Origin of the sequence: Microbacterium halimionae, assembly GCF_011761265.1 — a bacterium.
In the GTDB taxonomy this organism is placed as follows: Bacteria; Actinomycetota; Actinomycetes; order Actinomycetales; family Microbacteriaceae; genus Microbacterium; species Microbacterium halimionae.
In genome coordinates, this window is sequence record NZ_JAAOZB010000001.1 from 1497843 (window position 1) to 1554175 (window position 56333).

The 56333-nt window shown below is 61.7% G+C and carries 59 protein-coding genes and 1 tRNA gene (2 of these 60 cut by a window edge); 33 read left to right on the forward strand and 27 right to left on the reverse strand.

Annotated features, from left to right (window positions below; translation table 11 throughout):
* Positions 1-437 carry the 3' portion of a uracil-DNA glycosylase gene (locus tag FHS06_RS06825; RefSeq protein WP_167047142.1) on the forward strand. It extends 256 nt beyond the left edge of the window, so the window shows 437 of its 693 coding nt (coding positions 257-693); the start codon falls outside the window, past its left edge; the stop codon is at positions 435-437.
* A gap of 31 nt (positions 438-468) precedes the next feature.
* On the forward strand, positions 469-1086 hold the full coding sequence (locus FHS06_RS06830) for a GNAT family N-acetyltransferase (RefSeq protein ID WP_167047145.1): 618 nt from the start codon (positions 469-471) through the stop codon (positions 1084-1086).
* A gap of 3 nt (positions 1087-1089) precedes the next feature.
* Here FHS06_RS06830 and FHS06_RS06835 read toward each other — a convergent pair whose 3' ends face one another.
* The 6 genes from FHS06_RS06835 to FHS06_RS06860 form a co-directional block, all read right to left on the reverse strand.
* Positions 1090-1899: an ABC transporter ATP-binding protein gene (locus FHS06_RS06835; protein ID WP_167047148.1), complete on the reverse strand. Its 810-nt coding sequence runs from the start codon at positions 1897-1899 to the stop codon at positions 1090-1092.
* A complete protein-coding gene (locus FHS06_RS06840; protein WP_167047151.1) occupies positions 1892-2695 on the reverse strand; it encodes an ABC transporter ATP-binding protein in 804 nt (267 codons plus the stop codon). The genes FHS06_RS06835 and FHS06_RS06840 overlap by 8 nt, the downstream gene beginning before the upstream one ends.
* A complete protein-coding gene (locus tag FHS06_RS06845; protein ID WP_167047153.1) occupies positions 2692-3597 on the reverse strand; it encodes an ABC transporter permease in 906 nt (301 codons plus the stop codon). Before FHS06_RS06845 ends, FHS06_RS06840 begins: the two co-directional genes overlap by 4 nt.
* Positions 3594-4547, reverse strand: coding sequence for an ABC transporter permease (locus FHS06_RS06850; protein WP_167047156.1), 954 nt, complete (start codon positions 4545-4547; stop codon positions 3594-3596). The genes FHS06_RS06845 and FHS06_RS06850 overlap by 4 nt, the downstream gene beginning before the upstream one ends.
* On the reverse strand, positions 4544-6055 hold the full coding sequence (locus tag FHS06_RS06855) for an ABC transporter substrate-binding protein (protein WP_167047159.1): 1512 nt from the start codon (positions 6053-6055) through the stop codon (positions 4544-4546). The genes FHS06_RS06850 and FHS06_RS06855 overlap by 4 nt, the downstream gene beginning before the upstream one ends.
* 130 nt (positions 6056-6185) lie before the next feature.
* Entirely contained in the window at positions 6186-7109 is a 924-nt protein-coding gene (locus FHS06_RS06860) for an alpha/beta fold hydrolase (protein ID WP_310734841.1), read from the reverse strand.
* Between the two features lie 55 nt (positions 7110-7164).
* On the opposite strand from FHS06_RS06860, the gene FHS06_RS06865 reads away from it, so the two are divergent.
* From FHS06_RS06865 to FHS06_RS06875, 3 genes are read left to right on the forward strand one after another with little or no spacing between them, the layout of a single operon-like run.
* Positions 7165-7638, forward strand: coding sequence for a carboxymuconolactone decarboxylase family protein (locus tag FHS06_RS06865; protein ID WP_167047164.1), 474 nt, complete (start codon positions 7165-7167; stop codon positions 7636-7638).
* The gene (locus tag FHS06_RS06870) at positions 7635-8357 is read left to right on the forward strand and encodes a tyrosine-protein phosphatase (RefSeq protein ID WP_167047167.1); all 723 of its coding nucleotides are present in this window, start codon (positions 7635-7637) and stop codon (positions 8355-8357) included. The genes FHS06_RS06865 and FHS06_RS06870 overlap by 4 nt, the downstream gene beginning before the upstream one ends.
* A 35-nt stretch (positions 8358-8392) precedes the next feature.
* The gene (locus FHS06_RS06875) at positions 8393-8857 is read left to right on the forward strand and encodes an SIP domain-containing protein (protein WP_167047170.1); all 465 of its coding nucleotides are present in this window, start codon (positions 8393-8395) and stop codon (positions 8855-8857) included.
* A gap of 3 nt (positions 8858-8860) precedes the next feature.
* Here the strand turns inward: FHS06_RS06875 and FHS06_RS13940 are convergent, their stop codons facing one another.
* From FHS06_RS13940 to FHS06_RS06895, 4 genes are all read right to left on the reverse strand, one after another.
* On the reverse strand, positions 8861-9319 hold the full coding sequence (locus FHS06_RS13940; RefSeq protein WP_167047173.1) for a Fe-S oxidoreductase: 459 nt from the start codon (positions 9317-9319) through the stop codon (positions 8861-8863).
* A complete protein-coding gene (locus FHS06_RS06885; RefSeq protein WP_167047175.1) occupies positions 9316-10119 on the reverse strand; it encodes an arginase family protein in 804 nt (267 codons plus the stop codon). The genes FHS06_RS13940 and FHS06_RS06885 overlap by 4 nt, the downstream gene beginning before the upstream one ends.
* A 33-nt stretch (positions 10120-10152) precedes the next feature.
* On the reverse strand, positions 10153-10890 hold the full coding sequence (locus tag FHS06_RS06890; protein ID WP_167047178.1) for a PspA/IM30 family protein: 738 nt from the start codon (positions 10888-10890) through the stop codon (positions 10153-10155).
* A gap of 69 nt (positions 10891-10959) precedes the next feature.
* Positions 10960-12939: a TPM domain-containing protein gene (locus FHS06_RS06895; RefSeq protein WP_167047181.1), complete on the reverse strand. Its 1980-nt coding sequence runs from the start codon at positions 12937-12939 to the stop codon at positions 10960-10962.
* Between the two features lie 125 nt (positions 12940-13064).
* Here FHS06_RS06895 and FHS06_RS06900 point away from each other — a divergent pair, with 125 nt between their 5' ends.
* From FHS06_RS06900 to FHS06_RS06915, 4 genes are all read left to right on the forward strand, one after another.
* Positions 13065-13904: a DUF3097 family protein gene (locus FHS06_RS06900; protein WP_167047184.1), complete on the forward strand. Its 840-nt coding sequence runs from the start codon at positions 13065-13067 to the stop codon at positions 13902-13904.
* Between the two features lie 103 nt (positions 13905-14007).
* Complete coding sequence (gene trmB, locus FHS06_RS06905; RefSeq protein ID WP_167048073.1) at positions 14008-14670, forward strand: tRNA (guanosine(46)-N7)-methyltransferase TrmB; 663 nt, start codon at positions 14008-14010, stop codon at positions 14668-14670.
* Positions 14670-15506, forward strand: coding sequence for a CPBP family glutamic-type intramembrane protease (locus FHS06_RS06910; RefSeq protein WP_167047186.1), 837 nt, complete (start codon positions 14670-14672; stop codon positions 15504-15506). The genes trmB and FHS06_RS06910 overlap by 1 nt, the downstream gene beginning before the upstream one ends.
* A gap of 40 nt (positions 15507-15546) precedes the next feature.
* On the forward strand, positions 15547-16230 hold the full coding sequence (locus FHS06_RS06915; RefSeq protein WP_167047189.1) for a galactosyltransferase-related protein: 684 nt from the start codon (positions 15547-15549) through the stop codon (positions 16228-16230).
* On the opposite strand, the gene FHS06_RS06920 is transcribed toward FHS06_RS06915, so the two are convergent.
* Together FHS06_RS06920 and FHS06_RS06925 are read right to left on the reverse strand one after the other, a co-directional pair.
* On the reverse strand, positions 16191-17501 hold the full coding sequence (locus FHS06_RS06920; protein ID WP_167047192.1) for a glycosyltransferase: 1311 nt from the start codon (positions 17499-17501) through the stop codon (positions 16191-16193). The genes FHS06_RS06915 and FHS06_RS06920 overlap by 40 nt on opposite strands.
* Positions 17498-19654, reverse strand: coding sequence for a glycosyltransferase (locus tag FHS06_RS06925; protein ID WP_167047195.1), 2157 nt, complete (start codon positions 19652-19654; stop codon positions 17498-17500). The genes FHS06_RS06920 and FHS06_RS06925 overlap by 4 nt, the downstream gene beginning before the upstream one ends.
* 173 nt (positions 19655-19827) lie before the next feature.
* On the opposite strand from FHS06_RS06925, the gene FHS06_RS06930 reads away from it, so the two are divergent.
* Together FHS06_RS06930 and FHS06_RS06935 are read left to right on the forward strand one after the other, a co-directional pair.
* The gene (locus tag FHS06_RS06930) at positions 19828-21018 is read left to right on the forward strand and encodes a polysaccharide pyruvyl transferase family protein (RefSeq protein ID WP_167047199.1); all 1191 of its coding nucleotides are present in this window, start codon (positions 19828-19830) and stop codon (positions 21016-21018) included.
* 16 nt (positions 21019-21034) lie between these two features.
* Positions 21035-22270, forward strand: coding sequence for a sensor histidine kinase (locus FHS06_RS06935; RefSeq protein WP_243845266.1), 1236 nt, complete (start codon positions 21035-21037; stop codon positions 22268-22270).
* Between the two features lie 64 nt (positions 22271-22334).
* Here FHS06_RS06935 and FHS06_RS06940 read toward each other — a convergent pair whose 3' ends face one another.
* Positions 22335-23183, reverse strand: a complete 849-nt coding sequence (locus tag FHS06_RS06940; protein WP_167047202.1) for a sulfurtransferase — start codon at positions 23181-23183, stop codon at positions 22335-22337.
* A gap of 161 nt (positions 23184-23344) precedes the next feature.
* Between FHS06_RS06940 and FHS06_RS06945 the strand changes: the two genes are divergently transcribed.
* Positions 23345-24328, forward strand: coding sequence for an NAD-dependent epimerase/dehydratase family protein (locus tag FHS06_RS06945; protein WP_243845267.1), 984 nt, complete (start codon positions 23345-23347; stop codon positions 24326-24328).
* 154 nt (positions 24329-24482) lie between these two features.
* Here the strand turns inward: FHS06_RS06945 and FHS06_RS06950 are convergent, their stop codons facing one another.
* Both FHS06_RS06950 and FHS06_RS06955 read right to left on the reverse strand, forming a co-directional pair.
* Complete coding sequence (locus FHS06_RS06950; protein ID WP_167047205.1) at positions 24483-24788, reverse strand: hypothetical protein; 306 nt, start codon at positions 24786-24788, stop codon at positions 24483-24485.
* 81 nt (positions 24789-24869) lie between these two features.
* Positions 24870-25223 carry a PASTA domain-containing protein gene (locus FHS06_RS06955; RefSeq protein WP_167047208.1) on the reverse strand — a complete coding sequence of 118 codons (354 nt, stop codon included), beginning with the start codon at positions 25221-25223 and terminating at the stop codon, positions 24870-24872.
* A 253-nt stretch (positions 25224-25476) separates the two neighbouring features.
* On the opposite strand from FHS06_RS06955, the gene FHS06_RS06960 reads away from it, so the two are divergent.
* Positions 25477-25953 carry a hypothetical protein gene (locus FHS06_RS06960; RefSeq protein WP_167047211.1) on the forward strand — a complete coding sequence of 159 codons (477 nt, stop codon included), beginning with the start codon at positions 25477-25479 and terminating at the stop codon, positions 25951-25953.
* Between the two features lie 120 nt (positions 25954-26073).
* On the opposite strand, the gene FHS06_RS06965 is transcribed toward FHS06_RS06960, so the two are convergent.
* A complete protein-coding gene (locus FHS06_RS06965; RefSeq protein ID WP_310734840.1) occupies positions 26074-26709 on the reverse strand; it encodes a hypothetical protein in 636 nt (211 codons plus the stop codon).
* A 551-nt stretch (positions 26710-27260) separates the two neighbouring features.
* Complete coding sequence (locus FHS06_RS06970) at positions 27261-27698, reverse strand: VOC family protein (protein ID WP_167047214.1); 438 nt, start codon at positions 27696-27698, stop codon at positions 27261-27263.
* A gap of 58 nt (positions 27699-27756) precedes the next feature.
* Here FHS06_RS06970 and FHS06_RS14330 point away from each other — a divergent pair, with 58 nt between their 5' ends.
* From FHS06_RS14330 to FHS06_RS06980, 3 genes are all read left to right on the forward strand, one after another.
* Positions 27757-27930 carry a putative immunity protein gene (locus FHS06_RS14330; protein ID WP_341779768.1) on the forward strand — a complete coding sequence of 58 codons (174 nt, stop codon included), beginning with the start codon at positions 27757-27759 and terminating at the stop codon, positions 27928-27930.
* A 264-nt stretch (positions 27931-28194) separates the two neighbouring features.
* Positions 28195-28902: a helix-turn-helix transcriptional regulator gene (locus FHS06_RS06975; protein ID WP_167047217.1), complete on the forward strand. Its 708-nt coding sequence runs from the start codon at positions 28195-28197 to the stop codon at positions 28900-28902.
* A gap of 75 nt (positions 28903-28977) precedes the next feature.
* On the forward strand, positions 28978-29352 hold the full coding sequence (locus tag FHS06_RS06980; protein WP_167047220.1) for a VOC family protein: 375 nt from the start codon (positions 28978-28980) through the stop codon (positions 29350-29352).
* Between the two features lie 192 nt (positions 29353-29544).
* On the opposite strand, the gene FHS06_RS06985 is transcribed toward FHS06_RS06980, so the two are convergent.
* Positions 29545-29745: a hypothetical protein gene (locus FHS06_RS06985; protein ID WP_167047223.1), complete on the reverse strand. Its 201-nt coding sequence runs from the start codon at positions 29743-29745 to the stop codon at positions 29545-29547.
* Positions 29746-29862: 117 nt separating this feature from the next.
* On the opposite strand from FHS06_RS06985, the gene FHS06_RS06990 reads away from it, so the two are divergent.
* Positions 29863-30909, forward strand: a complete 1047-nt coding sequence (locus tag FHS06_RS06990; protein WP_167047230.1) for a hypothetical protein — start codon at positions 29863-29865, stop codon at positions 30907-30909.
* Positions 30906-31334 (forward strand): GntR family transcriptional regulator, encoded by a 429-nt coding sequence (locus tag FHS06_RS06995; protein WP_167047233.1) that lies wholly within the window; start codon positions 30906-30908, stop codon positions 31332-31334. The genes FHS06_RS06990 and FHS06_RS06995 overlap by 4 nt, the downstream gene beginning before the upstream one ends.
* A gap of 47 nt (positions 31335-31381) precedes the next feature.
* On the opposite strand, the gene FHS06_RS07000 is transcribed toward FHS06_RS06995, so the two are convergent.
* The 3 genes from FHS06_RS07000 to FHS06_RS07010 form a co-directional block, all read right to left on the reverse strand.
* Positions 31382-31831: a hypothetical protein gene (locus FHS06_RS07000; protein WP_167047236.1), complete on the reverse strand. Its 450-nt coding sequence runs from the start codon at positions 31829-31831 to the stop codon at positions 31382-31384.
* Positions 31832-31923: 92 nt separating this feature from the next.
* The gene (locus FHS06_RS07005; RefSeq protein WP_341779773.1) at positions 31924-32544 is read right to left on the reverse strand and encodes a TetR/AcrR family transcriptional regulator; all 621 of its coding nucleotides are present in this window, start codon (positions 32542-32544) and stop codon (positions 31924-31926) included.
* Positions 32510-33304 carry an alpha/beta fold hydrolase gene (locus FHS06_RS07010; RefSeq protein ID WP_310734839.1) on the reverse strand — a complete coding sequence of 265 codons (795 nt, stop codon included), beginning with the start codon at positions 33302-33304 and terminating at the stop codon, positions 32510-32512. Before FHS06_RS07010 ends, FHS06_RS07005 begins: the two co-directional genes overlap by 35 nt.
* A 272-nt stretch (positions 33305-33576) precedes the next feature.
* Here FHS06_RS07010 and FHS06_RS07015 point away from each other — a divergent pair, with 272 nt between their 5' ends.
* From FHS06_RS07015 to FHS06_RS07030, 4 genes are all read left to right on the forward strand, one after another.
* Positions 33577-34242, forward strand: a complete 666-nt coding sequence (locus FHS06_RS07015; protein ID WP_167047245.1) for an SDR family oxidoreductase — start codon at positions 33577-33579, stop codon at positions 34240-34242.
* Between the two features lie 264 nt (positions 34243-34506).
* The gene (locus FHS06_RS07020) at positions 34507-34929 is read left to right on the forward strand and encodes a nucleotidyltransferase domain-containing protein (RefSeq protein WP_208387895.1); all 423 of its coding nucleotides are present in this window, start codon (positions 34507-34509) and stop codon (positions 34927-34929) included.
* Between the two features lie 253 nt (positions 34930-35182).
* A complete protein-coding gene (locus FHS06_RS07025) occupies positions 35183-35620 on the forward strand; it encodes a hypothetical protein (RefSeq protein ID WP_167047248.1) in 438 nt (145 codons plus the stop codon).
* Positions 35621-35731: 111 nt separating this feature from the next.
* Positions 35732-36367, forward strand: a complete 636-nt coding sequence (locus FHS06_RS07030; protein WP_167047251.1) for an isochorismatase family protein — start codon at positions 35732-35734, stop codon at positions 36365-36367.
* A gap of 170 nt (positions 36368-36537) precedes the next feature.
* On the opposite strand, the gene FHS06_RS07035 is transcribed toward FHS06_RS07030, so the two are convergent.
* The 5 genes from FHS06_RS07035 to FHS06_RS07055 all read right to left on the reverse strand — a co-directional run bounded on the left by FHS06_RS07035 (position 36538) and on the right by FHS06_RS07055 (position 41958).
* A tRNA-Arg gene (locus FHS06_RS07035) sits at positions 36538-36613 on the reverse strand.
* A gap of 58 nt (positions 36614-36671) precedes the next feature.
* Positions 36672-40334 (reverse strand): SCO7613 C-terminal domain-containing membrane protein, encoded by a 3663-nt coding sequence (locus FHS06_RS07040; protein ID WP_167047254.1) that lies wholly within the window; start codon positions 40332-40334, stop codon positions 36672-36674.
* Positions 40335-40375: 41 nt separating this feature from the next.
* On the reverse strand, positions 40376-40594 hold the full coding sequence (locus FHS06_RS07045) for a helix-turn-helix domain-containing protein (RefSeq protein ID WP_167047257.1): 219 nt from the start codon (positions 40592-40594) through the stop codon (positions 40376-40378).
* A gap of 2 nt (positions 40595-40596) precedes the next feature.
* Positions 40597-41073, reverse strand: a complete 477-nt coding sequence (locus FHS06_RS07050) for a DUF2975 domain-containing protein (protein ID WP_167047260.1) — start codon at positions 41071-41073, stop codon at positions 40597-40599.
* Positions 41074-41181: 108 nt separating this feature from the next.
* Positions 41182-41958, reverse strand: coding sequence for an SGNH/GDSL hydrolase family protein (locus tag FHS06_RS07055; protein WP_167047263.1), 777 nt, complete (start codon positions 41956-41958; stop codon positions 41182-41184).
* Positions 41959-42050: 92 nt separating this feature from the next.
* Between FHS06_RS07055 and FHS06_RS07060 the strand changes: the two genes are divergently transcribed.
* Genes FHS06_RS07060 through FHS06_RS07070 form a run of 3 tightly spaced genes read left to right on the forward strand, consistent with a single transcriptional unit; the run spans position 42051 to position 45401 of the window.
* Positions 42051-42866, forward strand: a complete 816-nt coding sequence (locus tag FHS06_RS07060; RefSeq protein WP_167047266.1) for a transglutaminase-like domain-containing protein — start codon at positions 42051-42053, stop codon at positions 42864-42866.
* A gap of 40 nt (positions 42867-42906) precedes the next feature.
* Positions 42907-44574 (forward strand): arginine--tRNA ligase, encoded by a 1668-nt coding sequence (gene argS / locus FHS06_RS07065; RefSeq protein WP_167047269.1) that lies wholly within the window; start codon positions 42907-42909, stop codon positions 44572-44574.
* A gap of 14 nt (positions 44575-44588) precedes the next feature.
* Positions 44589-45401 carry an LmeA family phospholipid-binding protein gene (locus FHS06_RS07070; RefSeq protein WP_167047272.1) on the forward strand — a complete coding sequence of 271 codons (813 nt, stop codon included), beginning with the start codon at positions 44589-44591 and terminating at the stop codon, positions 45399-45401.
* A gap of 32 nt (positions 45402-45433) precedes the next feature.
* Here the strand turns inward: FHS06_RS07070 and FHS06_RS07075 are convergent, their stop codons facing one another.
* Complete coding sequence (locus FHS06_RS07075) at positions 45434-46945, reverse strand: MFS transporter (protein ID WP_167047275.1); 1512 nt, start codon at positions 46943-46945, stop codon at positions 45434-45436.
* 107 nt (positions 46946-47052) lie between these two features.
* Between FHS06_RS07075 and FHS06_RS07080 the strand changes: the two genes are divergently transcribed.
* The 8 genes from FHS06_RS07080 to FHS06_RS07115 form a co-directional block, all read left to right on the forward strand.
* Complete coding sequence (locus tag FHS06_RS07080; RefSeq protein WP_167047277.1) at positions 47053-47700, forward strand: TetR/AcrR family transcriptional regulator; 648 nt, start codon at positions 47053-47055, stop codon at positions 47698-47700.
* 112 nt (positions 47701-47812) lie between these two features.
* Complete coding sequence (gene lysA / locus FHS06_RS07085) at positions 47813-49228, forward strand: diaminopimelate decarboxylase (protein ID WP_167047280.1); 1416 nt, start codon at positions 47813-47815, stop codon at positions 49226-49228.
* Positions 49225-50553, forward strand: coding sequence for a homoserine dehydrogenase (locus tag FHS06_RS07090; RefSeq protein WP_167047283.1), 1329 nt, complete (start codon positions 49225-49227; stop codon positions 50551-50553). The genes lysA and FHS06_RS07090 overlap by 4 nt, the downstream gene beginning before the upstream one ends.
* Position 50554: 1 nt before the next feature.
* The gene (gene thrC / locus FHS06_RS07095; protein ID WP_167047286.1) at positions 50555-51652 is read left to right on the forward strand and encodes a threonine synthase; all 1098 of its coding nucleotides are present in this window, start codon (positions 50555-50557) and stop codon (positions 51650-51652) included.
* A complete protein-coding gene (thrB, locus tag FHS06_RS07100) occupies positions 51649-52584 on the forward strand; it encodes a homoserine kinase (RefSeq protein WP_167047289.1) in 936 nt (311 codons plus the stop codon). Before thrC ends, thrB begins: the two co-directional genes overlap by 4 nt.
* Positions 52585-52751: 167 nt before the next feature.
* Positions 52752-55019 carry a transcription termination factor Rho gene (rho, locus tag FHS06_RS07105; protein ID WP_310734838.1) on the forward strand — a complete coding sequence of 756 codons (2268 nt, stop codon included), beginning with the start codon at positions 52752-52754 and terminating at the stop codon, positions 55017-55019.
* Between the two features lie 12 nt (positions 55020-55031).
* Positions 55032-56117, forward strand: coding sequence for a peptide chain release factor 1 (gene prfA / locus FHS06_RS07110; RefSeq protein ID WP_167047295.1), 1086 nt, complete (start codon positions 55032-55034; stop codon positions 56115-56117).
* 44 nt (positions 56118-56161) lie between these two features.
* Positions 56162-56333 carry the start of a hypothetical protein gene (locus FHS06_RS07115; RefSeq protein ID WP_167047298.1) on the forward strand. 260 nt of this gene lie beyond the right edge of the window, so the window shows 172 of its 432 coding nt (coding positions 1-172); its start codon is at positions 56162-56164; its stop codon lies off the right edge, out of view.

Here is a 56333-nt window from a genome sequence, read left to right on the forward strand (position 1 = left end):
CAGTAGACAAACACATACGTCCGCTTCCGCGGAGCCTTGGCAATGTCTACAAGGAGCGCGAGAGCGACCTCGGGATCGCACCTGCGACGCACGGTGATCTATCTTCCTGGAGTGACCAAGGGGTCATGCTGTTGAATAGGGTGCTCACGGTTGCGCCGGGGGCTCCGGCATCCCACCGCGGCTGGGGGTGGGAGAAGATAACCGCTCACGCAATCAGCGCCTTAGTTGCGCGCCAGCGGCCACTCGTTGCGATTCTCTGGGGAAAGGATGCGGCGAGCGCGAAAGATTTGTTGGGGGATACCTCGATCATCGAGTCTGCGCACCCGTCGCCGCTGTCTGCGCGACGGGGGTTCTTCGGCTCGCGTCCGTTCTCACGCGCTAATGCGATGCTCATCGCGCAGGGTGCGAGTCCCATCGACTGGAACATTCCCGAGTGACCTAGCCGTCCCTCGCGCGTAGGGTAGAGAAATGCTTGAGGAGGAATACGACAAGAGTCGTCGACGTATGCCGCGTCACCTCCGGCCGCGTCCTGCAAGCGAGGGTCCGTTTACGTATGAGATTCGCGCCGCCGAGGTTTCTGACATTCCGGACATTCGCGAAATCTACAACTACTACGTCACCAACTCCGTCGTCACATTCGATGAGAAGCGATGGAGCGTTGCGCAATGGCGTGCGAAATTTGATCACATTCAAAAGCTCAATCTGCCGTTCCTTGTGGCGCAATCGCCCCGCGGGCAGGTTCTTGGGTATGCGCTTGTAAGCCCATGGGCCGGAAAATCAGCGTTTCGATACACCGTCGAAAACTCGATCTATCTCGGACCCAGTGCGACAGGCAAGGGCCTCGGGCGCGCTCTTCTGGAAGCGCTGATTGTCGCGTGTGAAGACCTGGGCATTCGCGAACTGGTTGCCGTCATCAGCGACAAAGGCGCCGACGGATCAATAGCTCTGCACGAACGGCTAGGTTTCGTTGAAGTAGGGCGCATGGGGCGCGTTGGCTTCAAATTCGGTCGGTGGCTAGGAACCATTTACCTGCAGAAGTCGTTGCACCCCAAAAAGAAGACGAAACGGCGCCTTTTCAGCCGCTGACTCTCACTGTCCCTCGCCGCGTCGCGGACCGATGGCCGGGATAGATGCCAGCAATTGACGCGTGTAGCTGGCCTGTGGCTGGAGCAGAACCTTCTCGGTCGGACCCTCCTCGACGACGCGCCCGTCTTTCATTACGAGAACTTCATCACACAGGTTTTGCACGACGCCGATATCGTGCGAAACAAGCAGGATCGTCAGCCCATCACGGCGTAGCTCTGCGAGCACATCCAGAATCTGCGCCCGGACTGTGACATCGAGGGCTGATAGCGGCTCATCGCCAACAAGAAGGCGGGGACGATGAACGATCGCGCGAGCGAGCGCAATGCGTTGGCGTTGGCCCCCTGAAAACTCGTGCGGATAGCGGTCGGCGGCCGCGGCATCCAGACCAACACTGCTCAGCACCTCTCGCACCCGGGCGCGACGGTCCCCATCGATATCGAGAGCCCAGAGTGGTTCACCCACGATGCGTCCGACGCTCATTCTCGGATCGAGGGACGCATAAGGGTCCTGGAAGACGATTCCGGTCTGCCGGCGAAGCCAATGGAGTCGTCGCGCCGACGCCCGTGCATTGACAACGGTGCCGTCAAATTCGATCACTCCCGAACTTGGCACGTCGAGAGCGAGGAGCAGGCGCACCAGTGTGGATTTTCCTGCACCGGACTCGCCAATAACGCCGGTTGCTGTCCCCTCGCGCACCGTGACATCGACATCGTCGAGGGCTGTCGTCAGCGAACGGCGAGAGAACAGCGACGGACGCGCATTTCCGTGGGTCCGAGTGAGGCCCCGCGCGCGAAGGAGAGGCGCTTCAGTCATCTGTCGCTCCTGTCGAGCGTGCTGGTCGCCACAAGGTCGCTGTGGCGTCGCGCAGAAGCCCCTGCGCGACAGCGGACTGCGGGTTCGTCAAGAGAGCTGACACGGCAGCCTGTTCGACGATCTTTCCGTTTGCAAGGACGACTCCGGTGCTTGCAACCTGGGACAAGACCGCAAGGTCATGCGTAATGAAGATCAACGACATCCCGTTGTGAGAGACGAGGTCATCGAGCAAAGTAAGAACTTCAGCTTGGATAGTGACGTCAAGTGCGGTTGTCGGTTCGTCGGCGATGAGAAGCCGGGGACCGGCGGCCAAGGCGATTGCGATAGCGACGCGTTGACGCTGGCCGCCAGAGAGCTGATGCGGAAAGCGTTTCACGATGCTCTCCGGGTTTGGTAGCCGCACGCGTGCTGCTTCTGCGATTGCGCGTCGTCCGAGTTCTGCTCTCGAGAGTCGTTCGTGGATTCTGATTGATTCCGCGATTTGCCGGCCCACAGTCCGAATCGGGTTGAGAGCCGTCTGCGGTTCTTGAAAGACGATTCCGATCTCATCGCCGCGCACGTGCGCCATGTCGCGGTCGGGAAGACTCAGCAGTTCGCGACCGTTCCAGCGCACGCTGCCTGTGACCACCGCACCTTCCGGGAGGAGGCCCATCAGTGCAAGCGCCGTCAGGGACTTGCCGGAACCTGACTCTCCGATGATGCCGACGCGAGCCCCATCGGCGACGGAGAACGTGATCCCATCTACGGCGCGGACGCCATCGATGTCGATTGTTAGGTTGTGCACCTCGAGGCTCACGCGACTACCTCCGGCTCGTGAAGTTCGGCAGCGGGCCGTCGTCGTGCCGACCGTCGCAAGGTTGGATCAGTTGCTTCACGAATGCCGTCGCCGAGCAGATTGAGGCCTAGCACTGTGATCGTGATGGCGAGTCCGGGCCAGATGACGACGAGTGGTTGCACAGTGATGTACTGCTGCAGTTCCGACAGCAGCGAACCCCAGCTCGGCTCCGTCACCGGAGCGCCGAACCCGAGGTACGAAAGTCCGGCTTCGGCAAGAACTGCGACCGCCATCGCCCATGAGAGCTGGACGATAAACACGGGCGCCACGTTCGGTAAAAGGTGTCGCACGAGATTCTGAGCGGGAGTGAGCCCGGAGGCGCGACCGGCGACAACGAAGTCACTGTGCAGCACCCTCCTTAGCTCCGGTCGTGTCACGCGGGCGATGTTGACGCCGAATCCGATCCCGACTGCCCAGATGACAACCCAGAGCGAGCCACCCCACACTGCCGAAATCATCATCGCGATGAGAAGCACCGGAAATGCGATGAGAATGTCGACGAACACGGCGACCGTCTCGCGTATCGCTCGCGGGGTCAGCGCACCCAACGCAGCGAGCGCGAGACCGAGGACAGTCGCAATCACTCCCGCACCGACGGCGACAAAGACTGTCGTTCGCGATCCCGCCATGATGAGACTGAGAATGTCGCGCCCGGTGCCGTCAGTCCCGAACACATGCAGCCACGAAGGCGTGCTCCACCGTACGGCGATGTCTACGTTTTGTGGGTCGAACGGCATCCAAAAGCTGGAAACGATAGCCGTTGCGGTCACCAACCCCGCGACTACGAGGCCGAACCTGCCAGTAGACAGAGCCCAGAGGTGCGCAAGCCAGTTGCGGGAGGATCTGGTTTTGCTTGTGCTCATGCCGAATCTCCCCGCTGCCTGGGGTCGAGTGCGCGGTGGGCAAGATCAACAACGAATCCGATGATCAAGACAAAACCTGTCAGGGCGAGAAGCTCGCCCTGAACCTTAGGCAGGTCTCTTCTTCCTACGTCCTCTACCAGCATGCGACCGATTCCCGGCAACGAGAACAGCTGCTCAACGACAACAGCACCAACGATGATTCCGGCGATCTGCAGTCCAAGAACAGTCACGATCGACAAGCCCACGTTGGGAAGACCATGGCGAACGAGCGCTTGGTTGCGGGTCAGGCCTTTTGCTGCGGCGGTCCGCACGTAATCTTGATCGCTCGCCTGGATCGTTGCCGACCTCACAAAGCGCAGCAACATGGCTCCCTCTACGACGCCGATCGTGACGGACGGCAGCAGAAGAGAGCGGAAGGCCGCACCAGGGTCGGACCATCCATCCCGGGGGAAACCCTGTGCTGGCAACCAACCAAGCCACACTGCAAAAACAACAACGAGCATCATTCCGGCCCACACGACCGGCACTGCTGCGAAGAACTGGGCTCCGACGCTCAAACCAGTGCCAAACGGCCGACCGCGCCGCATCGCGGACGCGACACCCAACGGAATGCTCACGATCAGGGCAACGAGTAAAGCCATGATCCCAAGGGGCACAGTGACCTGAGCCTTTTGCGAGAGTTCGGCGGCAACGGGCGTTCCCGTGATCAGCGATGTGCCCAGGTCACCGCGAACGATACTGCCTAGCCAGTAGCCGTACTGTGCCCACAGGGGTTGATCGAGTCCGAGTCTCTCTCGTAGCGCGTCAACCTGTTCCGGGCTACCAGTGCTTCCGGCGATGACCTGTGCGATATCGCCCGGCAGTACCCGTAGTGAGAAGAAAATGAGCACGCTGGCAACGACGAGGCCCAACACAAGCAGGGCCAATCGTGTCAGCGCGTATCGAATCACCCGGCGCTCTTGGCGATCTCGGCAGCGTTGAAGCGAGCGTTGACATTGACGGTGGGAACGCCGGTGACGTCAGAGGCAACAGCTACGACGGATGCTCCGTTGTAGAGCCAATCCGCTGCTGCATCCTCTGACACGATCCGTGCTGCTTCTGCGAGCAGCTCTGCCGCTTGGTCTTCATCGGTCGCGGCGAGCGACTGCGTGTATAGGTCTTGAACCTCAGCGTTGTCGTACGTGAAGTAATAGTCGGGGTTCGCCCAGTTCTCGAAGTCATGCGCCTCGGTGTGAAGTACGAAGCTGAGTTCGTAGTCCTGATTCGCATATACGTCGTTCAACCACGTCGAGAACTCAACCGAGTCGACTGTCAAAGTGATACCGACATCGTTGAGGTCCGACACCAAGATCTGCGCGACGGTCGTGGGATAAAAGGACGGGATCGTGAGGGTCAAACCGAGCTCTTCATATCCGGCGTCGCTCAGGAGCTCCATGGCTGCTTCAGGATCGTACGGTGCAACGTCTGAGAGATCCTCGTAGCCGGGATCCAGTGACGGGATCGGGCCATAGAGAGTTTCGCCAGCCCCGAGGGCCTCGACGATGGCATTGTGATCGATTGCCTGGCGGATTGCCTGGCGGACGCGCTCGTCCGAAAGGGGGCCCGATGTGCTGTTCATCGCCAAGACACCCTTGTCAGTAGAGGCGCCGATCTCGACGGTGAAGTCGCCGTTTGCTTCGATCTGATCGCTCAAGGTTGCATCGAAACCTGTGAGCACATCTACTTCGCCAGCGAGGGCCGCTGCAAGTGCTGCCTGGGCCTCGGGGATGTAGGAGAACACAACCTCAGCAGATTGTGCAGGCTCGCCCCAGTAGCCGTCGTAACGCGAGAGCGTCACGCTGTCGCCCTGCTTCCATGAGGAGACCATAAATGGCCCGGTGCCGTTCGCCTCAGTGAGGTAATCAACCGAATCGTCCTGCTTGAGAATAATTCCGGCGCGCCCTGTCAGGTTCCACAACAGCGTTGAGTCGGGCTCGGAGAGCGTGAGCACGACATCCTGTCCGTCTGCCGTGATCGATTCGACTCCTGACAATCGTGAGGAGTCGAGCCATGTTGCGGTGTCGCGGTGCTGGGTCAATGACCAGACAACGTCGTCTGGAGTGAGCTCTTGCCCATCATGGAAAGTGACGCCTTCACGAAGCGTGAACGTATAGGTGAGTCCGTCATCTGAAACCGTGTAATCGCTAGCAAGAGCGGGAACGATGTCTTGTTCGGGCGTGCGCGAGACTAGCCCCTGGTAGACGTTGTCCACGAGGATCTGGTCGAGAGCTGCACCACTTGTCTCGCGAATATCAAGGTTCGTTGGTTCGAGCACGAGCCGCACGGCCACGGAAGCGTCTGGGTCGGCAGCCGCCGACGATGAAGTGCTGCCGCCATCCGGGTTTCCAGAGCACGCAGTGAGCGCGAGCGCGGCGGCCGCGAGGGATGCGGCGGCGGCGAGTGTGGTGCGGCGGAACATACGGGGTCCTTTCACAGGCTGCCGCGGCCGTCATCGGCGCGGCAGATTAACGCAGGATCGAGTGCGATAGAACAGCCTAAACTCCGCAGGGGCGGCGTGGGCACGCTCTTGTGGCAATGCAAGATAAGAGTTAGAAGTTAGTGATCATTTCGGTGAGCAGCCTCGCAAGTTTACGGGGAATCTGCTCTTGCACATTGTGAGATGACGTTACGCGCTCTACCTTCGTCGTCGGCGCGTGCGAAACGAACTCGGTTACGTCAGCGTCACTGACGTAACCGTTGTCGGCTTGGACCAGCGTGATCGGCGCTGATATGCGTTCAAGATCGCCCCATGCGTCGGGTCGTAGGGCCGTCGTCATGGCATTCTGCCCATCAGGGGTGGCCCCGGCCGCAGCAGCCATGAGATGAGCAATATGGTGCTTCCACTCCACTCGGCCATCGGAACGTACACGCGAGTTGAGGAACACTCCACGCGCTGTGGACTCTTTGGAGCCGCCGAGTCCGAAGGCCAGCGCGCGATCCACAAGCTCTTCGCGAGACACCCAATCGGTCGGGCCGGCATAGAACTCGAGCAACTCGCGGGGTGCACCCGTGGGCTTTATGCCGGGCGTGATGTCGACGACGACCAGCGCCCGAACCAGCTCGGGTCGGGATGCGGCCACCGCCATCGCCGTCAACCCGCCGAGAGAATGGCCGACAAGCAACTGCGGGGATTGGGTCCAGGCATTCATTCCTTCGATCACATCGGGGGCGAGAACTGAACCCACATAAGCCGCATCATCGCGCCACGAGGAGTCGCCGTGACCCGGTAGATCGATGGCGAGCGCTGGCACACCAGCGGCGAGGATCGTGGCATCCCAGGTGTGAGCATTCAGCCCGGCGCCATGAAGGAAAGTCACGACAGGAGGTTCGTCGCCGTAGCGGAGCGCGCTCAGCATGCGGCCGTCGTCAAGAGCGAGAGTGAGGCGTTCAGACCGCGGGAGCGGCCCGCTGATTTGAATGTCAGCTTGCTGCGCGGCCAAAAAAGAGAATTCGTCGAACGCTACTTCGGTCACTGTGCTCCTTTGCGGAAAAGGGGAATCTCGTATCCCCATTCGCTAGGGTAATTGGGTGACCGAAGAACAACGAGTTCACCTTTCGCGATCGGCTCCGGCGGCGTATAAAGCCCTCGATGCGTTTTCTCGCGAAGTCGGCCGTCTCGCCGCCGAGGGTGGCATCGATGATCGGCTGAAAGAGATTGTGCAGATTCACGTCTCGCAATTGAATGGGTGCGCGTTCTGCGTACGGGTGCACGTTGATCGTGCGACACGAGTGGGCCTCACCGCTGACACAATCGCGCAGATTCCGACCTGGAGAGAATCCGGGGTTTTTACGGCGCGCGAGAGAGCTGCCCTCGAGCTCGCTGAGGCCTTCACCTTTATTCACCGTGGCGGCATCCCTGACGACATCTACGATCAGGCGGGCGGAATCCTCACCGAGAACGAGTACGTCGCGCTCAGCTGGATTCTTGTCGCTATCAATGCTTTCAACCGCGTCGCAATTGCTGGCCGCTACCCGGTACCGGCGCGAACGGACGAAGCGTGAGCGAGCAGTCGCTTGTCCCGGGGGCATTGAATTTTCGCGACGTGGGCGGCCTTCCCGCTTCGGGTGGTCGCACGAGATCAGGAATTTTGTTTCGCTCGGGCAACCTCACACATCTCAACGAGGCAGGTATCGAGGTTTTTCGCGCGCTCGGTATTCGTCGGGTAATCGACCTGCGTGACGACGACGAGGTCCATCGTGAGCCCTCGCCAACGGTAGACACCGCGATTGTCACCCAGCGCGAACCGCTGTTTCTCGGCTCGGTCGCATCGTTTTTTGCTGATGACATCTCGCTCGACGAGCTATATCGCCGCATAGCGGACGACTCGGCAGTGCGAGTCGTCCGCGCGGTTCGGGGGATCACCGAAGGACACCCGGTTCTTGTGCACTGCACGGTCGGAAAGGACCGCACCGGTGTGACGGTGGCGCTTGCGCTCGCCGCAGCAGGAGTCGAACGTGAAGCTGTCGTCGCTGACTACGCGAAGACCGAGTCTCTGCTTCCAGACAATCGCAACCGAATAGTGGTGGGTGCGCTTCGAGCCGCACACCCACACGCGCGTCACATCGAAGATCTCGCGACTCGTTCACCCGCGGACGTCATGCGCCGTTTTCTCGCTCAGATAGACGACACACACGGGTCTGCGGCTGGCTACCTTGCAGCGCACGGCATGAGCCGTAGTGAGATTGAGCTGTTGCAGAACCTTCTCATCGAGGAAGGTTAGGCAACCCTTCTTTTCCGCGCTATAGTTTGAGTGTCATGTCGAACAGCGCAGAGCACAACTCCACCGTGTGCCGTACCCCCAAGCACACGCGCGTGCAGCACCTCATCACCGCCGACGAAGCGTCTTTGAGCGAACTCGAAGCCCTGCTCGCAGTGCTTCCGATGTGCTCGACCGGGCGTGTTTTCGTCGAAGTGCCCGACGACACTTACATCTCGACGATTACTGCTCCTGCGCGAATGACGGTCACCTGGTTGGATCGCTCACGCCGTAGCGGTGCAGCGGGCTCTGGCGCCGCATGCAGTCCCGGTGCCGCTCTTGTGCGGGCAGTCAGGGCATGGTCCGACGAAATGATGTGTGACGAAGACGACCACACGCGCGTTTTTCTCTTGGGCGGCTTTCTCGGCACGGCTGACATCGTCGACCACCTCACTGAAGCGCGCGGCGTTGAGCCGAGCGGAATTCACACGCCAGAGCGCTTCGGCCTCTCGACAGCTTTCTGAGGTTCACTCCATGCCGCGCGGCACGTAGTTTCCGTCTTCTAATCCAGCTTCGATTTCGAAGCGATTTCGTAGCGGGTCACGACCTGACAGCGCGGAAAGCATCGGCATCAGGAATCCGTAGCGTCGCCATTGTCTGACGTGGATGGCTTCATGGCGCAACACGCGAGGTGTGACTGGTGCATTGCCCGTGAGGTAGCAGTGACCGACGCAAACGCCGCCTCGAGGGAACGCCCAGCGTGGAAGTCCGCGAAAGACCCAAAGATCTCCGCGCTTTTGCACTTGCCCTGTGCTCCAAATGGTCCCCCATGTCCACCCGACAGCGCAGGCGTACCAATAGCCGAGACGGCTTACTGGGGAATCCAGCAGGATGCCGGGAGTCCGCTCATCAATCTTTTGCCCCTGAGCGACCGCTAGCTGCGCTCGTTCCCGCCATCCGTCGGGTGGCACTGGGATCGGGCTCACGCGAGGGCCCCGATAACCCTGAGGACGACGCTGAGATCGTCTTCGGCCGCGGCGGGCGATGCGGGAGAGAACTCGGCGATCGATGCACCGATCAGTGGAAGCTCGGCACGAGCTGCGCGGATTGTCGAAACGAGCATCTCGGGAACTGCGCCAAAGGGAACGGGCCGAGATAGTCCAGAAATTGCCGCCGGGTCAAGCACATCAAGGTCAACGTGAATGTAGAGCTTTGAAGCCCCAGTGCTACGAAGCGCGGTTGGAACGTCGGCGAGTTCATCAACGCTGAGTGATCGGATATTCAGCTCGTCGGCGATGACCTGCTCAGCAACGTCGAAGTCTCGCGCACCAGCAAGAACAACTCGCCCTGCGCTGATGCTGTTCGGATCCGCCGCGAGACCGGGCGCGCCCTCACCGAGTGCGCAACGGAGAGTCATCTCGTGTAGTGCCGACGTTGGGGACGTGTCGGGGGAGTGGAGCGCTGGGTGAGCGCCCAGCCACAACACCGCCGTTTCGGCATCGGCGAGCGCTTCGAGAGCACCGAGGGCGACGCTGCTGTCGCCGCCCACAACGACCACCTGTTCGTTGTCCCCGGCCGCCTGGGCGACGAGAGCGCGCACGCGTTCGAGAGTGGAGTAGCGGCGTACGCCGGTGCCCTGCTCCTCTCCCGCCTCAGCGGGAACATCGATGAGCGTGCAGGCTGCGCGCGGCAGATCCCCAGCAATGGCCAGGGCGCCGTCGGTGAGCTGCATTGCACGCGCCGACGACGATCCCTGCCATTGCGGCACGACGATGAAGTGAGCCACCCGTCGTTCCTTCCCTGTGAGCTACGCCCGGTGCTACTGCTCGATCTGACCGGTCACAGGTGCGCCGGATTTCAGTGCTGCGAGTCGTGCATCGACTTCGGTGAGTTCACCGAGGTCTTCGAGGCTTTCAAACTGAGCATCAAGGCTAGATGCAGCAAGTTCTGCTTTGCCCTGGGCAAGGGCCTCTTGCCGCCGAATCTTGTCTTCGAAGCGGCCGAGCTCGCTCGTTGGGTCCATGACGTCAACCGACTTGATGGCATCGTGAACCTTGTTCTGTGCCTCGGCAACCTTGGCGCGAGCGAGCAGTTCGCTGCGCTTCGTCTTGAGCTGCTCAAGCTTCTGCTTCATGCCGCTGAGGCCATCTTTGAGTTTGTCGACGACTTCGGTTTGGGCCGCAATCTGAGGCGCCGCAGCCTTCGCCTGCCCCTCTTCGGAGATCTGTCGCTGCAGAGCGATCTTCGCGAGATTATCGAACTTGTCGGCATCCGCCGTGCTGCCCGAGGTGCGCAACTGGTCAGCTTTTCGGCTCGCGGCAAGCGCCTTGTTGCCCCACTCAGCAGCGGACTGCGTGTCTTCTTGGTGGTCGCGCTCAAGCAGGCGCAGGTTGCCGATAGTCTCAGCGATCGCCGACTCGGCATCGGCGATGTTGTTTGTGTAGTCACGCACCAACTGATCGAGCATCTTCTGCGGGTCTTCTGCGGAGTCGATCATCGCATTGATGTTCGCGCGCATCAGAGTCGAGATTCGGCCGAAGATGGACTGCTTTGCCATGGGATTACCTTCCTATCAATGAGTAATGCGAAGTGGATGCCGGAAGACACCGGCGTGTGTAATGAATCATCAGAAGCGACCGCCTCCGCGGCGACCTCGACCGCCACCGCCGCCGAAGGAACCGCCGCCGCCCCGGGATCGTGAGCCGCCGCCGCCACCGAAGCCGCCGCCACCGCCGAAACCCCCGCCGAAGCCGCCGCGTCGACCGCCACCGAGCATCGAATTAACGACGATCCCACCGAGCATTGCGCCGAGGAACGCGTTCGAGCTCCCACTCTGTGCGCCGAATCCACCGACGTCAGTTTGTGCGAGTTCGATTGCCTGCGTTGCAAGCTCATATGAGCGCTGTGCCAGGGGTAGTGCCTGCTCCGGATCGTCTCCGCGTAGTCCCTGAGCCTGAGAGAGGGTGGTGGCCGCTTCGGAAAGACGCGTGCGGGCAGTAGCTCCGACAGCGCCGCGGCGAGAGGCGATGTAATCTTGCGCGGCAGAAATCTGAGCGCTGGCCTGCATAACGACCTGGTCGACGTGTCGTGCAGCACGTTCCGCGCGCTCAGCCTTACCGCGGATGTCGTTCAACACGGTATCGAGCTGTTCGTTTGCGCTTTCAAGGAGCTGAAGCGTGAGAAGTGGTCGTGGCGGCGAGGTTGTTCGTGCAGCTTCGAGACCGTGGCGTGCACCAGCGACGGCGCCGGCTATCCGATCGTCAGCGTCAGTCAAAGCCTCTGCTGCCGCGATGTCCTGTTCGAGCTCCGCGACGAGAGTGGGCACGCGGCTCTGGGCGGCGGCAAGGTCACTTCCCAGCGTGCCGATGGCTGCTTCGAGCTGTTGCGCTTGACCGACGGCGCTTTCGGCAGCGCGAATGCGAAGCGCAGCACTCGCGCTGTCACCCTTGTTCAAAGCCGTGTGTGCGGTCGCGAGTTCATCATCGGCGAATGCAAGCCGCTCTCGAGCCTCGGGAACGTTGTCTGCGACTGTCGCGAGAGCAGCCGGCGCATACAACACTGCCAGCTCGGTGAGCTTCGTCTGAGCTCCCTCGAGCGTGGCCGCGGCTGCCACACTCGCGTCGCGGGCAGCTGTGAGTGCCCCTGCAGCGTTTTGCTCAAGTTTTCGTAGCTCGTCGAAGGCTGCGATCTTCGCGTCGAGTTCGCTCTGCGCTTGAGCACAGAGCTCGATGATCTCGGTATTCCAAGCGCGCACATTCTCGGCGCTGTCGGCAATCTCATCGTCGAGTTGCTGCTGGAGAGTAAACGCGCGATCAAGGCGTTCTTTTGACGCGGCGAGTGTTGTGACGAACTGAGCTGTCGCCTCGTCGCCGAACTGTGCTCGCGCAAAACCAAGCTCTTGTTCACTTGTGCGCAGGGCGTCGTCGGTTTTAACGAGAGCGGATGCCGCGCGCCGCGCGAGCGTCTCCGGGTCGAGTTGTTCGGGCTTCACTTCGACAGCCGCTCGCTTTCGACGTGAACGCAGCACAATAGCGATGAGGAGCGCCGCGATCGCGAGTATGACGACGATAAGAATGACGACGGGGATGGGCGAACTGCCGGAGTTTCCGGCATCCGATTCAGAAACGGTGCCGCCGGTGGCCGCCGTTTCGAACGCATCGGCTGCGTCATCGATCGCGCCAGCGATATCGTCTGCGCGAAGTGCCGGGGTGACGGCTGATTCGATCGCGGCGATCTGTTCGACGTCAATCGGACCAGCGGAGTCAGCGGAGATATAGAACTGACGCGAATCGGACGCGATGGCGAACAGATACTGCGAGACGCCCAGGCCGCTGTCGCTCGCGACAGCGTTTGCCCAGTCTTCGCTTGAGGACGGGTTCGTAAACTCGTCGACGATCGCGACGTAGACGTCGATACCGGTGTCAGCTGAAAGCTGCGCTAGTCGATCCTCGGTGGCTGTGATCTGGCCGGCTTCGATCGCGCCGGCGTCATCGGTGATGTAGCCGGAATCCAAAGTGACGGGGTCTGTCGCCGACGCCGCGGATCCACCACTGAGCATGACAAGTGTGAGTGATGCGGCGAGCACCGCAGTCATTCGCGTTCGCATGGGGCCTCCTGTGACGCGCATTGTGATCTGAGTCTACGCAGCGCTGCCTATGAGTGACCATGTGGGCGGGTCGGCGAAGCACAGTCGCACTAGCGGGTTACGCTGACGGCCCGGAGGAGAACGAGATGGATGATCGGTACGGCACTGATGTGTTGGCTAGCGGATGGCGGGAGCGCGCTGCGAAGCCGCTGCCACGGGTCGCCGTTGAGCGCGACTTGGTGGTCGAGGTAGCCGCCGACGGTTTCTGCGGAGCTGTGATGAGCTGCGCTAAAGGGCTTGTCGAACTCGAAGATCGAAAGGGCGCCAGGCGGCTCTTTCCGCTCGGACCGGGTTTCTTGGTCGATGGCGCTGCCGTCGTGCTTGTTGCGCCAGCGCCCAAAGCCCCCCAGGGCCGCGGGCGCACGGCATCCGGTTCATTTGCTCCTGCCGACCAGCGGGCAAAAGTGGCTCGACCTTCACGAATCCTTGTCGAAGGCCGCCACGACGCCGAGCTCGTCGAAAAAGTGTGGGGCGCAGACCTCCGAGCCGAGGGCGTTGTCGTCGAGTACCTGCAGGGAATCGATCTGCTCGCCGACCTGCTTCGCGATGACCCACCGTCACCCACCCGCCGATATGGCGTGCTTGTGGATCATCTCGTGCCACGTTCGAAAGAGTCCCGGATCGCGGCGCAGATTTCAGCATCACCGCACGGCGCGCACATTCGCATCGTTGGGCACCCGTTCGTTGACGTGTGGGAGTGCGTCACGCCACGCGCGATGAATATTTCGCGCTGGCCACAGGTGCCACGAGACATCGAGTGGAAGGTAGGAGTCTGCCGTGCCTTCGGCTGGCCGGCAGATGATCAGGCCGACATCGCACGCGCATGGCAACGAATCCTGGGGTCGGTGCATTCTTTTCGCGACTTGGAGCCAGCGCTTTTGGGGCGGGTCGAGGAACTCATCGACTACGTGACAGTCGAACCGTAGCGGCACGGGTGTCGACCCTCGGTAGCCTGGATGAGTGAGTGACACCCCTGTAACCGGTTCGTTTCGTGACCGCCCTGTCTCGTTTGTGCGCCGAAGCGGTCGGATGTCGGACGCACAAGACCGCGCCTGGGCTGAATTGTCGGATCGCTTCCTCTGGGCCGTTCCCCGTGGTGAGGCCGAAACAAGCATCGAGCCCGGTGCCGTTGCCGACCTCGCAAGTGTGTACGGTCGCGCGGCGCCCCTGATCGTCGAAATCGGCTCTGGTCAAGGGCACGCCATCATTCATGCAGCGTCCTCTCGGCCTGAGGTGAACTTTCTCGCGATCGAAGTCTTTCGTGCGGGGCTGGCGCGCACAATGCTCGACGCGGACCGTGCGGGCGTTTCCAACCTGCGGCTCGCCGAAGCCAACGCTCCGGAAGTGCTGCAACATCTCTTGCCCGCGGCATCCGTCGACGAGCTCTGGGTTTTCTTCCCTGATCCGTGGCACAAGAAAAAGCACACCAAGCGACGCTTGATCGCACCAGAATTCACAAGTATCGCCCGTGGTGCACTGCGCCCCGGAGGCAAACTGCGGCTCGCGACAGACTGGGAGGATTACGCCAAGCAAATGCGCACCGTGCTCGATCAGGCAGACGGTTTTTCTCGCGACTTCGACGGCGAATGGGCAGAACGGTTCGATGGGCGGGTGCTGACCGCGTTCGAGCGTAAAGGCTCTCGAGTCGGCCGTGACATTCGTGACCTCACATACGTCGCCGACAGCGCCTGATGAATAGCGTGCAACCTTGGCCGGTACGGCTCGCGCCAGCCGCGCTGGTGTGTGCTGCGGCACCCGCCTTTTTCGTTGTGCGCGTGCCCTGGCTCGGGTGGCTTTTGATCGCTCTCTCCCTTGCGAGCGCGTGGTGGGTTGATCGGCGCGCGAAGACAACGGATGACGTCGCACGACCGAGTCTGTTGCGCGATCTCTCGCTGATCGCCATCGGGCTCCTGATCGTGAGCGCGATTGATCTCGCCGCCGAACTCGACAACCTCGCGATGTTGCGCTTCACGTTGGCACTTGGGGGAGCAGTGGCGGTGCCGTACGCCGTCTCGCGATTCATCTATCGTGACCGCGCTATCGCTTTTCCCTGGCGCACGCGGCGGCGGTGGACACGCTTTCAGTGGGCGTGGCTTGCGGCAGTGCTGGTGCTTGGGTGGCTCATTCTTCCCTTCTACTTCATCACCTCAGGCGTGTATCTCAACTGGCCCGTCGTGAACACTCCCGATCTCATCGCGCGGCTGTTCGTGGGCGTGGGTGCGGTAGGAATCTGGGACGAGCTCTTCTTCATCTGCACGGTTTTCGCGCTCCTGCTCCGCCACTTTCCGGCTCTTGTCGCGAACATGTTGCAGGCGATCGTTTTCGTCGCGTTCCTCTGGGAACTGGGCTATCGGGCGTGGGGTCCGGCTCTCACGATTCCGTTCGCACTTTTGCAGGGATTCATCTTTTTGCGCACGCATTCGTTGGCCTACATCGTCGCCGTGCATCTCTTGTTCGACGCCGTCGTTTTTCTGGTGCTCGTTCACGCGCACAACCCGGGACTTCTTGACAGCCTTTTTCTCGTCTGAAGTGGCATTCATAGGGCATTCGAATGCCTAGGCTGTACGAGTGCCGATTGTGACTGTCATTGTTCCCTGGCGGGAGTCTCCCTCGCGTGTTCCTGCGTTCGAGGCGTTGCAACGCTGGTACGCCGAAAATCTGCCGGAATATCAGCTGCGCACGATTGATGCCACAGACGGAATATTCAATTTGGCTGCCTGCCGCAACGCCGGTCTCAGTGCGATTGGTCTTGACGACGTTGTTGTCATCAATGACGCTGACACAGTGCCGGAAGCTCACGCGCTTCGCGAAGCTGTCGCGGCTGCCGCGACAAGCGGACTCGTCCACCTTCCGTATACCGAGTACCGGTGGCTGGGTGACAGCGGTACCTCGCAGGCCATCGCTGGTCGCGACCTTTCGGAATGCGACGTAGAACAGGTCGTGGCGACCGCGTGTTCCGGTGTGTACGTGACAACGCCCCGCACGTGGCATGCGCACGGTGGGCAAGACGAACGCTTCCGCGGCTGGGGCTTCGAAGATGCCGCCTGGTATATCGCCCACGAGACTCTCCTCGGCTCAGCCCCCGTGCGTCACACGGGTCGTGTCTACGCGCTGAGTCACGTTGCCGAGATTCGCGCCGGTGCTCACTACGACGCGAACGCGTTGCTCATGGAGCGCTACCGGGCGGCTTCCGGGGATCCGACGGCGATGGATCAGCTTGTTTCGGAGTGGGCTGAACGCAAAGTCGCGTAAGCGATCTGCGGTCCGGGAGTTTCGCGCTGCTCTGCGGCAATTGTCGACAGGAGCGATCGCGCCGTGTCAGGAAGATCCCGCACTCGCGCGAAGGATGCTGCAAGCTCATCCACAGTTGCCGCGTTCGGGTCGAGACTTTCGCCCAGGCCGGTGCGCGAAATTGCTGCCGCGCCTGCGAACTGATCAGTAGAAAACGGCAACACGACGAGCGGAACGCCCTGGCCGATCGCTTCGGTGACTGAATTATTTCCACCGTGGGTGACGGCGAAAGATGCCTCGCCTAAAAGACGCACCTGCGGCAGATACTCCCGAACGAGCCAGGCGTCCGGCAGGGCGCCGAGGGCCGACGTGGGTGTTGAGCCCGTGGCGATAGCGGTCCGCATCCCAATCTTCGAAAGCGCCGCTGAGACGCGTGCGAGAACGTCGTCGCGTACCGAAAGAAAGCTGCCAAAACTGACGTACGCGTAGGGCTCGCCGGTTGCGATCCACGCGTCGACTTCTTCATCAGCTGGTTCGGTTCGTCGGGTGGAACCGAGAAACTCATGCGGGGGTAGCTGGCGTCCGTCGCCGTCTGCGAGCGCGGCGGGATAGTTGTACAGCACGCGCGCGCCGTGCTCGGCGAAGGCGTCCTGGGTGGGCAACGCTTCGGGATTTATCGCGAGCGCGGCGCTGTTCCACTGCGCTGTGAAGCTTGCTGACACTTGTTCGCAGAGCGCACGGAGCTCAGCGAGTTCTTCGGCCTCGGGCGAGAATTCGCTCGGCCAGAATGGCGCGTAACCGTAAACTTCACCCGCCACCGGAAGTGCCGTCGGATGACCGAGCACAACGTCTCCGTAAGCGATCCCCGCAGCCTGCAATGCCACTCGTGCACTGAAAGCGAGGTGGTCGACGATGATTTCATCTGGCTCGAGGAGGGCCACGAGATCGAGCACTCGGCGTCCTGTTTCGACGGGCTGCCACATCAGGTCGGTGAGGCGTTCGTGGGCTTGATAGCGGAGAGTTGGGATCATGCCGCGCCGGGTGGCATCGAAAAATCCCTGCAGCGAGGCAGACTCTTCGGCCTCTTGCTCTTCAGTCCGGACGATCCGCGCGTTGTTGCCGCGACCGAGCGCAAGCTCGTGGTGTTCGAGGCCGAAGTCACGCACAATTGGTGCTGTCGCGGGTCCCGTTGCCACGACCACGCGTTCACCGGCATCTCGCCAGGCGGTGGCAAGAGTTGCGAGGGGAAGCAAGTGGGACGCGTAATCGGGGCTGATAACGAGCAGCGTCATAGTACGCCCCGAGCTTCGCGTACGAGCTCTGCTTCGTCGGCAACGACGTGTCGGTACACCGGGCCAAGGGCGCTTGCCATGGCTTGGATGGTGAAGTTGTCGCTGACCATATCGTGCGCGGCATCCGCTCGTTCTGTTCCCGGTAATACGGCGAGCTCGAGGGCTGCGCCGACGGCCCGCTCGAGCATCTCGCGGTTCCAGGTTTCGGTCAGGATGCCGGTGCGTCCCTGCTCGACGTAGGTTGCCGGACCGCCGCCATCGGGAGCAACGACAGTGAGGCCCGTGGCCATGGCTTCAAGCAGAGCAATACCGAACTCTTCTTTCACACTCGCGCACACGTAAGCGCCGTGCGGGGCAGCGAGGTCGGGAAGACCGAATCGTGCCGCGGCCAGCCAGCGTGCTGCGACATTGTTCGGCTGGTGGCCGGCGAGGAGTAGCCCATGGCTGATGCGCTCTGTGGCGGGTACGACAGCGTTGATGCGCTCGAGCTGTTCGCGTTCATCGAGAGATGGAGTGTCGAGATCACCACCGATGATGACGAGGTTCGCCCGTTCGCGAAGATCGCTCTGCGCCCAGGTCTCAACGAGCGTTGCCATACCCTTGACGCGGTGCAAACGACCGAGACTCACGATCAGGGGGAGTACGCGGCGCTCGGGCGGTAGCCCTTGCAGTAGGTCGCGCAACGCGTTGAGGCTCGGCGTCGCCGCGGCGCCCTCGGCGTGGGAGCGCGCCTCGGCGACGGAATCCTCGGTGACGACGAGGTCGACGCCCTCTGCGACGATCGTGTGGCGTTCGGGGTGAGAAGTTATGTCGATGCCAACGAGCTGCTTCATGTCGCGCTCCAACTCAGGACGCGGAAAGAGCACCGTGTGTGCTGCGTTCGACGAGAGTCGCTGCACGAGCCGCGTGCGGAACCAGAAATGCTCGCGGAGGTCGGTCTCGCCGAAGTCGGTGCGCGTGAGATCTCCCGAGAGGTCGAGTGAACGGATCACCGCGTGGGGGTCGGGTGCGACCGTGAACACGACCGGAATACCCAGTTCGCGCGCGACGTCTGCCGCAGCAAGGCTTCCGACATCCGCCATTCGCAGGTGCAGCAGATCGACGTGGCCGGCAGCACGGAGCACGCGACGGATGCCACGGCGAATCGTCACACGTAACGGCCATGCCGCAGCCGACGGCATCGGCTCGTCGGCAAGCGGCACGCGCGCGTACATGTGACCCGAGTCGCTCGCGCCAATGTCGAGGAGGTCGCTCGTCGCCTGAGCGAGGGGACCACGCGAAAGTGTCAGAACACGTTGCACACCAACGGCGGAGTCGGTCACGAGGGCGTCACCGAGGCGCACGAGCAAGGTGGCGATACCACCGTTGTCGCCTGCGCCGGCGAATGCCAGCGTGGGATCGATGTCGGCGTGCAGGAACATCTGCGCGACTGTCATCCCCTCGGTGTCGTCGCCACTGTGCTGCGGGGTCGGCTCGAGGTCGAGTAGCGCGATGCGAGCCGCGGCTCCGATGCGGTCGCCCTCGAGCAGAATTTCTTCCAGCACCGGAGTGATGGCGCCGCTTTGCGCTGCGCGTTGCCCCAGGGCTTCGATCGCTGCACGTCGAGCGGGGAGGGATTCAGCGTGATCTTGCGCGATCAGAAGCAGCGGCCGCGTGGCGACGTCACCGCGCACGAGACCCAGAGTTTCCACGAGTCGAGCGCGTGCGTCAGGCGCTGCGATACCCAAAAGGGCAGCTTCAAGTCCGACAGATAGGGCATCTCGCGCGTCGTTCGACCACACCTCAAGGGTGCGCTGTGCCAGCATTCCGCCGAAGCCGCCGTCGGCTACTGCCGCGATCAAGCGACCCATGGCCTCAATGCGTGGCAACGAAGATGACAGCGCCCAGGTGGCGTGCTCTCGGATGGTTGCGCGTGGGTCAGAGAGCAGTGCGCACAGCATGCGGCCCGCCTGCTCGTCGTAGATCTCCGCGAGGGCGTGCACCGCGGCGATTGCGGCAACCTCATCTGTGCCGCGAATCGCAGTGTTCAGCACACGCAGCGTGCGAACGCCCGGGTCGCGACCGGCTTCGAAAGCCAAGTCGTCAGCGAGATGCATGGCATCGACAATGCTCGGCGCCTGAAGCACCGCGTCGAGAGCTGTTTGCACGCCCATCGGCATCCCCTTTTTTCTGCTGACCCACAGTTCGCAAGCCGCTTTGAATCGTAACGCGCAGAGGTAGCTGATTGGTGCGAAGTTGGGCGTGGTGTATCGGACTAGTTGCCCAGCTGGTGCGCGGAAGAAGCGGCTAGCGTGTACGGGGCTGTTTGGTCGGCGAAAGAGGAGTCATGCGTCTGGTTGTAATTGGTGATGTCGGAGTAGTCGACGGCATGATGCACATTGGCGATGAGGCCATGTTCGAAGCGCTGTGTGACGAAATGCGTGCCCGCGGTGGAGATATCGTTGCGGTGTCTTCGGCTCCGCGCGAAACAGCCGCGCGCTATGGCGTTGACGCGATCGGTCGAATCGATTTCGATCGCTTGAGCCGTGCCGACGCCGAGGCTCGACTTGATGGGGTCGCTGCGGCTCTTGGCGGAACGGCATCCGCAGATGAACGCATTGGCACGATGATCGCTGAGATCACGTCGGCGGATGCCGTCATCATCGCGGGCGCCGGAAACCTTGCGTCGACCTGGCCCACTCACATTTACGAGCGGGTGGCGATGTCGCGAATCGCTCGAGCTCTGGGTCGCCCGCTCTTTGTCACTGGCCAGACATTGGGCCCGAAGTTGAATGAACGCGATCGTGAGCTCGTCGGCGAGATCATCCGGCATGCAGCTCTCGTTGGCGTGCGCGAAACAACGTCGCAGGCACTGTCTGCTGATCTGGGGGTGCCCGCGCGGCTCGGCGTCGATGACGCGTCTTTCCTTGCATGGGATGAGATCGGGTTGCCATCAAATCGGTCGGGCGTTCTCATCAGCCTCTCGCTGCACCTCGGGGGAGTCGACCGCGTTGAAGCGACGACGCGGATTGCAGCGCTCGCTGATGCCGCCGCCAGAGTCACCGGAGAGCCCGTGCGCTTTCACGCGCATTTTGGCGCTGTGGATGATGAGGCACCGCGCGGCGACGCGCTTTTGCACGATGAGATCCGAGCCCGCATGCAGTCGGCGTCTGAGGTGCTGCCGACCGGCACACCGCGTCAGGCGGCGCTCGCCGCCCGAAGTGCAGCGCTGCTCATCACTGGCCGCTACCACCCCGCCGTTTTCGCGGCACCCGCAGGGGTTCCGGTTCTCGGACTCGTGACCGACGAATACACCCGAATAAAGCAGCGGGGAGCGTTAGCGCACTGGGGGCAATCGAGCACTGTGGCGCTCGCCGCGGTAGATACCGACGGCATCCCGGTGCTTGAGGCGCTGTGGCAACAGCGGGAACGAGTCGCTCAAAGCGCTGCTGAGGCGGTGACGGCTGCACGAGTCGAATCCGACTCGTGGTGGACGCACATTGCAGAGAGTGTCGCGAAAATGCGGAAAGCGTCGTGAGCGCAACCCCTTCGCATTGACGCAAGCACACCGTATCGTTCAGAAAGAAGAGCTAGGGGACGATGTTGTGGGTAGCACTCAAGACTTAATACGTCGCGACGCGATCGCGACGTATCGTGTGGTCGGAGAACCAGCTGATGCCGATCTTCAGGGTCTGGTTCGGCTCGCGACCCTGATGTGCGACGTTCCCGTTGCAGTGATCAACATCATCGACGAGCACTCGCAGCACCAGATCGCCGCAGTCGGGATCGAGCGGGCGATGTGCGCGCGCAAAGACTCGTTGTGCTCCATCGTGATCGAGCAAAAGAAGCCGCTAGTGATCGCGGACGCTCGGGCAGATGAGGCACTTGCACACCATCCGTTCGTCGACGGCACACTCGCGCGGGTCAGGTTCTACGCCTCGAGCCCGCTCATTACACCCGAAGGCGTTGCGATCGGGACGCTGTGTTTGTTCGATTCGCACCCTCGGGAACTAGCACCGGACAGGCGCGAGGCGCTAGATCTCCTTGCCGGCCAAGCGATGGACGTGCTGGAGCTTCGCCGCATCACCCACGAATTGTTCACAGCAAACGACAGACTCGAGCGCTTCGCGGCTCAAGTTACTCACGATCTCTCAAACCCGCTCAGTGCCGTCACCGGGTTCATCGAATTAGCAGCCGACGGCGCAGAATCGTTGGGCGCCCCGGACGTGACGCATGCGCTCGAGCGCGCCGATGCCGCGTCGGTTCGAATGGCACGGATGCTTGCTGATCTTTTGAACTACGTACGTGTCGGAGATTCGGACCGGGTGCGCAACGAAATCACACTCGCCGACGTCATCCGAGTGGCGCTGGACGATCTCGCTGCCGTCATCACCGAGTCGCGCGTCTCTGTGACAGTCGAGGCGAACGAGAGAATCGTTGCAGACGAGATGGCGTGCGAAGTTCTCTTTCAAAACTTGATCGCCAACGCCATCAAGTTCGCCGGGGCGAGTCGAGATGCCCCGCGTGTTGAGATCCGGGCGGTGTCGATCACCGACGGAGTGCGCGTCACAGTTGATGACGATGGCCCAGGAATATCCCCAGATCAGCGCGAACGAGTCTTCGGCCTCATGGAGCGCGGGGACAATCACAATCTGCCCGGCCTTGGTCTTGGGCTTTCGACATGCCGACGCATCGTCGAAAGTCACGGTGGAAGCATTGGAATCACCGAATCGCCCATGGGCGGCGCGCGATTTTCACTTATCTTTCCCCGGTCAACGTCCGCCGCGTGAAGACGTGCCTCTCGTCGGCTCCGACCGATGTACCGCGGCACGGATTGGTGCCGTCGCGATTCCGTCAGGGGATCGGGCCCGTCGCGACGGGACGCCCTGCAGTGTTCGACCATTGGCTCCACGAGCCAGGGAAGATGGTGACATCGACCCCCGTGGCCGCCCCTGCGAGTGCGAAGTGTGCAGCCGTCAGCCCTGAGCCGCAGTAGGCGGCGACGGTCGAGTCATACGTCACGCCGACGCTGGCGAGGGCTTCGAGTATCGCATCAGGTTCTGCAAACCGGTCGCCGTCGAGATAGGCGCCTGCGGGCAGGTTGACGGCTCCCGGGATGTGGCCCGCGATCGGGTCGTACGGCTCGGACTCGCCTCGGTAGCGCTCGGGCGCACGCACGTCGATCAATATGCCCCGGGCGGGCCAGGATTCGGCATCGTCGATCGTTGCGATTCCTCGACTCAGCTCTTGGAGCTTGATCGAGCCGGGCGCGGGCACAACTTCGCCCACTTCCAGCGGAAGGCCCGCTGCCGTCCATGCCGACAAGCCGCCGTTGAGCACGCGCACGTTTTCGACGCCCGAATGGGTGAGTAGCCACCATGCGCGCGCGGCCGACACTGAGCGATAGTCGTCGTAGACAACGACCGCGTCGCCATCGTTGAGGCCCCAGCGCCGCGCGGCATCCTGAAGTACATCGCGGGATGGAACCGGATGCCGACCCTCCGATGCGTCACCGTGCGTGGCAAGTTCCGTGTCCATGTCTACGTATACCGCGCCGGGAAGATGGCCCGCGCGGTGGTCGGGGAGTCCATCGGGCTGCTCGAGCCGGTATCGCACATCGAGCAGACGGATGCCGTCACCTGCCTCGAGGTGGGTCTGGAGTTCGTCCACGGAAATGAGGGGGAGTATCGAGGATGCCGCCATCCCGACATCCTCCCACTACGAGGTTTGGCAATGCGTGTTGCAGATAAGGCATCTTTGCAGGCACTTTCAGGGGACGGCGATGTGCCGGGTGATCGATTCGCTTGCCGGCACCAGCGTTGGTCTGAGTTGCGCTTCGGGCGAAGCGCACTTACGAGCTCGAAATGGTTTGGTTTGCTGGTCACATGCGACGAGTACTAGTGCTGGGTGGGACGGGGTGGTTGGGGCGCGAGATCTCGCGAAGGGAAGTTGAGAGAGGCGCCGAGGTCTTCTGTCTCGCTCGTGGTCACTCAGGGCACGTTGCTGATGGGGCGCACCTTATCTGCGCAGACCGCTCGTCCGCGGGTGCGTACGACGAGGTGAAGACCGATTGGGACGACGTAATCGAGCTTGCCTATGAGCCAGCTCTAGTGGAACCGGCTTTGGAGGCACTTGCTGCACACGCCGCCCATTGGACACTGGTGTCTTCGGTGTCTGTGTACAGCAAAAACGATGAGCCGGGCGCTGACGAATCCGCCCGACTGGTCGAGCCGCAGGACTTGTCCCGCTATGCGGACGCGAAGGTCGCCGCGGAGCGCAGTAGTGCCGCCGCACTCGGAGATCGCCTCCTTATCGCCCGACCGGGCCTCATCGTCGGGCCGGGTGACCCCAGCGACAGGTTCGGATACTGGGTCGCACGTCTTGAGCGAAGTGGCCCAGCACTTATTCCGACAGTCGACCGTCGTTTCGTTCAGGTCATAGACGTTGCCGACCTCGCGTCGTGGATCGAACAGGCGGGACGCGAACGGGTTATCGGCGCCATCAATGCCGTCGGGGAAGTGCACCAGATGCGTGATTTCTTCACTGCTGCCATCGAAGCAACGGCTTACCGGGGAGATCTGGTGGAGCTCGACGATCAGATCCTGCTCGCTCAGGGCGTGAACTTCTGGGCCGGGCCCCGGTCGCTGCCACTCTGGCTCCCAGAGACCGACACAGCATTCATGCAACGCTCCGGGGCCGCATTTCTCGCTGCTGGCGGCACATTGACCGCTCTCGATGCCACACTTGCCCGAGTACTAGCGGACGAGTCATCGCGAAACGTACATCGAGAGCGGCGGGCTGGTCTCACTCCGATCGAAGAGATCACTGTCTTGCAGGCGGCTGGGTGAGGGACCGGCCAATGACTGTGGCGTCAGCCTCCCGGCTCTGGCGCTCTCGTCAGCGCCCTCGACGAAAACTCTCTAGCGCGCTCAAGATGACAGATTTGCGGGCAGCGGTCGAAGGTCTGGCGTCAATACGGTGGCCGCATCGGCTCTCGTTGGCTCACGAGTTCGCCGGCGTGTGATTCGGGAAGTCCGTTTCTCCGATGCCGCCTGGTTCGTAGAAAGACACAACGAACCTGTGCGCTGCCGCGACGAGCTCCTCCACGGTGATGCGAGGTGCGGGGCGTGTCTCTGCATCCTTTTCGCCCGCTGCGGTCCAACCGAAAGACTGGCCGATGGTGAACCCGTAGGTTCCCTCTGCTGGCCCGTTCAGCCACACGAAGTCGTAGCTCATTGCGCCGTCTGGTTGTGTTCGCTCGCTGATTCGGAACAGCTCGCCTTGGGCGACAACCTCGAAGCTCTCCACCGGGCGATTCTAGGTCGGGCGGGCGCGTCCCCGCACAGCAGCTTTGCGCAGACGGGTCGACCTGCATGCGGCTGACGTGATTCAGATTTGGGTGTCGTGGTCGGTTAGGTCGGCGTAGATTTCGCGTTCTGGTGTGGCATGTTCGGCGTCTTGCAGCGGCGGTTCGTGGCCGTCTCGGAGCGTGTTTGATTCTGCGGTGCCGTGCTCGACGATTTCGACGGCGACTGAATCCCATCGGTAGAGGCCCGTTCCGGCTGAAGGTCGTTGGGAGGTGATGTAGAAGAGCCCTGGCCATGCCAGAGCTCCGATGGGTGGCCCGTCTGGATCCGGGTTCGCCAGTGTCACTCCCGCAGCGGATGCGATGTCGCTCCCGATGTGGAAGGGCAATCCGACGACATCGGGCACCGTCACCCTGTCAGCGATTCGATCAGCCATACCCCGAACGGTACGCCGCTCCAACCGATCCGACCAGACTTAGCGGGGGTAGCGGAAAAAATCGGCATGACCCGTGTTGCAGCTGATCAGGGTGCCAGTTTTCTACGAAGAGTGCTCAGGGTCGCAGTTCAGCGTGCGAGTTCGGGTGCCCGCTGAGGGATCGCCCAACGGACACTCGATTTGGGTTCGGTGCCTGCGACGCCTCCGAAATCTGTATGCCGCTTGCCCGTAGAAGTGTGAGTATTCTTTTGCTGTGAAAGCGGGAAAATTCGAGATTGCCGACGCACGAGCGACGCTAGTCGGCGTTCTCGCCGAAGACGGCATCTCACCCGAAGCCCTGCCAATCAGACGCGCGTTTGAACTGATGATCGAGTTCTTCTCGAAGTGGGAGCCACTCGGGGTCAACCTCGACGAAGACGGGGACGGCCTGCTGTTTCAGTGGGGAACCTACGACTGGGACGGAGCAGAAAACCCCTTGTTCGAGGTTGACATCACCCGTCAGCTCATCACAAATGAAGATGATGAGCATGACGAAGAAATGCATCATCTGCATTGGACGTTCCAGTACGAGCCGTCCGATGTCACCCAAGGACTCGGCACCGGGGAGGCTTGGTTTTTCGCCCCTGTTAGCTTGTCGCACCCATTTCAAGGCATTCTCACCTCACCGACCTTGTTGTCTATAGAGGGGATGGTCGTGCACAAAGTCGTGCTTGAGCATGAGCTTGTCTGACGAGTGCCGGCTCGAGAAGTTGACGACCGAAGTCGATGAGATAACCAACGGTGCCACGCCTGAATCGGTAGGTGCCACGACCGTAGCAGCCGCGTTCCAAACAGCAGACGACCGGCGTCCTTAGCCGCCTGGAGCTGACGGGTCGATGGGTGCGCCATCACCGTGTTCCGGGATGTCGCCTCGTTGCACTGGCTCGGCTGTGGTCGTCGGCATATCGGAGAAAAGTGTTTCAAGTTCGGCATTTGAAGGCACATGCGCAGCGTTCGCAGCCTTTAAAAGATCCGCTGGTGGGACATCTCCGCTCCCGTTGACCCAAATCAAGGCATTGGTCCGCTGGGCGACGTACTCGTGGATGCCGCTGCTCACGCGACGCCAGACGTCCTCGTCATTGGTGCATGTCACAGGCTCGTCGGGCCCATCCCACATGGGAGTTGAAGCACACGACGCTGCCGTGAGGTCACCAGATTCAGTGCGGATGGTCACCATGGCGCCCGTGCTGTTATTGAACCATGTGGCTGAGATGCCGTTTTCGCCAGCCTGAGCGACTGATTGCGGCGCCAAATCGTAACCCTCTACGTCAGTCGTGTAAACGAGTTCGGGTGATATGCCGAGGACGCTCACACGCTCGGCAATCGAGTCCGCGCTCGCCTCAGTCGCACCAGTGCCCGGGGTCCCGCACCCAGCGAGAGAGATGGAAACGACGACGGTAGTCGCGATCATCGCCGCGGGCGATCGGCGGCGGGGTATTCGATTCACAGGATTGTCCTTCTTTCGTGGCGCAAGAACTTGCGTCGGCACACATCGCATTGCTCACACCATACGGTTCGCCGGCTCTCGGGCGCGGCGATCCTTTGGCCATTTCGCACTTCCGCCAGCGCCGCGTCAGGTATCACGCGGACTCTCGACGATCGGGTCAATCCGCAAATCGAGGTGTCGTTGTGCGTTGTTCTCAAGGGGGAGCGCTGGATGCTTGCGTAGAGACCCCATCTATTCCGATCCAGGCCAGTCAGGATTCGACCCGACATCCTTAACGGGCCGGGTCAGTTCCACCTCAATTGCGTTGCCGGATCGGAGCATTTGATGACTGCACAGGACCAGTTGCGCGCGCTGCTTCGCGATGACATCGCGCTGCGTCTGCGCGCCGCGGGATTGATAGGAACCGAAGGCCGGTTCTCCATTCCGAGCAACGATTTCTATGCGCAGATTGGAATACAGTCTTCGGCCGCCAGCACGGAATCGGACTATCTACGTCCAAAACTGCCGTGCTGGGGCCCCGCTAGACCGCAAACTTCAAAACCGCGCGACGCTCAATCCTTCTTCAGAGCCTGGGCGAGCATCACGATGATGCCACTTGGCCCGCGCAGGTAGGTGAGCTTGTACACGTCTTGGTATGTCGCCACTCCGCGAAGCGGGTGGTAATTGTGCCGCGCTGCTATCTCAAGCGCTATGTCGATGTCGTCGACGGAGAACGCGACGCGGTGCATGCCGATCTCATTGGGGAGGGCGGGGTCTGACCCAATCGCCTCGGGGTGCAGGTACTCGAAAAGCTCTATCTGGCCGTGACCATCTGGTGTCTGAAGCATGGCGATCTTGGCGTGGTTGCCGTCGAGGCCGAGGGCGGTATCGGCCCAGTCGCCGCAGATCGTGTCGCGGACGACAAGTTCGAGGCCCAGGTCGGTGAAGAACGAGATTGTTTCGTCTAGGCCGCGGACCGCTATCCCAACGTTTTCCAGTTTGATTGCCATGCCCCGCATGCTATCTACCGGCGTGTTGGATGGGTAGGGCGGTTCCTAGCGCTGCCGCGTGGCTGTCTCACGGCATCGATCTCGTCGTCGATTTGTAGCAAATCGAGCCGCGCAAGCAGTAACTTCGCCCGCAGCCAAAGCCGCTGCTTGGGCCGCCGGGCAAGCCGCCGGCGTCGCGCACATGGGGGGCACATTCTCTAGGTGCGGCGGCGTACGCGGCGAAGGCCGCTGAGCTGGCTGCTCCCGGAAATGGAGGCGCGGCCGAAATCTTCTGGAAGCTCGAGCCCGTGAGCGCCCCTGTCAGATCAGCCCTTCAACAATTACCGCCGCGGGCAAGGACTCATCGGGCCCACTCGGCTCCGGCCTGCTCGCGTCGGGAGTACTAGGCGCGAACATTCACTCGATCCAGACAGCACTTATTCAACCCCGACGACATCGTCCGATAGCGACCGGCTTACGAGCATTGATGGGCGTTCGTCGGAACTAAAGTCGAGGTGTGACACGTACTGACAGGCTTTACGCGATGGTCGAGGAACTGCGGGCCGTGTCGCCGCGTCCCCGAAGTGCTCGATGGCTTGCCGACAGATTCGACGTCAGCTCTCGCACTATCGAGCGAGACCTGTCGGCTCTGCAGCAGAGCGGAGTCCCCATCTGGGCGGAGCCAGGCCGCACCGGCGGCTATTGCCTCGACCCGGCACACACCTTATCTCCGCTCGGGTTCACCGTCGATGAAGCCCTCGCCGTGATGATCGCCCTGGGTGCGTTGGACACAAGCCCGTTCCGCGATTCGGCGACGTCGGCCCTTCGGAAGGTTGTCGCTGTGACCGAAGATCGCAGCCTGAAACAGACGGCCGAGCTTGCAACCCGCGTTCACATGCTCAGCGATGAGGGATCGAGTAGAGCGCCCAGTAGCGTCGCCCACGCGCTGCGGACCGGGCACGTTCTGAGAATCTCCTACACCGACCGCAATGGCGGAGCCACCGTGCGGGACGTGGAACCGATGGGTTTCGTCGGCAAGGGTGACAACTGGTATTTGGTCGCCTGGTGCCGGCTTCGCGATGGCCTTCGCGCGTTCCGAGGCGACCGCATCGCCGACGCGGAGACGCTGGCGGAGCGGCCGCCCCGTCGACCGCTCCGCGCGGAGGATCTAGGCATCGTCGAGGGAAAGCTGCGAGCAGTTGGGCTCGGAGAGGATTCGCCGTAAACACCGACATAACGTTGTCGCACGGTGAGCTGATGATGAAGAGGTCGGGCCGCACGGCGCGACTGAAAGGTAGACATGGACTTCGCATCGATCCGCATCATCACTCACGACGTCGACAAGCTTGCGCGCTTCTACGAAGCAGTGACGCAAACAACCGCCGCGCGGCCTGCCCCAGTTTTCGCGGAGTTTCGAACGGCCACAGGCACCTTGGCGATAGCGAGCACGGCTACTGTCGCGATGCTGGGGGAAAATGCACCGCAACCGGGCAGCAATGACACCGTCATCATCGAATTTCTCGTCACTGACGTTGACGCGGAATTCGCTCGCCTGCACGACGTGCTCGGCGACGTTGTGCTTCCACCGACCACGATGCCATGGGGCAACAGGTCAACCCTGTTCCGCGACCCCGATGGCAACCTCGTGAACCTCTTCTCCCGTCCTGCTCTTTGAAGGCGATCTGCCCTCCGAACGCCTGGTGAGAAATCCTCGGATCCTTTCGACGGTCACAACAGTCGCTGAATCGAGTGTGTCGTAGCGGGGTTGCCGTGGTGGATCGGCAGGGTGACTCTCAGCACTGCTGAATGGCAGACTCGCCGCCCGTGATCTCGCCGTCGCCGCGGTGAGATCACGGGAGCCGAAGCACTATCCGCGATAGTGGCATATCAACGACGAGCTTTCGTTGCCCGCCATGGCGACCTGGGGTGGACGTCGACGCGTATCGAAGGAGTTGGTAGCGCCGAAAGCCAAGACCGACTTAACGAAAGTGATCGGGAATACGTCGACAGCCTGCTTGCCTTCGCCGAAATGATCGATGCCTTGCAAAAGCCCGATTGCGGCAGTCATGTTCTCGTCTGATCAGAGCGCGTTCCTAAGAGGAGCAGGCAGTCGTCGTGCTGCTTTGTGCTTTTTGATTGACACAAGTTGTGATAGACATATGGCACAAGAACGACAGGAGACATCATGTCAATGCGCGGGAGCAATGTATTCAACCCGGTCCAGATGGTCGAGGGTGCTTTATCTCTTTCTCCCGTCTTGTTCGGGATTGCACTGCTCGTTGTTGGTTTCACTGTCACCATCGCGTCGGGCTCGACGCGATGGGCGGCGCACGATTCAGTTGTCGAAACTCGCTCGGTGCGAAAGCGCTACGCGCGTGAGCGTCGCACTCTCGGAATCGCCGCGCTAGTGGTCGTCGCCCTGTTCTTCGCTGAGTTCCTTTTCCGTGGCTATTTCTTCGCCGGGCCTGATCTTGTTTCATGGTGGCAATTCGCTACTCCGATCGTCGTCGCAGCGCTCGGTATCGGCGCCATTCTTGTGCAGATCATGACGCGCGGAACAACCCGTCCCGAGGCCCCGGTCATGCTGCCCGCCCGCCGCAGCTGGACCAGCTTTAGCTCACGTTCTGCCCTGATCGGCGGAGGTTTGGTCATCCTCGCTCTCGTGGCAACCACGCTCGCTGCAGGGTTCGCGTCGACGCCCAACGGGGAGGGGCAATACGTGTGGCTGACTATCCCTGTGCCCAACGAGGCTGCGATTGACCCGATTCGCGTGAGGTCCTACGGATGGGCATACGGAGTGCCGGTTCTCGCGTGCCTGATTGCACTGGTCGGGGTTACGTGGGCAACTCTGGATCGAAATGCGGCACGTCCCTACCTCTCGCCGGAAACGGTCACGGCCGAACGCATGGCGCGCCGAGCGATTGCTCGCGACGGACTTCGCGTCGCGATGGCTGCGATGCTCCTCACCCTTGCTAGCAGCTGGCGGCTCGTTGCCAGCTCGGGGTCAATCTCGCAGTTGACGATCATGGGGCAGAACGGCGGCGAACACTACGAAGCATCGTGGCGCTACGCGGAGCTTGCAGTCGCAGCCGGCTGGGCAGCACCATTTCTTGAGATCGCCGCATTCGTCCTCCTGCTCCTCGTCGCGCATAGCGGTCTACGTTCTCGGCCAGTCGTGCCGGAAGGCTCTATTAATACGACATCACCAGCCGGCGCGGAGGTTGTTTCATGACCTCGCGCTCGATCCTTTCGGCCGACGAGGATGGCAGCACGGCGCGCGACATTTATCACCAGCTTCGTGGGGTCATAATGTCTGGCCAGCTCGGCGCAAACGAACGGCTTCCCACTGTGCGACAAACCGCGACCGACCTCGGCGTGGCGCAAGGAACTGCCGCCAAAGCGTACAAAATGCTTGAACAAGCCGGGCTCGTAGTGAGTCGAACCGCCGCCGGCACACGGGTGGCCGAATCAGCCGCTGTTCTTCCTCGTGCGATCGCCCAACGGATCCGCGAGTTAGCTGAAGAAGCGTCCGCAACTCGCATTGAACTGGATGACGTCATCAACGTGCTCCGTCTCGTCTGGCGAACGAACTCTGGTCCAAACCGCGACGACACTAAAGAGTCCGAACAGCTGGAGCAGAATCCTGTCCGTGAATAGCGTGGGCCCCGCGTCGAGCATGCTTGCGCTGCACGGTTCCTGCGATGTCAGCCGTCGAGTTCGCAGTGTTCGACGTCTTCGAACATGCTTGAGTTCTTCGCCCACGACCACTCGCCGACGCTCAGCTGCCCGGCATCAAAGATTCCCGAGACACCTAGGACCGTGGAGGCCTCCGTGCCCCAGATAGATACGCTGATGCGATCCCACTCTTCCTGAGGTGGTGTGGGGCCCAGGTGAATCACGTCACCGTTTGAGAGCGTGGCCGGGGTCTCTTCAACTGTCAGCTGAGTCGCGGTGTTCTCGTCGTTCGTGCGGATATACGCTTTCGCGTCTACGAGCCCGACGACAACAGGTCTATCGCAGCTGCCGAAGTCCACGGTTCCGTCACCGTTGAGCCGCAGCGCGACATTCGGCAGGTACTGGCAGGCGCATAGCGTCAGCGTCGCCGCTACCAAGATTGCGGCTGATGCCAAGGCTCGGTGTGGCGCGTTCATCATGCTTGGACGATATCCGTCTGCGTCAGCGTTCACACAACGGCCAGGTAACGATCTGAAAAATCGGCTAAGTCTCGGCGCCGCGCACCATGGGGCTAATTGCGGGATTCTGCGTGGTCGAAGGGTTCAGCCCACTGGTTCAGTGCAACGGTGAAGCCCTGGATCAAGCGGTCGAAGCTGCGATCGATGTCCGCTTGGAGAGCAAACCCTCCCGACGTTTCGAGTGAAATGAATCCGTGGAGCAGCGAGCGGAATGCGCGGATGGCGTCGACCGAATCGTCGCCATCCAGATGGTACGCGGTGAGAACGTCGGCGATGGTTTGGATTGCAGTCATCATGCTGGCCTCATCCTCGACGTCTCCCGGAGCCGCAGGTTTCTGCGATACACCGTAGCGACCGGGATGGAGGATGGCCCAGTTCCGGTAAGCGTGCGACATGGCGAAGATCGCGTCGGGACCGGACCGACCCACGGCGGCCCGTGCGATCGCTTCTCCGAGTTCGCGCTTGGCGAGCATTGAGACGCTTCGGTGCAAGTCCGCGAGGGAGTCGAGGTGCTTGTACAGCGAGGGCTGCTTCACACCGAGCCGTTCGGCCAAGGCAGCAAGAGTCAGGGAGTTGAGCCCCACTTCATCAGCCATGATCGCGGCAGTCTCGACGACGCTGTCGCGGGTGAGCCCGGCCCTAGGCAACGGGAGCCACCGTCGCGAGAAAGCCAAGCACCGCTGACGTGGTGATCTCGGGCTGCTGGGACTGCGGGTAGTGGCCAGCTTCTTCGACCATCACGACCTGGGCGTGGAGCTCGCTTCCGATCCATTTCGCCTCGCCTGCGGGATCTTTGAAGTCGGGATCGCTGTCGCCCATGATCACGATCGCCGGCGCCGTGACCTGGTTGAGTACGGCCTCTGCCGGGTCATGAGTGGTCTGGCGCGTGGTGAGTGAGAATGCCTTGCTGTAGCCCGGGCGTCTGAGGCTCGCGATGACTTTGGCGCGGTACTCAGCGAAGTCAGCGGGCCTTTTTCCTTTGTAGAGAGTGGGCATGTAGGCCTTCCACATCGATGCCACCCACAGCGGCGCCATCATCGTGCGGAACATCCACCTCTCGAACGCCGAGGCCGAAGGGTTGCGGACGAAGGGGCCGAACAGCACGAGTCCGGAGACTTTCTCAGGATGCTCCGCGGCGACGATCGCGGCGGAACCAGCAGCAAGGGAGTTGCCACCAATGACTGCTTTTCCGCCTAGCTCGTCGATCAGGGCTTCGATGTCGCTCGCAGTCTGCGGGTCGCCATACGACGAGAATGTGGTGTCGCTCTCACCGTGACCGCGAAGGTCGGCAGTCGCAACGGTGTAGCCCGCCGCGACGAGCTCGGGGGTCAAGAAGCGGTAACCGGCGCGAAGATCGCCCATACCGGGAATGAGGACGACGAGGGGGCCTGAGCCCTGCAGATCGTAGGCGATACGGCCCTCGGGTCGGCTCACATAGCGAGTGGATGGGGATTGGGTGGAGGCCGCTGAAGTCATAGAAGCTAGTGTGCATTCCATTTTGGCTAATGTCAATAGCTAAATATTCCAGACCAAGTTTCCACACGCCTGCACGACGTGCTTGCGCGTGTTGTGCCTTAACCGATCAGGATGCCGTTGGCTACAAATCGGTCCGTGTCCGCGACCTGCACGCCAAACTCTTCGCGGGTACCCGACCGGTCTTACGGGCGGTGCCAGAGAGGGGTCAAATCTGCCGATAGAGTGCCGTCATGAGCCTTGTTCTCGTGACTGGCGCAGCACGCTCGAACAGCATCGCAGCAGGCGTTGTGCCACGCCTGATTGCCGACGGATGGAGCGTAGTGGCCAGCGACCTCGATGGCGGTGACTATCCGTGCGATCTGGCGACAACGGACGGGCCGGTGGAGCTCATCGAACGCGTGAGCGCAGAGCATGGTCCGCTTGGTGGCCTCGTGCTGAGCCACGCTCATGACGTCGAGTCAGGCATCCTCGACACCACAGCATCGAGCTTTGATGCACACATGGCCGTGAATGCTCGGGCAACGCTTCTGTTGATCGCTGCGTTCGCGCGGCAGATCGACGAGAGTGGCGGCGCAATTGTGGCGTTCACCAGCGACCACACGACAGGCAATTTGCCTTACGGCGCGTCCAAAGGCGCGCTCGATCGAATTGTCATCTCCGCCGCTCGAGAACTCGGGCCGATGGGAATTTCTGCGAACGTGGTAAACCCTGGGCCGATAGATACGGGATGGATGGATGCCGAGCTGCGCGATGGCATGGTTTCCCATCACCCTCTCGGCAGGATTGGTACCCCTGCTGACATCGCCGCGGTAACTTCGTTCCTTCTCTCACAAGAGGGGCGCTGGGTGTCAGGGCAATTGCTCAACACAGACGGTGGCTTCTCCGCCAAGTACTGAAGCAGGTCGCGATCGCTAGCTGAGGGATCGGCAGGAGCAGCGAGGGTGACATCTACGCCTAGCGAAACGCGGTCACCGATTACTTTGATTCACAGTCGTCGGATACAGGCAAGCCTGAGACGTCTCATATTCCATGGGATATGAGGCGCTCAGGTTACGAGACAGTTCACAGGCGACCTCAGGTCCGGCTTCGTGTAGCCGTGTACGGCACACGCCAGGCCCAACTGAGCTGGCCGAGGGTGGGAACGCGCAATAATCGAGCACGTGACCGTGAGACTGAAAGGGCGACAGCGGGCTGTTCGCGCCGTTATCGCCGATGTCAGGGCTTGGGCTACGGAGCGCGACGATGTGCAGGCCGTGGTGCTGGTTGGTTCATACGCTCGCCATGCGGAGCGCATGGCGAGCGACGTCGATCTGATGGTCCTGACCGACGAGCCGGATCGGCTTGCCAACTCCGGGTGGTTCGAGATTCTACGCCCGGGTGCTCGGTTGGTTCGGGCAATCAACTGGGGTCCCGTTCGAGAGAGAAGGATGCGATTGCGGTCGGGACTTCAGGTCGAATTGGGCATCGCACCGATCAGTTGGGCTGCTGTTCCTCTTGACGCAGGCACGCGGCGTGTCTTGAGCGGTGGTCACCGCGTCATCTACGACACCGGAGTGTTCGCGACCGCCGTCTCGACCCTCTGAATCTCTTCTTGGTTGCGGCTACAAGAACAAAATTGGAGCGGGACTCGGTTGACGGAACTGGGTATCCTTCCGATCCGATTGCCGTCAGCTGCACGTGCTGCAGTAACCCTCGTAATTTGTTGACGTGCACTTCGCAATGCTCGGTGACTGAGTCTCGTATCGCATGGATTGTGCGAAACGTCAGCTTTGTGGGGTTTTCCCACTCGTTAACTATCCAGCATCCGACTGTGGCAATTCGAAATAGGATCTCGCTATGACTCCGGACCCCCTCGGCTCGGGCGACTCCGCGTCTACTCGAAGACCACGCTCCTGGACTGTGCTGGCGGGGAAGTTCGTATGGCCTCTCCTCATCGTGTGCGTCTTAGTGCTGTTCTACTTCTTCGCGCTCATCTTCGCTAGGGAGATCAGTTCGGGCCTTCATTTAGAAAGGCCAGTCGACGAGCAGATCCCGATCTTCTGGGGCCTGGTGGTCGTGTGCAGCGTCCTTGCTCTCGTGGTCGTGCTCGCTGCGGCTGCGAAGCGTTGGGTCGCCCTGATCTTGGCTCTTGTTCTCGCATGCATGGGTGGTGTAGCGGCAAATATGGTGTTCGACAACGTGAGAAGCGTCGTCGCACCCGTCGTCCGCGTTGACCCGGAGCCGATTCATTGCCAGTGCTACAGCGGGAGCCGCTGCGACTGCCCCGGCGGGTGAGCGTCTCGTGCGTTCGGATCGGGTCGGAGGCTAGGCCCGCTTTGGCGGTCCTTGTTCGTTCGGCCCAGACTAGTGTTTTCGCCTTCCGGCTACCTTTTTCAGGAGTTCATCATGGCCACAGCTAATCGCGCCCTTGTCCTCGTAGACATCCAGCAGGAGTACTTCAGCGGACCTCTCGAGATCCAGTTTCCGTCTCCCGCAGACTCTCTTCCGAAGATCATCGAAGCGATCGACGCTGCCGAGGCGAACGACATCCCCGTGGTCGTCGTCCAGCACGCCGACGACGACGAGGCTCCCTTCTTCAATCCGACTCTGCCCGGTTTCGCGCTCCACCCGGAGATTGAAACGCGACGCACGCCGGCCTGGAAGTCCATCACAAAGCAGTACGGCTCGGTTTTTGCCGGTACCGACCTGCTCGAGTGGCTGAAGAATAATGAGATCGAGACCGTAACCCTCGTCGGGTATATGACCAATAACTGCATCATCTCCTCCGCCGCCGAAGCGGAAGTCCATGGCATCGCTGCCGAGGTGCTCTCGGATGCCACCGGTGCCATAAGCATCGGTAATGATGCCGGCTACGTCGATGCCAAGACTGTCCACACGACACTCATGGCGCTGATGAACTCGAACTTCGCCGCCGTCGAGCCCACCGACATCTGGATTGCCGCGCTGAGCGACGGGCACGGGCTCGAAAAAGACAACCTGCCCGCGTCCGCGATGTCCGGCGCGCAACGCTTCTCGAGCTAATTGCGCTGAGGGCATCTTCTCAAACGCGTACCGAAGATCTAGCGGTGGCACAGGTGGTGTCGTTGAAACATCTGGCACAACTCGAGGCGTTTCATCCACCACTTGAAGTAGCCCATCGTGATGGAACAAAAAATCGCGAGTCTTGAAGACTCGCGATTGCTTGTATTTAGTGGTGCCCCCGACAGGAATCGAACCTGCGACCTTTGGTACCGGAAACCAACGCTCTATCCCCTGAGCTACGGAGGCGCACTGATCGAGATTACCACCGCGGGGCACCATCGCTGTGCCGCGGCTGTGCCCTCAGCTACGAGAGGTCGCGCAAGCGTGCGGCGATGCCGGCTTCTTCTCCCGCCCGCCGTTCGTAGCTCACCGCGATGATGAGCAACACAGCGCCAACGATCGCAAGTGTGATCCACCACGGCATCGAGTCGATTCCTCGCCCAATCTGAACAGCAAACGCGAGCACATTCTCGACGGGAAGAACGAAGATGCCAATCAGGAATGGCGCTGCGAGGCGGGCGCGCGCGCCAACCAAGATGCATCCGAGCGCAATCACGATGACGAGGATCGCCCGCCAGGTGAGCGGATCGGTGTAGGTTGCCGCGACCGAGGCGCTCAAGAGTACGACGAGACCGGGAGCGAGAAGCGGCCACGACCCCTGCCATCCGTTTGGCCAGTTCGTCACACGCGCAGGTAGATGAAGCTCTGTCACACGACGACGTAGCGCGAGGGCGCCCGTGGCGAGCAGAAAAGCCCCGAGCGGCAACGAGAACCATTCGACGCGAAGATCGCGCGGACTCCACGCAACGATTGCGGTCGTGAACGAAAGGACGAAAAGAAACCACACTGGCGGCAGGGCAGTCGTGTGCGCGCGCCACGCGACAGCGACCATCGTTGTGAGGAATACGCACATGAGCGCCCACATCGACCAGATCGTGAACCAGTCGCGCTGTATCGCAGGCCACGTGCCCACTGCGACATACAAGAATGCCGGTGCGTACAACCATCGATTTAGCCCGGGTAGAAGAGCGATCGCGGCACCTGCGCGCAGTCCCCGAGCGCAGAGAGCAGCGGGAACGGTGCCTGCAAGAGCAAGCGCGAATGCCAAGAGAATAAAGGGCACAGTGGATGCCGGCGGCACATCGACGCCGAGGCCCCATCGCACCGATTGCACAGCGCCAGCCGCGCCCGCCACTATCCCGATAGTGAAGGTCGGGGCTCGGAGTACGTGCATTCTCTCTCGCCACGGTTCCGGTATTTTTGTTGCGGTCGAGGCGAGAGCGGCCAACAGCCACGCGGTTGCAACGAGTCCATAGGCTCGCCATGGCGTGACGCTTGAATCCTGACCCAACGCGAGCACGCCGAGGATCGGTACTACCGCGAGAGAGAGCCCGCTCGTATAGAGGGCTCTCGAAGAATGCCCTCGAGCGGTGAGAACGGCGCCCACTGTTGCCATGCCGAGTGCGGGAGGGATGAGATATGGCTCTACAGCGAAGACGTTCGCAATCGCCCAACCACACCACAGCGCTCCGGTAAACGCCGCGCCGGAGACAGCCCAGGCGTACGTTCGACCACCGCTATACGCCGCGATCGCTGTTCCGACGCCGAGGATGAGAAGCACGACGAGCGCTGTCGAAGTGCCCGCCGCACTGCGAGTGAGAGACAGGAGCACCGTGAGTGCTGCGGTCAGGAGAGCAGAGCCTTCGATGGCGAGACCGACCCACTTCGCATCGGCGCGGCCGGCACGTTTTTCGATGGCAACACGTATTTGCTGCGTGAGTGCCAGGGTTACCGCGACAATCGTTGCAATGACCGGAAGCACGACTGGCGACCCACTTGTCACGAGCAGCTGAGCACCAAGGCAGACAGCGACGACGGCGAGCGACGGCACAAGGGCTGCCGCGGCCGCCACACGAATGAGGCGGCTGAGACCAGCACGCCTGGTCGCGACGAGTGTGAGCGCGAGGAGGAAGATCACTCCCGTGGAGAGTGCTGTCCATCCGCTGCGCTCAAACAAGACTTGCGCAACTCCCGTCACGAAAAGCACCGAGGTGACGATGAGAATCGCGTACCACGCGCGCGGCTTTACGCGAGAACTGAAGGTCGCAGCAATTGCTCCCACGCCACCAACGGTCGTTGTCACGCAGAAGACGGCAATTGTTGCCATGCCGGTGAGCTCGAGAGCCGCCGCAAGTACGACGAGTGCGTACGCGTAGCCGATGCCGACATGCATGAATCGGAACGCTGCGGGAAGTGCCCGCCCGAGCAAAGCGAGCGCGACGATCGCCACCACCCCCGCGCTGATCGCCGTGACCTGGCTATTCCACGACCACACTGTGGCCAACAAGAGTGCGAGATGAGCGCCGACGAAGGCGGGGAGCCGCGCGCCAAACGAGATGGCTGCCGCGATCGCTCGCGAAGAAAGCGCGATGCCAACCCCGCACGCGAGCACAAGGGCAGTGATGATGCGCTGTTCTCCTGCAACGGCGGGAGTGCACAGAAGCGTCAGTGCAGCCAGCGTGGCGGTCCACTGCCCAATTGAGCGCAGCCGTCCGATGTTCACGACCGCCGGGACGCTGAGCACGCGACGTGCGACGCGCTTCTGCATGCCCGGAAGAACCCACAAACCTGCGGCGAGCGAAGCAAGGCCGAGGGTGGTCGAGGTCACCATGGCGGAGGTGAGGCCTGCTGAATCGCCGCGCACGAAGAGCGCAGATATTCCAATGATCGCCGCCACCACCATGCTGGGTGCCGAGACGATCCCCACGACAATGAGCGCTCCCGCGAGGACAACGCCACGCTGCGCGGTGGGCGGAAGTGGAATGCCTGCGGTGAGCAGAAGCATTCCTGCGACGGCGCTCGCCGGCAGAAGCGCCACGTACCAGAACAATGAGTCAGGAGGAAAAAGGCTGAAGAACGCAATCGCTGCGAGCGGCATGGTCGCGGTACCAGCTACTCCAGAAATGAAGCCCCACATGGCGCGCCCCGTGTGCACTGTCGACACCAACGCGAGCACAGTGATGGCGCCGCAGGTTGCCGCGCAGGCGGACCACATCGCAGTGCCAGTGCCAGTGCCAGTGCCGATGTTCGTGACTGTGACGAGTGCGGCCGCGATGGCCAGTAGCTGAATTGTGGTCAGCGTGAAATCTTCCGGCCGCAATTCGTTTCCGGCGGCTCGAACCAGGCGAGGAAAGCACTGGAGGAGCGCAAACGCCGCTGCCGCCGTCGTCAACCATCCGAGGGTTGATCCAACCTCGGAATCATGAGCTGCGCCGAGCATTGCGGGCACGAAAGCGAGCGCTGTCAGCGCCGACCACAGCCATATCCGGATGCGGAACTTTACGGCCAAGGCAAGACTAAGTGCACCGCCGAATGTGGTGCTCACACCGATGAATACCCACTCGCTGGTAAGCGGTGTCGCGAGAGATGCTGTGGCGAAAACATCGAGCGCAAGAAAGAGAATCGCCAGCGCCCCGACAGCTTCGGCCGAGAACTGCAGTCGCCGCCGAGAGAGCCCCCGTGCGCCTAATGCGAACAGCACGGTAGTTGCACCCACGATGAGATTGCGAACGGCAGCGTCTGACAGGTCTTCGTTAAAGAACGTGAAGACGATCGCCGCTATTGCGACGAGCGCTGCCCCAGCGACGGCGAGCACAGATTGCAGCGTCGCGCTCGCACCCTCGGGTTCAGGGAGCGCCGCCGCATCCGGTTGTCCCGGAGCTGGCCGAGCTACCGGAGTTACCGATGCTTCGAGTCCGCGAGTCTGCGGGGCGATCGGCACGTCAGCAATCAGGCGCTGGCGTTTCGAGAGCAGGTCTGCCGCGGCGCGCGAGGCATCCCAAATTTCGGCGCCGATAGCTCCCGTGAAATCGGATCCGCAGACAGTGCATCGTTGTTCGTAGACGCTTACGCCCCCGCACACCGGGCAGGTCTGGTTATCGCGCAGCTTTTGCAGTGCGATGTCCACCCATGCAGCCGCCGGGGCTGGCGCGGAGGCTCCCACTGCCATCACTCACTGCCGTCTTCCGGCACCCACACCAGGATGTCTCCCGGTTGGCAGTCGAGCACGCGACAGATTGCTTCAAGTGTCGTGAACCGAATTGCTTTGGCATGCCCGTTCTTGAGCACGGACACGTTGGCTGGAGTTATGCCGATTGCTGCCGCGAAGTCAGACACCGACATTTTCTTCTTGGCGAGCTCGACGTCGAGATTAATGACGATAGGCACTTTTACACCACCTCGGAAAGGTCGTGTTCGAGCTGAGACGCTTTTCGCAGGAGCCCGCGCAGCACAACGATCAAGAGTGAGAGCCCTGCGCCGACGGCGATACCCAACAGGAGAAGTAGCGTGATCGAGGCGGTCATGAATCCGGTGAGACTGAGTGCCACGAGTGCAACAACGACAAGTGCGGTCGCTGTGACGACGGCGCCAAGGCTCACATCGACATCGGGAAACGCCGTCTCGCTGAAAATGGCATCTTCGCGAACTAGTGAAAGCAACCGCCACACGCAGATGAGCACGACTTCTACGCAGATCAAGAACGCGATGCCGACGATTGTGCCGGGGATTTCAAAATACGCGATATCTGAATAGCGCACTGCTGACTGCGCGGCGACAGCAGGAACAACGAAAATCTGGCACGTCACGAGCAGGCCAAGAAGGATCGTGATGAGGGTCTTAAGGCATAGTACTGTCGTCCGATGCATGAGCTACCTATCGATATTCGGTATGCAGATATCGATAAACAATACACAAGTGCGCTGAAATGTCGAGTGCGTATTGCGGCTTGCGTCGCAGTTCGCGACGCCACCGAGCTACTGAGCGGGTGCGTTGACGCGGAAGGTTGACAGGGCTTCCGCCACACGTTCAGCAAGGTAGGCGTGACCGGCAGTCGTGGGGTGGTCACGCCCGGTCGCACTCGTGTCGATGACCCACGAGTAGTTCGCCGGAGTGATCCACGCTTCTTGTACGGGTGAGATGTACGGCCATCCGCGTTCGGCGGCAAGCTGCGCCAGGTCGTTATCGATGCGTGCGGTTGCCTTCTCGACCGGCAGTACCTGAGGCGCCGGGCCCAAAATGACGATCGTGGCATCTGGATAGATCGACGCGATCGTGTCCCACACCGTCGTAACGGCATCCGCATAGCCATCGCTGCCGAGTTTGCGGTCGTTGATCGACCCCTGCACGATCACGAGGTCGGGGGAGAGGGCGGGATCGAGCTCCTGTGCGCGTTCAACGAACGTGCCGCCATCCAGCCCGGTTTTCAGGTATCCGCTCCCGCGAACGCCATCGACGATGGTCTCGCCCTCCAAGAGGTCTGCGAGCACATACGCATACCCCTCGTCGGGTGATGTCGCGGCAGAGCCGTACGTCCAGGAGTCACCAAAGACCAGCACGCGAGGGTTTTCGGGCAGCTCCAGTCCAGCAACGACGCCGGTGCTTCCAGCCGATCCCGCGTCGGCCCGGCTCGTTGGGGCTTCTCCCGCCCAGGGTCGCCAGAGCGCCGTAACGGCGACAAGAGAAACTGCGCACGCAAGGGCGAGCAGAACGGCGAGATTACGCGGTATTCGGCGGGACACTACTCGAGACATCACAACGAGAGTACGTCGCTCTGCGGGAGGAGAGGTCTTCGAGCCCAAACTCATATGATCTCGTGTCTTTCTGAGCGTGCGAGGATAGCTCGGTGCAGCGCGCAGTTACCTCAGAAATTGACCTCGATGTGAGAGCGTCAGTCGACCTCATTTTCTCGATCACGGCAGCACAGCAGGTGCCCGCGGTGAGCGAAGAGCTCACGTTTATTCAGGGCGATCGTCACTACATGCCCACCGAGATTGTCGATAAATCTGGCTCTCGGCTGCACAGGTTTACTGCTGAGCCTGGGCTACTACAGGTGCGCTACGCGGCGACGATCGACGGGCACACGGCAAGTACGCATACGAGCGATCTTGAGGCCATCACGTACCTGCGGCCGAGTCGGTACTGCCAGTCCGACGAGGTATTCTCGCAAGCGCGTCGGCAGTTCCAGGGACTCGTTGGTGAAGATCTTGTCCGCGCGGTGACCGACTTCGTCTCGGCCAGCGTCACCTACACTCCCGGACTGAGTCTCGGAACAGACAGCGCCGTCACTACTTTGATGACCGGTCAGGGCGTCTGCCGCGACTATGCGCACGTCGTGATCGCCCTGTTGCGAGCGATGGACGTGCCCGCGCGCTACGCCGCCTGCTACGCGCCGGGCCTCGAACCCATGGACTTTCACGCCGTCGCCGAGGCATATCTCGACGGATGCTGGTACGCGATCGATGCCACTCGCCTCGCTGACCGGCGCTCACTTGTGCGCATAGCGACGGGGCGCGACGCCGCGGATTGTGCCTTCTTGAGCTTTCACGGCGGCGCAGTCAATCTCGACCACCTTCGGGTAGATGCACGGCTCGAGGGCGACGAGACGTCGGCCGAAATGGCAACGAGTGATGACTTTGTCTCACTTGTTCCACTCTCGTAGCCAGGACGTGTGCGGCTGCCGACCGTAAGATGGTCAGGCTATGGATCCTGAAGCCCTCTCTGCCGCTCTGCTCACCGTCATCCGCCCGCTTGCCGAGGCGCGACGTGAGGGCTCGACCGCGGAATTGACTGCCGCCGATCTGGTGCTTGATCGCCCGAAGAACCGCGATCATGGCGACTGGTCTTCGAACGCCGCAATGAAGCTCGCCAAAAGTCTCGGTGCCAACCCGCGCGAATTCGCCGCTGAGATTGCTGCAGCGCTCGCCGATACCCCGGGTATCAGCAGCGTTGAGGTTGCGGGCCCTGGCTTCATCAACATTCGATTGGATGCCGCGACCGCAGGTGCACTTGCACGCACGATCGTCGAGGCAGGGGCCGCATTCGGTACCAACTCGTCGCAGCACGGCAACAGCATCAACCTCGAGTTTGTCAGCGCGAACCCCACCGGCCCGCTGCATATCGGTCACACCCGCTGGGCAGCTCTCGGTGATGCGATCGCTCGTTTGCTGCAGGCTTCGGGTGCGACACTCGTCCGAGAGTTCTACGTCAACGACGCTGGCGCGCAGATGGATCGGTTCGGCGCATCGGTCATTGCGGCGCTCACGGGAGCACCCACGCCTGAGGGTGGCTACGGCGGGGCGTACATCGCGGAGCTTGCCCGCCGCGTTCATGCGAAGCGTCCCGATCTGCTCGATTTGCCGACCGATGAGCAAATAACGACAGCGCGCGACCTGGCATATGAGTTTCAGCTGGGCGAGGTGCAGGCATCCCTCGCCAACTTCAACGTGAAATTCGACGTGTGGTTCAGCGAGCGCGTGCTGCACGCGAAGGGCGAAGGTGCGGGCCCAAGTCTTGTCGACGAGGCTGTTGAGCGCCTGCGTGCCCAGGGGCACGTCTTCGATCAAGACGGCGCGGTGTGGGTACGAACAACCGACTTCGGAGATGACAAAGATCGCGTCATTCGTCGTTCCAATGGCGAGTACACCTACTTTGCTGCCGATGCTGCCTATTACCTCAACAAGGGTGATCGTGGCTATGCCCACAAGATCTACCTGCTCGGGGCTGACCACCACGGCTACGTCCACCGTCTCAAAGCCCTCGCTGGTGCTGCCGGTGATGACCCCGAAAAAGACATTGAAGTGCTGATTGGTCAGTTGGTTTCGGTCAACGGAGCACGGCTGTCAAAGCGCGCTGGCAACATCATCGAGATGGACGACCTTCGCGAATGGCTCGGTACCGACGCGCTGCGCTATTCGCTCGCGCGATACCCCGCAGACTCACCACTCACGCTCGACCCCGAGTTGCTGCGAAAGCGCACGAACGACAACCCGGTCTTTTATGTGCAGTACGCCCATGCGCGCACGCACAACGTGGCTCGGAACGCAGATTCGGCTGGCGTTGACCGCTCGGTTTTCGCACCTGAGCTGCTCGACCACGAGAGCGAGTCGGCTCTACTCGGTGCCCTCCAGGAGTTTCCCCGCCTTGTCGCGTTCGCGGCCGAGGCGCGCGAGCCGCACCGAATTGCCCGATATCTCGAAGAGCTCGCAGCTCTATACCACCGCTGGTACGACAGCTGCCGCGTGACGCCTCTGGGTGACGATGCCGTCACCGACGTGCACCGCACTCGCCTGTGGCTGAACGACGCAACAGGTCAGGTGCTTCGAAACGGGCTTGACCTTCTCGGCGTGAAAGCGCCCGAACGTATGTAACAGGGGAGTCCCACATGACCGGTGAAATGCAGCCCACGCTTCCGCTTCCGGGCGATTGGGAGGACGCCGCGCCCCAACGCCGTCGGATGTGGCCGTGGGTGGTTGGCGTCGGCATCGTCATCGTATTGATCGTGGTGGCCTGGTTCGTGGGCGAAGCTGTGGCACGCGACCTCGTGACGAAGTCGATCAGGCAGACGGTGATCAGCGAGCTCTCGCTACCGGCGGACCAACAGGTCAATGTCGAAGTAGAAGGCACGATTCTTCCGCAGCTGATCGTCGGATCGCTTGCCTCGGTGCACATCGACTCTGACGATGTGACGGTCGGTCCGGCGACGGGAGACGTCAGCGTCGATCTGCTCGATATTCCGATTCGAGGCGAAGGCACAATCGGCGGCGGAGCAGGAACAGTCACATTCAGCGAGGATCAGCTTCGTGCCCTGATGGCTACCGTCGACGGCTTTCCCGCGGAATCGCTCGGACTCGATGATCCCGACGTCACCATTTCGACTGAGCTTTCTTTCTTTGGTGCGAGTTTTGCGCTCGGAGTTGCGCTCACCCCGAGCGCCGCCGATGGCGAACTCGTGCTCACGCCCTCTTCGCTGCAACCCGGTGGCGTTGAGATCACTGCGGGAGATCTTCAAGCGCGCTTCGGTTCGCTCACCGACGGGGTTCTGCAGGATTGGCGTGTGTGCGTTGCTCAGTACATTCCTGCGGCGATCACTCTGACGGATGTGTCCGTCGTTCGTGCCGACGTCGTCGCATCATTCGAGATCGACCCCAGCGTCGCAACGGATGCTGCCATGCAGGGGCCGGGCACGTGTTCCTGAGACGTCGTCACGGCGCCCCAGGAACACGTAAGTCAGCCCGCGATGACAGGTTCTGCAGTGAGGTTGTCGTTCGATGCTGCGTCGTCGCTTCGTCCGGCGTTCCCCTTGCGGCGAAACACAATAGCCGCGATCACTCCGCCAAGTAGGAACAGCCCGGCGCCCCAGCCATAGGCGATGGCGTAGCCCGCCACCGCGCCGCGTGCGGCCAGATCAGCGGTGTCAGCGTGTGAGGCGATGAAGTCGGCTGTCGCCGTGGCCGCGATCGTGTTGAGCAGTGCTGTACCGATCGATCCACCCACTTGCTGGCTCGTGTTCACCATCGCTGAGGCGACACCGGCGAAGTGACGATCTACTCCGAGGGTTGCCGTCTGCATTGAGGCGGGCATGATCGAACCCATCGCCAGCCCGAGCAGAATCAGAGCGGGCAGCACATTTGCCGCATAGGTACTGTCGAGCGTCAGGCGAGTCAACAGCAGCATGCCCACGACGCCGATGGCCATGCCGAAGGGCACCATGAGCTTCGGGCCGAATCGTGGGAGGAACAGGTTGGTCGACAGCTGAGCTGCGAGCACGAGCATCACAATCATCGGTAAGAACGACAACCCAGTTTGAATGGGGCTGAACCCGAGCGATGACTGCAAGAAGTAGGTCACGAACAAGAAGATGCCGAACATGCCCGCTCCAGCGATGAGGATCGAGCTGTACGCGGCGGCGCGGTTGCGGTCTTTCACGATAACGAGAGGGAGCAACGGGTGGCTGGCCCGGCTTTGCCACCACACGAAGCCTGTGAGCAATACGCCCGCTGCCGCGAGTAGTCCCCACGTCCAAGGCGACTCCCACCCTTCTGTCTCGGCGTTCGCGAAGCCGTAGACGAGTGAAAAGAGTGCCCCGGAGACAAGTATCGTTCCGGGAACGTCCAGCCGCGGTCGCGCGCCCGTGCGTTCGATCTTTGTCACGAACAACATCGCTCCAACGATCGCGACGATGGCAATGAACACATTGATGTAGAGGTTCCAGCGCCAGTTGAGCTGTTCCGTGAGCACGCCACCGAGAAGAAGGCCGAGCGCACCGCCAGCGCCGGCGATTGCGCCGAATACGCCGAATGCGCGAGCGCGCTCTCGCGGGATCGTGAACGTCGTTGTCAGCACTGCGAGCGCCGTCGGTGCGAGGAGTGCACCGAATACGCCCTGCAGGGCGCGCGCAGCAACAAGGGTTCCGAAGTCGGGTGCCGCGCCACCAAGGGCCGAGGCTGCCGCGAAGCCGATCAAGCCGATGATGAATGCACGTTTGCGGCCGATCAGGTCGGAAAGGCGGCCACCGAAGAGCAAAAGGCTCCCGAACGCGAGCGAGTAAGCCGTGATGACCCACTGCCGGTCGCCGTCGGAGAATCCGAGATCGGCTTGGGCAGAGGGGAGTGCGATGTTGACGACGGTCGCGTCGAGCACAACCATCAACTGGGCAATACCGACGGTGACGAGTGTCCACCATCGTCGAGAAGATGTGGGGGTGAGGGGAGGTGGCGTGGCCACGGCATCCTGAGTCATGAGAGTGACTATATACGAAACTCAATAGTTTCGGATCTGTCAAGTTTCAGAACTGGAAAGTTCTCAATACAATAGGATTTCATCGAGACAGATTGGAGTCAGCAGCGATGGAGCCGCTCGACCTCGAAGAGACCAAAGAGCACCCCCCGAAGCTCGGACGAAAGCGCGATCACACGCGCGACCCTGAGATTCTGCAGGCCGCTCTCGACGTGCTAGCTGAGACCGGCTACGACGGGATGACGGTAGATCTGGTCGCAGCTCGTGCTCGCGCCGGAAAGGCGACGCTCTATCGGCGTTGGCCGTCCAAGGCAGAGCTCGTCGTCGATGCTGTCGCCTGCATGAAATCGAAGGATCTCGATCTGAATGCGCTACCCGACACGGGTACTCTTCGCGGGGACTTGGTCGCGATGATCAAGACGCCGACGATGGCCGAAGCAGAGCGAAAGCTGCACGTCATGGCAGGCCTCGTCTCGATGATCGCCCGCGCGCCGGAAATGCAGGAAGCGGTTCATGCCGCCATCGTCGAGCCGCGCGCGCAAGCTAACCGTGTTCTGATTCGTCGTGCGATCGAGCGTGGCGAAGTGGCGCCCGACATCGACATAGAGATGGTCTCTATGGTTGCGCCCGCCATGGCGGCATATCGCGTACTCGTGATCCGAAAGCCTGTCACACGCGAATTCCTCCTCTCCGTGATCGACGGAGTGGTCCTCCCTGCGGCGACAGGAACTCCTGCTGCTCTCGCCGCCCACGCCTAAGCCGCGCCTCGCCGTGCCCTAGACTGGCGTCACGCGCGTGAGTGCACCGCAGGGCCCGAGCCCGCATATTTGTGTGTCGCCGCGCAGCCGCTCCCACCGATTGGTTTTCCCTGTGTCCGCGTCGCCTGACTCCGCTTTTGTGCCGTCGTGGCTCGCGAAGCCCGCGGATGCGAATGACTTATCGCCGCTGGTGTGGCCAGCATCTGCAACGCGTGATGATGACGGCATCCTGGCTATCGCCGGGGTCTCGACCACAGCGCTACAGCGCGAGTACGGCACACCACTCTACGTTCTCGACGAAGACGAAGTGCGCATGCACGCGCGTCGCACCCGAGCAGCATTCGAAGATGCCGCGGCCGCATATGGCGTCTTTGCTCGCGTCTATTACGCGGGCAAAGCTTTCTTGTCGACCGAAGTGGTTCGTTGGGTCACCGAAGAGGGCCTAGCGGTCGACGTCTGCACCGGCGGCGAGCTCGCTGTTGCGCAGGCAGCAGGTGCAGATCCTGCGCGCATCGGATTTCACGGAAACAACAAGAGCGTCACTGAACTCACGCAGGCTGTCCACGCGGGTCTCGGTTCTATCGTGATTGACAGTCGCGATGAACTTGAACGGCTTATCTCCATCGTTTCGGGTACCGGCGCCACACAATCGGTGCTGGTGCGTGTCGTGAGCGGAGTACACGCCGAAACCCACAGCTTTTTGGCAACGGCGCACGAAGACCAGAAGTTTGGCTTTCCGCTGAGTGATGCTCCCGCGGTTGTCGCGCGCATCCGCGAGGTTGCAGAGCTCAATTTCATTGGTTTGCATTGCCATATTGGCTCTCAGATCTTCGGCACTACTGGTTTTGCCGAGTCGGCAGCTCGTCTTGTGGCCACTCATGGGGAGCTGCTCGCCGGGGGAGACGTTCCGGTGATGAACCTCGGCGGTGGCTTCGGAATCGCGTACACGACGGCGGATGACCCCACTCCGATCGAAGATCTCGCGCGAGGCATCGTCGACGCCGTTGCCGAACAGTGCACAAGCCGCGGCATCCCGATGCCCAATCTCGCGTTTGAACCGGGCCGTTCCGTGGTCGGGCAAGCAGGCGTCACCCTCTACGAAGTGGGCACCATCAAGCCTGTGCAACTCGACGGCGGGAACACCCGCACCTACGTCAGCGTCGACGGCGGCATGAGCGATAACGCGCGCACCGCTCTCTACGAAGCGAACTACAGCGCTCGAATTGCCTCGCGCACGAGCGACGCCGACTCGACAGTTGTGCGCGTAGTCGGCAAGCACTGTGAGTCGGGCGATATCGTCGTGGACTCCGAATATTTGCCGGGCGACATCGCTCCGGGGGATGTGCTGGCCGTTCCTGCGACAGGCGCGTACTGCTTTTCTCTTGCGAGTAACTACAACTACGTCACTCGACCCGCCGTTGTTGCCGTCCGCGATGGTCGCTCTCGGGTGATAGTCCGTGGTGAGACCATTGATGATCTCCTCGCCCGCGACGTCGGCGTCGTGGCACCGAACGGAAGGAACGCATGATCGATTACCGCCGCCTCCGAGTTGCCTTGTTGGGTGCCGGGTCCGTGGGCTCCCAAGTTGCTGCTCTTCTCATCAAGCACGGCGATGAACTTGCTGATCGTGCGGGCGCTGGTCTTGAACTTGCCGGGATTGCAGTGCGCGATCTCGATGCACCTCGAGAGACCGATCTGCCACGCGAGCTGTACACGACGGATGCCGAAACTCTCATCATGGGCGCCGACATCGTCATCGAGCTCATGGGCGGAATTGAGCCTGCGCGCACCTACCTGCTGCAGGCGATCGGCGCTGGAGCGGACGTTGTCACAGCCAACAAGGCGCTGCTGGCCACGCACGGTACCGAAATCTTCGAAGCCGCCGACCAGGTTGGAGCTCAGGTCTACTACGAGGCCGCGGCAGCGGGTGCGATTCCGATCATTCGCCCATTGCGTGACTCTCTGGCTGGCGACCGGGTGCAGCGCATCATGGGAATCGTCAACGGCACGACCAACTACATTCTTGATCGCATGGACACCGAGGGCGCCGAATTCGCCGATGTGCTCGCCGATGCGCAGCGCCTTGGGTACGCCGAGGCTGACCCGACTGCTGACATCGAGGGATACGACGCTGCGCAGAAGGCTGCGATCCTCGCGAGCCTCGCCTTCCACACGACAGTTCCGCTCGATGCAGTTCACCGTGAGGGCATCACCCACATCGACGCATCGATGATCGAGTCCGCCCGCAAGGCAGGTTTCGTCTTGAAACTGCTCGCTGTGTGTGAGCGTCTGGTGGGTCAGGAAGGTAGCGAAGAGTCCGGGGAAGCCATCTCGGTGCGGGTGTATCCGGCTCTCGTACCGCGCGCTCACCCGCTTGCAAGCGTGCACGGCGCGAACAACGCGGTATTCGTTGAAGCCGAAGCCGCAGGAAACCTCATGTTCTATGGGGCAGGAGCGGGCGGTGTGCAAACCGCATCCGCTGTTCTCGGCGATGTCGTTTCAGCTGCACGTCGTCACGTCGCAGGCGGTGTTGGCGTCGGAGAATCGACGCTCGCAAACCTTCCCGTGGTCGAAATTGGCCGCGTGGTTACGCGATATCAAGTGACCCTCGAGGTGGATGACCGCCCGGGTGTGCTCGCAACCGTCGCCGGCATTCTTGCCGATGGAAACGTCTCGCTCGCGACCGTTGAGCAGACAGTAATTGACCCCGAAGGCCAGACGCCCGGCAGTGCGCGTCTGGTGATCGGCACACACAGCGCACGAGAAAAAGATCTCAGCGAAACCGTTGAAAAGCTCGCATCGAGCGGCGTGGTTGAACGCGTCGTATCGGTTCTGCGGGTGGAAGGAGACTGACATGGCACACGTCTGGCGCGGAGTTCTTCGCGAATATGCTGACCGATTGGGCGTCACCGATACCTCGACAGTGGTGTCACTCGGCGAGGGCGGTACGCCCCTCATCCACGCCGCAGTGCTCTCGCAGCGCACCGGCGCTGACGTCTGGGTGAAGTTCGAGGGAATGAACCCCACGGGTTCGTTCAAAGACCGCGGCATGACGGTTGCGCTTTCGCGCGCCGTTGAGCACGGCGCAAAAGCCGTCATCTGTGCGTCAACCGGTAACACCTCTGCATCCGCAGCGGCGTATGCCGCTCATGCGGGTATCACCGCCGCAGTGCTCGTTCCCGAAGGCAAGATCGCAATGGGCAAGCTCAGCCAGGCTGTGGCTCACAACGGTCGCCTCATTCAGATTCGCGGAAACTTCGACGACTGCCTCGAGATCGCGCGCGAGCTCGCCGATAACTACCCGGTGCACCTGGTCAACTCGGTCAACCCCGACCGCATTGAGGGGCAGAAGACCGCGGCATACGAAGTTGTTGAGCAGCTCGGAGACGCGCCTGACTTCCACTTCATTCCCGTCGGCAACGCCGGAAACTACACCGCATACTCGCGCGGCTACCGCGAAGAGTACGAGCGCGGTATCTCGACCCGCATCCCGCGGATGTTCGGCTTCCAGGCCGAGGGTTCCGCGCCTCTCGTGCGTGGCGAAGTTGTCAAGCACCCCGAGACCATCGCGAGCGCTATCCGTATCGGCAACCCGGCATCATGGGAGCTCGCTCTGCAGGCTCGCGATGCGACAGACGGCTGGTTCGGGGCGATTGACGACGAGCGCATCCTCGCGGCACAGAAGTTGCTCGCATCGACCGCCGGAGTATTCGTTGAGCCCGCGTCGGCGATCAGCGTCGCAGGCCTCCTTGATCGCGCTGACGCCGGAAAGATCCCTGCTGGCTCTCGCGTCGTGTTGACGGTCACCGGTCACGGGTTGAAGGATCCGCAGTGGGCACTTCGTCAGCCTGACGGAACTGATGTCACCCCGACGGTCGTCGATGCAACGACGAGCGAAGTTGCGTCGGTGCTCGCACTTACGCGTGAGTCTGTTCCGGGGACTTCGGCGTGACAACTGGGCGCCGCGTCGCGGTGCGGGTTCCCGCGACCAGCGCGAACCTCGGACCCGGCTTCGACACCCTCGGCCTTGCAGTCAGCGTGTACGACGAGCTCGTCGTCACCGAACTCGACTCCGAGCGAGTTGAGGTTGAGGTCGAGGGCGAGGGGGCACTTGAGGTGCCCCGCGACGCGTCGCATCTTGTTGTCCGCGCAATGGCGCATGCGTTCGAGAGCGTGGGCGTCCGGATGCCGGGCGTACGGCTTGAAGCGAAGAACGTCATTCCGCACGGCAGGGGACTGGGTTCCAGCGGCGCTGCAGTGGTGTCGGGGCTTCTCGCGGCGAAGGGACTTCTGCAAGGAACCGTTGATATCGGTCCCGAAACCCTCTTGAAGCTCGCTACTGAGCTTGAAGGACACCCCGACAACGTTGCGCCAGCGCTTTTCGGCGGGCTCACGATCGCGTGGGTGGACGAGACCGGTCCACAGCACAAGAAATTGCTGGTGCACCGCGGTGTATCGCCACTTGTTTTCGTACCCGAGTTCACAATGTCGACCTCTGTCGCGCGGAGCTTGCAGCCGCTGCAGGTGTCGCGCGAGGACGCTGTCTTCAACGTGTCGAGGTCGGCACTCTTGATCGCCGCTCTTACCCAGAGTCCCGAGTTGCTGCTCGCTGCAACCGAAGACAAACTGCACCAGAGCTACCGTGCCGCTGCCATTCCTGAAACGGACCGGCTCGTGCGAACGCTTCGTTCCGAGGGCTTCGCCGCGGTGGTCTCTGGGGCAGGTCCGAGCGTTCTCGTTCTTGCGGACGGACCGGGTCGGCGCCTCGAGGCTGCGAAGCTTGCGGCATCGGTCGTCGACACTCCGTGGGAAGCACTCATGCTTGCCGTCGACTTCAAGGGTGGTACAGTGAGGGGCGCGGAGGGTGCCACGTTTGACACGTGAATCTGGCCTCCGTCGCAAATCTGCGAAACCCGCACAACCCTGCAGCCGGACCCTGAGCATCTCAGGCATCTGAGAACGCTCCGGCCCTAACTGTCTCAGGGAAACGCCTGTCTATGGCGGCGTCCCGTGCGGTTCTTAACCACTACACGTTTGACAAGGGAGAACTCGTGGAGTCCATCTCCGAGATCCACACCGCCGATTCGAACGCTGAAGAGCGTCCCGAAACGACCGAAGCTGCCGCAGGCAGCACGACCAACCAGGATGCCAACGCTGGCACGCCGGCCGCTGATGCAGCTGATGCTGCGCCTAGCGAAGCCGCACCGGCCAAGGCACCGCGAAAGCGCGCACCGCGTCGGGCGAAGAGCGCGGATGTTCCAGCTGATGCTGCACCAGCCGACGCCGCTTCAGCCGACGCCGCTTCAGCACCCGCTGAGGCTCCCGCTGCGGCCGCCACAATATCGGCTGCTGACGCAGCTGAGCCGGCAGCTCCAGCCGAGCCCGCAACTGCGGATGCCGATGCGCCGGCCGCGAAGGCGCCTAAAGCTGCGCCGAAGCGTCGCCGTCCGACGAAGGCTGAGAAAGCGAAAGCTGAAGCCGAAGAGGCAGCGGCGAACGGTGCCAGCGCAAGCGATGACGTCGCAGAAGCCAGGAGCGCTTCTCCGACCGATTCGAAGGCTGATGCATCCGAGAGCAAGGCTGATTCTGCTGAAAACGCAGCTTCGACCGAGACTTCTGGTGAAGCGGCTGCGTCGACCGAGGCTTCGTCTTCGAACGAGAGCACCGGCGCGAAGGCGAACAGCGGGCGCGCGGCTTCGGCGCGTGAGCGCGCTGCAGCTCGGCGCGAAAAGGCTGCGGCCGAAAACGACAGCGCTCCTGCTCGCGGCGAGAACACCACAGTGCAGAACGAGAACAACTCGGCTAAGAACGAGAACAACTCGGCTAAGAACGAGAACAACTCGGCTAAGAACGAGAACAACTCGGCTAAGAACGAGAACAACTCGTCGAACAACCTTGACGACAACCGCTCGGACCAGAACGACCAGAACGACGGCGGCGAGAACACCGGTCGCGGACGCAACCGCAACCGCAACCGAAACCGCAACCGCAACGGCCAGAGCCAGAATGGCCCGAGCGATAACAGCTCCGCGCAGCCTGCCAACTCTGATGACGACCAGTCTCAGGGCAATGGTCGCGGGCGTCAGCGCAACAAGCGTCGCGGTCAGAGTGACGATGAGTTCGAGACCGAAATCGGCGAGGACGACGTGCTCATCCCGATCGCGGGAATCCTCGATGTGCTAGACAACTATGCGTTCGTTCGCACGACCGGGTACTTGCCCGGACCGAGTGACGTCTACGTCTCATTGGGCCAGGTCAAGAAGTACAACCTCCGTAAGGGCGACGCCGTTGTGGGTGCCATCAAGCAGCCGCGCGAGAACGAGCAGTCGAGCCGTCAGAAGTACAACGCGCTCGTCAAGGTCGACTCGATCAACGGTCTCTCGACTGAAGATGCGGCGACTCGCGTCGAATTCGGCGACCTCACCCCCCTGTACCCCCAGGAGCGTTTGCGTCTGGAGACAGCGCCCGAGAAGCTCACTCAGCGCATGATCGACCTGGTGGCCCCAATCGGCAAGGGTCAGCGCGGCTTGATCGTTGCGCCCCCGAAGGCCGGTAAGACCATTGTTCTCCAGCAGATCGCTGATGCGATCGCGAAGAACAACCCCGAGGTTCACCTCATGGTCGTTCTGGTCGACGAGCGCCCCGAAGAAGTCACCGACATGCAGCGGAGCGTTCGCGGTGAGGTCGTGGCATCCACGTTCGATCGTCCCGCCGAAGATCACACCACTGTCGCTGAACTCGCTATTGAGCGCGCGAAACGTCTTGTCGAACTCGGCCGCGATGTCGTCGTACTCCTCGACTCGATCACTCGACTCGGCCGCGCCTACAACGTTTCGGCACCGACCAGCGGTCGTGTGCTCAGCGGTGGCGTGGATGCTGCAGCGCTTTACCCGCCGAAGCGTTTCTTCGGTGCGGCACGCAACATCGAAAACGGTGGCTCGCTCACAATTCTTGCTACAGCACTCGTCGAGACCGGATCTAAAATGGACGACGTCATCTTCGAAGAGTTCAAGGGCACTGGCAACAGCGAACTGCGCCTGTCGCGCCAGCTCGCCGACAAGCGCATCTTCCCGGCAGTGGACGTTAACGCCTCCAGCACGCGTCGGGAAGAGATGCTGTTGTCAGCAGACGAAGTGAAGATCACGTGGAAGCTTCGTCGCGCACTGGCAGGTCTTGACCAGCAGCAGGCTCTCGAAGTCGTGTTGGGCAAGCTCAAAGAGACTCAGTCCAACGTCGAGTTCCTCGTGCAGATGCAGAAGTCGATGCCAGCGCCTGTCGCCGGCGGATCTTCGCACAGCCACGAGAACAGCATCCGCTGACGCGGGAACGCGGTGTTTGAATCAGTTCAGTCCCTCATCGACGAGCACAAAGCCGTCCAAGAGGAACTCTCCGACCCTGCAGTTCACGCTGACGCTGGGCGCGCCAAGCGGGTCAACCGGCGCTACGCCGAGTTGTCACGAATTGTGCACGCGTACGACGAGTGGTTTTCGACATCCGAGGATCTCGATGCCGCGCGTGAGCTTGCAAAAGAAGACGACGCGTTCGCTGCTGAAGTGCCGGGGCTCGAAGAGCGCCTGGAACAGACGCAAGAGAAGCTGCGGCGCTTACTGATTCCCCGCGACCCTGACGACGCTCGTGATGTGATCATGGAGATCAAAGGTGGTGAGGGTGGCGCTGAAAGCGCCCTCTTCGCCGCCGATCTCCTGCGTATGTATCTCCAGTACGCCGCCTCAAAAGGCTGGAAGACGGAGATGCTCGAGCGCACCGAGAGCGATCTTGGTGGTTATAAAGATGTACAGGTCGCGATCAAGGGATCGTCGACGGACCCATCACAGGGGGTGTGGGCTCATCTCAAATACGAGGGCGGCGTGCACCGTGTACAGCGCGTGCCCGCGACAGAGTCGCAGGGCCGCATTCACACATCGACCACCGGGGTGCTTGTGTTCCCCGAGGTCGATGAGCCCGAAGAAGTCGCCATCAGCAGCAACGATCTGAAGATCGACGTCTTCCGCTCATCAGGACCGGGTGGCCAATCGGTCAACACGACTGACTCTGCGGTTCGCATTACGCACCTTCCGACGGGCATCGTTGTTTCGATGCAGAACGAGAAGTCTCAGCTGCAGAACCGTGAAGCAGGTATGCGCGTGTTGCGGGCGAGGCTCCTGGCGCGACAGCAAGAAGAGCGGAATGCGGTCGCCTCAGACGCCCGCAAATCGCAGATTCGCGGCATGGACCGCTCTGAGCGCATCCGCACGTACAACTTTCCCGAGAATCGCATCGCAGATCACCGCACCGGCTACAAGTCGTACAACCTCGATCAGGTGATGGATGGCGCTCTTGAACCTGTGGTTGCTACGTGCATCGCAGCTGACGAGGAAGAACGCCTCGCCTCGATCGGCAGCGACGACTCGCAGTAAGCCGCGCTCAACGCGAAGATTCGTAAGACGCTACTGTCGGTGACGTGGTTACATTCCTGATTCGCTCCGTCATCTTCATCGCGTCCGCAGCGGTCGGTCTGATTGCGGCCGATCTCATCCTGCCCGGCTTCACGATTGACTGGCGCAACTGGTGGCCGCTCGTACTGTGCGTCTTAATATTCGCAGTCCTTCAGAGCGTGCTCGCGCCCTGGATCG

What these genes read in the sequence shown, in the direction of transcription:
- argS (WP_167047269.1), top strand. Translation starts at nt 42,907, where the DNA reads ATGGATCCTGAAGCCCTCTCTGCCGCTCTGCTCACCGTCATCCGCCCG.
- FHS06_RS06900 (WP_167047184.1), top strand. Translation starts at nt 13,065, where the DNA reads ATGGATGATCGGTACGGCACTGATGTGTTGGCTAGCGGATGGCGGGAG.
- FHS06_RS07075 (WP_167047275.1), bottom strand. Translation starts at nt 46,945, where the DNA reads ATGACTCAGGATGCCGTGGCCACGCCACCTCCCCTCACCCCCACATCT.
- FHS06_RS06970 (WP_167047214.1), bottom strand. Translation starts at nt 27,698, where the DNA reads ATGGCAATCAAACTGGAAAACGTTGGGATAGCGGTCCGCGGCCTAGAC.
- FHS06_RS06955 (WP_167047208.1), bottom strand. Translation starts at nt 25,223, where the DNA reads ATGGCTGATCGAATCGCTGACAGGGTGACGGTGCCCGATGTCGTCGGA.
- FHS06_RS06835 (WP_167047148.1), bottom strand. Translation starts at nt 1,899, where the DNA reads ATGACTGAAGCGCCTCTCCTTCGCGCGCGGGGCCTCACTCGGACCCAC.
- FHS06_RS07050 (WP_167047260.1), bottom strand. Translation starts at nt 41,073, where the DNA reads ATGCATCGGACGACAGTACTATGCCTTAAGACCCTCATCACGATCCTT.
- FHS06_RS06940 (WP_167047202.1), bottom strand. Translation starts at nt 23,183, where the DNA reads ATGGCGGCATCCTCGATACTCCCCCTCATTTCCGTGGACGAACTCCAG.
- FHS06_RS06830 (WP_167047145.1), top strand. Translation starts at nt 469, where the DNA reads ATGCTTGAGGAGGAATACGACAAGAGTCGTCGACGTATGCCGCGTCAC.
- FHS06_RS07090 (WP_167047283.1), top strand. Translation starts at nt 49,225, where the DNA reads ATGATCGATTACCGCCGCCTCCGAGTTGCCTTGTTGGGTGCCGGGTCC.
- FHS06_RS07080 (WP_167047277.1), top strand. Translation starts at nt 47,053, where the DNA reads ATGGAGCCGCTCGACCTCGAAGAGACCAAAGAGCACCCCCCGAAGCTC.
- thrC (WP_167047286.1), top strand. Translation starts at nt 50,555, where the DNA reads ATGGCACACGTCTGGCGCGGAGTTCTTCGCGAATATGCTGACCGATTG.
- FHS06_RS07070 (WP_167047272.1), top strand. Translation starts at nt 44,589, where the DNA reads ATGACCGGTGAAATGCAGCCCACGCTTCCGCTTCCGGGCGATTGGGAG.
- FHS06_RS06890 (WP_167047178.1), bottom strand. Translation starts at nt 10,890, where the DNA reads ATGGCAAAGCAGTCCATCTTCGGCCGAATCTCGACTCTGATGCGCGCG.
- FHS06_RS06985 (WP_167047223.1), bottom strand. Translation starts at nt 29,745, where the DNA reads ATGACTGCCGCAATCGGGCTTTTGCAAGGCATCGATCATTTCGGCGAA.
- FHS06_RS06930 (WP_167047199.1), top strand. Translation starts at nt 19,828, where the DNA reads ATGCGTCTGGTTGTAATTGGTGATGTCGGAGTAGTCGACGGCATGATG.
- FHS06_RS06855 (WP_167047159.1), bottom strand. Translation starts at nt 6,055, where the DNA reads ATGTTCCGCCGCACCACACTCGCCGCCGCCGCATCCCTCGCGGCCGCC.
- FHS06_RS07030 (WP_167047251.1), top strand. Translation starts at nt 35,732, where the DNA reads ATGGCCACAGCTAATCGCGCCCTTGTCCTCGTAGACATCCAGCAGGAG.
- FHS06_RS06920 (WP_167047192.1), bottom strand. Translation starts at nt 17,501, where the DNA reads ATGACGCTGCTCGTTATCAGCCCCGATTACGCGTCCCACTTGCTTCCC.
- FHS06_RS07025 (WP_167047248.1), top strand. Translation starts at nt 35,183, where the DNA reads ATGACTCCGGACCCCCTCGGCTCGGGCGACTCCGCGTCTACTCGAAGA.
- FHS06_RS06845 (WP_167047153.1), bottom strand. Translation starts at nt 3,597, where the DNA reads ATGAGCACAAGCAAAACCAGATCCTCCCGCAACTGGCTTGCGCACCTC.
- FHS06_RS06980 (WP_167047220.1), top strand. Translation starts at nt 28,978, where the DNA reads ATGGACTTCGCATCGATCCGCATCATCACTCACGACGTCGACAAGCTT.
- FHS06_RS06995 (WP_167047233.1), top strand. Translation starts at nt 30,906, where the DNA reads ATGACCTCGCGCTCGATCCTTTCGGCCGACGAGGATGGCAGCACGGCG.
- FHS06_RS07000 (WP_167047236.1), bottom strand. Translation starts at nt 31,831, where the DNA reads ATGATGAACGCGCCACACCGAGCCTTGGCATCAGCCGCAATCTTGGTA.
- FHS06_RS07055 (WP_167047263.1), bottom strand. Translation starts at nt 41,958, where the DNA reads ATGTCTCGAGTAGTGTCCCGCCGAATACCGCGTAATCTCGCCGTTCTG.
- FHS06_RS06910 (WP_167047186.1), top strand. Translation starts at nt 14,670, where the DNA reads ATGAATAGCGTGCAACCTTGGCCGGTACGGCTCGCGCCAGCCGCGCTG.
- FHS06_RS06945 (WP_243845267.1), top strand. Translation starts at nt 23,345, where the DNA reads ATGGTTTGGTTTGCTGGTCACATGCGACGAGTACTAGTGCTGGGTGGG.
- trmB (WP_167048073.1), top strand. Translation starts at nt 14,008, where the DNA reads ATGTCGGACGCACAAGACCGCGCCTGGGCTGAATTGTCGGATCGCTTC.
- FHS06_RS06875 (WP_167047170.1), top strand. Translation starts at nt 8,393, where the DNA reads ATGTCGAACAGCGCAGAGCACAACTCCACCGTGTGCCGTACCCCCAAG.
- FHS06_RS07015 (WP_167047245.1), top strand. Translation starts at nt 33,577, where the DNA reads ATGAGCCTTGTTCTCGTGACTGGCGCAGCACGCTCGAACAGCATCGCA.
- FHS06_RS06895 (WP_167047181.1), bottom strand. Translation starts at nt 12,939, where the DNA reads ATGCGAACGCGAATGACTGCGGTGCTCGCCGCATCACTCACACTTGTC.
- FHS06_RS06925 (WP_167047195.1), bottom strand. Translation starts at nt 19,654, where the DNA reads ATGGGCGTGCAAACAGCTCTCGACGCGGTGCTTCAGGCGCCGAGCATT.
- FHS06_RS06990 (WP_167047230.1), top strand. Translation starts at nt 29,863, where the DNA reads ATGTCAATGCGCGGGAGCAATGTATTCAACCCGGTCCAGATGGTCGAG.